Genomic DNA, 57,671 nt, shown 5'->3' on the forward strand with positions numbered 1-57,671 from the left:
TTTAACTACCGACGGCACAGCGGTTGCACCCGAAGATTACACCGCGGATTCCGGCATGCTCACCTTCCTTGGAAATGATGGGGAAACGCAGCAGATTACCATTCCAATCATTGACGATGTTCTCCTGGAAAGCACAGAACAATTTAGCATAGTGCTCTCCAACCTTTCCACCACCGTAATCAGTATATTGGACGATACCGGGGAGGTGACCATTATCGACAATGAGTTTGACACCGATGGCGACGGCATCCCTGATGTGACCGATATTGATGATGACAACGATGGCATCTTGGATACCGCAGAGGGCGATAGAACCGTGGATACGGACGGTGACGGATTCCCGGACAGCATTGATATTGACAGTGACAATGATGGCATCCCGGACAACGTGGAAGGACAGCCAACCGACGGATACGTTCCGCCAACCGGAAACGACTCCGATAATGACGGGCTTGATGATGCCTATGAGGGCTCGGGTGACCAAGGGGTGGACCCCGTGGATACCGATGGGGACGGAACGGCCGACTTTAACGACCTGGACTCAGACAATGATACCGTACCCGACAACAACGAAGGGAACGACTTTAACTTTGATGGCATCCCGGATTGGACCTTTACCGGAAGTGATACGGACGGAGACGGACTTGATGACGGGTACGAGGGCAGCGATGTCAACGATGGCTTTGACCCCAATGACGAGATAGACGATCCCGCCAACGACCTGCCCGATACCGATGGTACCGAAGATGTGAACTATAGGGATTTTGACGATGACGGAGACGGCATTGACACCCCTGACGAGGACATGGACGGCGACGGCGATCCCACCAACGATGATACCGATGGCGATGGTACACCGGACTACCTCGACCCTATGGACAATAGGTTTATGGACCCCAATTTTGAGGATATCACCATCATCTGTGGCGAAGATGTTCCGCCAGTGCCAGAATTGGGTGATATTGGTGGGTGCAGCGAACCGCAGGTAGTATTTACAGAAGAGGTGGTAACCTTAAACGGTACGGACGACTTTATGATAGAGCGAACTTGGGAGGTATCTGACACCTGTGGAAACACGGCAACCTTTACCCAGACCATCTTTGTACTGCAGCCAAGACTGGAAGAAATCTTTATTGATGTCTGTATTGCAGATGATCCTATTGACCTTCTAAATTCTTTACCCGCCTCTTTTGACACCAATGGCACCTTTGAGACTGAGGAACTGGATGCTACTTTTCTCAACGGAAGCACCTTTTCTCCAGAGGGTCTGGAGCTTAGGGAATACAGGGTGATGTACGCCTCTACGGAGGGCACTTGTAAATACCTGGCAGATTTCATCATAACCGTGAACAATGACTGCCTGCCATGTGACCCGGCGGACATTGAAGTGTCCAAAACGGTGACCGTTAACGGGGATGGCATTAATGATCTTTTTGAAATCAGGGGATTGGAGAATTGCGATTTTAAATATGATGTCATGATATTTAACCGTTGGGGCGACAAGGTTTTTGAGGCAAATGACTACCAAAATGACTGGGGCGGTGTTGCACCGGACAATAAAATTGGTAGCGCAGGTCTCTTACCGGCAGGGACTTATTACTATATCATCACTGTTAACGATGGTGCAGAGGCTCCGTTGAACGGATATATTTACCTGGGAACGGGGGCAAGATAGCCCCCAACCAGTTTCCCTAGCCGAAAAAAAATGACACCTCGTCGATAGTTAAATAGTAGAACGATAAATTGAGTGGTTAAACGTCTTATTTATAAAAGCCAAAGGAGAGTAAGTTTCTTTGTAGTTGCAAGTTCACCCCAAATGAACATGCGCTATAAAAATCGAAACTTAACCGAAGATGTTATGAAGGTCACCCAGAAGCTTGTGGTGCTTTTTGCCTTACTGAGCACCCTTTTCACAGGAGCACAGCAGCTACCACAATTTACCCAATACATGTTCAATACCATATCCGTAAATCCTGCGTACGCGGGAAGTAGGGAAACCATTAACCTTACCGCCCTACACAGAAACCAGTGGGCCGGTATTGACGGTAACCCCGTGACAAGTACTTTTTCCTTCCATTCACCCTTGCGAAATGAAAAAATAGGTATTGGATTATCCTATATTTCCGATCAACTGGGCGATGAATCCACAGATTATATTTACGCAGATTTTTCTTATACCGTTCCTATTTCATATGAGGCAAAATTATCATTCGGCCTTAAAGGGGGGGCAACCAATTATAGATTGCGAAATCCTGATATCAACGATCCTTTTTTCAACGGTGACTTTAACAATTGGAGTCCAAATTTTGGCGCTGGGGTATATCTAAGTACCAACCGGTGGTATGTTGGTTTTTCATCTCCGAGAATAGTCAATGCAGACGTTAACGAAAATGAGTTTGAAGCTCTTGAACGCATTAGTTACTATGGCATTGCAGGTTTGGTATTGGATCTTTCATTGGACGTTAAATTTCGACCTTCCGTCATAACCAAGATTACCAATGGTGCACCTGCTTCCTATGATGCCACTGCCAGCTTCTTGTTTTATGAGAAATTCTGGCTTGGTGCTTCTTATAGATTTAATGATGCAGACAACTTTGGCGGATTTTTGGATTATCAGGTAACCAAAGATATCCGCATTGGTTATGCCTATGACCTGCCAACAGGGCAGTTTAGACCCTATACCGGTGGCACACATGAGGTTATTCTCATTTTTGAACCAAAGGCCAAAAAGAAAACAGAACTCTACAAGTCGCCTAGATATTTCTAAATATCACTAAAATGGGAAAAATTGGCAGTTTTAAGATTTTTAGCATGTTGGCCATTGTGCTGTATAGCTTTTTGGGCATTGCACAATCTAACATTCAGGCTACAGCGGACAAATTGTTCAACAATTTTGCCTATGCCAAGGCCATACCTGAGTATGAAACACTCATTAAGAACAATTACAATGTGCCACACGCCAGCAAACGATTGGCAGAGTGCTATCTCCTGTTAAGGGACTTTGAAAAATCCATCCCCTATTTTGAACAATTTATCAATGAGGAGGATACGCCAACCAATTATTATTTTAAGTATGCCATGGCTCTTAAAAGCGCCGGACAACGGGAAATGGCGGAAACCTGGCTAAAAAAGTATAAAAAATACCATAGGAACGATCCCCGTTTAAAACAGTTTTTAAAAGACGGAAACCTAGCATCCATAGTATTTAACAGCAGGGAGCGTTATGAATTGGAACCGGTGCCGTTTAACACTGCATTTAGCGAATTTGGTTCCTTTGTGTTTGATGGCAAGCTCTACTTTAGTTCTAGCAGGAAGGACGGTGTGGCCACAAAAACCTATGATTGGAACAATGAGGGGTGGTTAGACATCTTCTACGTACAGGAAAATAACACCTTGGCCAAACCCAAACGTTTTAGGGGTGAGGTGAACTCAAAATTCCACGAGAGCTCCCTTGTCTTTTCCACGGATTATAAGAATGATACCATCCTTTATTTCACTAGAAACAATTACTTTGAAAAAAAAGAAAATTTTTATACGGTAAAAAAGGGAGACACCATTACAAAACTTAGCAACCTTAAGATATTTAAAGGGGAAAAAATAAACGGGGAATGGAAAGTAACGCGCAGCCTACGAATGAATTCTGACCATTACTCCTCTGGACATACCTCCGTTAACTCAGAAAGAACTTTATTCTATTTTGCTTCCGATAGGCCTGGAGGTTATGGTGGTACCGATATTTATTACTGTAAAATCCATGAACGTGGTGGTGTGGGTCTTCCCATTAACGCGGGACCAGTGGTTAACACGGCGGGGAATGAACTTTTTCCATTTGTCAATAACGAGGGCCAGCTATTTTTTTCATCGGACGGGCATTTGGGGTTTGGACAGCTTGATGTTTTTGCGACCGTGGCAGATTCTACCGGGACCATAAAAGAAGTGGTAAACCTAGGAACTCCGCTCAATAGTGAAAAGGATGATTTTGCCTACTTTGCCCTAGAAAACGGCATTGATGGCTATGTAAGTTCCAACAGAAATGGTGGACTAGGAAGTGATGACATTTACAAATTTAGGTTGATTCCCGCCCTAAGGGTAGAGGGGGTTGTCACGGATGGCATCAACCTACAAACGCTGGACAGTGTTAAAATTTCTTTGTTCAACCAAACAACGGGAGCACTAGTGGAAACCACCTACTCTGATAAAAATGGATACTACCAATTGCCCATAGACAGAAAAAACAGCTATCGGATAGAAGCATTCAGAAAAACGCATCCTAGACAAACTGTTTATTTTGATACCTACAGAACTAAGAGAAAAACCAAATCCATCACACAAAATATAGTCTTGGAGCCCGTGATGGATGTAAAGGTCTTAGCAGGTTTAAATAAAATATATTTTGATTTTGACAAGCATAATATAAGGCCTGATGCGGCTATTGAATTGGATAAGGTGGCCAAACTACTACTGGAAACCTATCCGGAAATGATCATAAAATTAGAGTCCCATACGGATCCCCTTGGTTCCCATGAGTATAATGACGAACTGTCTGAACGAAGGGCAAAGTCTACTTATGAATACTTGATTAAAAAAGGAATACCCAAATATCGTATTACCCATTACAAGGGCTTTGGAAAACGAAAACCAGTGAACGGGTGTACCAGCGATGAAGATTGTACCCCAGAGGAATTGGAACTAAATAGAAGAACGGAATTTCCGATGGTACAGCTCTCCAACCTTCGCATCAATCCGGCGGTAAGCAAGTAAACCTCGCAGCTCAGTAAAGGAAAAACCAGTTATTCCTCTTTTATCTGCACCCGGTTGGAAACGATTTCATTGATCGGTACAATGGTTTTGCCCTTTTTGTTCTTTATGGTCATTGAAATGTTATCAATGGCAACGATGGTTCCCTCCAAATCTCCCATAACAATGGAATCACCCACCATAAAAGTCTTTCTGGTATAGAACATTTTTAACACATCTGAGAACACCTCCCTAGAACCTAGACCAAAGCCAAGGGCTATGGCAAAAAGAAAGGCCCCCAATATCATGGTAAAATTACTGGTGATGATTTCCGTATCAATCCCAGCCTGGTTTAAAGCGGTGATGGCAATAAAAAAAGTAATGAGATAAAATACAGTGCCACTAATAATTTTTGATCCTCCAACACCCATGGTATTAAAAAGGTTCAGCAAGGCTTTTTTTACCACCGTGGCCAAATAGATGCCCCCGACCAATATAAACAAAGCACTTAACAAGGTGGGCAAATAGGCCAAAATGGATATGATGCCCTGCGAAATAGCGGACAACCCTATGACCTCAGCAATAACAATGGTAAAAAACAGCACTAGTAAGATTTTAAGGGAGACCAAAATTATCTTTAAGAGGTTTACCTTAACTTCTTTTTCACCAAATAACTTGGCTTCGGTAATTTTTTTTGAGAGCTGGTCAATCTTTGCTGCCTTTAAGATTCGTTTGGCTACGAATAAAATAATTTTCAACAAAATCCAGGCAACAATAAGACCTAGAATACCTATGATCAATTGTGGCAATAGTTCCACCACATTGGTTAACATATCGCTTAAACTATCGGACAGTACTTTTTGATACTTTTTCATTGTAAAATTTATTTTTGTTGGTTTGGTTTTTGGGTGCGTAACATTCCTGATAAGATGGAGCCATAGTTTGCCGTGATCAACACTGCCATATCCAAAATAAGCTTGGCAATGGCAACATCATTCATGACCTTTTGTCTCATATCCGGCGGAACCTCTTTAAGGTTCCGATTTAATTGCTGGAACGGATTGTTATATTCTTCTGTCATCTATTTCTTCTCCTTATAGATTTCCAATAATTTGGCCTTGGCCCTTTTAAGTCTCATTTTCATGGCGCTCTCCCCTACTTCATATAGCTCACAAAGCTCCTTGATGGAAGCCCCATCCTGGTACTTGAGCAATAGCAGTGATTTTTCATCCGGATCCATGATTTTTAAGGCCTTGGCAAGCTTTGTGGCCTTCAGCTCATAAATCTGCTCATCTGGCACCTCTTCGGTCAACCTATACTCGGTAGTATCCATGGAAACCGACTTATCGCTCATTTTACGTTGTTTGTTCCTATTGACGTAGTTCACACAAAAATTATACGTGAAGGAGTACAACCAAGTGGAAAATTTTGATTTGCCCTTGAAAGACGCCAGTTTTACGAACAACATTAAAAACACGTCCTGGGTAAGATCCTCTGCTTCGTCCTGAGACCTTGCAAAACCATAACACTTATTGTACACCATCCTAGAGTACCGATCATAGAGCACCCCAAACAACATGGAGTCATTGTTGGCCACAATTTTTGACACAAGCTCTTCATCTGTAAGTTGATGCAACGAATCGGTAGACCCCAATGACTTTTTTTGTTGGTTAATGAGTATGAGAAACAGTCGTTTTAAAAAAGTCACTTTTTTGGATTCGTTTAGAACTCCCAATATAGGCTAAATCAAATTATCTTTGGTAAAACTTCAAATATGAAAAAAAGTATAGTTGCCTTACTTGTTCTGATGTTCTTCATTTCTTGTAAAACGGATAACAAAAAAGTGACATCCTCCACGGATAATGGGAAATTTGGGAAAGAGCTGAGCACCATTTTAGAAAAAGTGGCGTTGGCACACGGTTTTGATGCCTGGTCTTCGGTAAAGAAAATAGCATTTACCTTTAATGTGGACAGACCGGATTCCCATTTTGAACGCGGTTGGATATGGCATCCGAAAACCAATGATGTTGCCCGGATTTCTGGTACGGACACCTTACGTTACAACCGTAAAAATATGGATAGTATTGCCCTAAAAACCAACGGTGGTTTTATAAACGACCGGTATTGGCTGCTAGCGCCCTTTAACCTTATGTGGGATGCGAACAACTTTACTTTTGAACATTCCGTTTCCGAGGAGGCGCCAATGAGCAAGGAAAGGCTTCAAAAACTAACGATTGTCTACGGCAATGAAGGCGGATATACCCCTGGGGATGCTTATGACTTTTACTTTGGCAAAGATTTCTTGATCAGGGAATGGGTATTTAGAAAAGGGAACCAAGCAGAACCCAACATGATCACCAGCTGGGAAGACTATCAAAATTTTAATGGATTGCAATTGGCAACGATGCATAAGAGAAATGGGGAGGATTTTAAACTTTACTTTACCCAAATTCAGGTAGAATAATTGCCATGATGATGACTTTACCCTAGCTTACATTTAAATGTATAAATTCAACATTCGGTATAAAATAATAGGAATAGTATTTCCAGCGGCCCTGATTACTGTGGCCATGGGCGTTGCCCAGCAATCACGTTTAGGTGTTGTGCTCGCAGAAGGTGACCAAGAGCCGGTGGAATTTGTATCCGTCTACAATGAAAAAGACCACAGCATGACCAATGCAGATGGGCAATTTGCGTTTGTAACCCAATTGGACTCTATTTTCTTTTATGCACCAGGCTACCAAAAACTAAGGACCACTGTAGGGGAACTAAGGGATACGGTTTACCTAAAAAGAAGTATCGTTAACCTGGAAGAAGTGGTGGTGACCAATGCAAAGAGCATATTGGAGCGGATACGGGACTCCCTAACAGAAAATTACCATTTTTTACCACATGTGGAGACCTTTTTTATCAGGGCTTTGCTCAGACGCAATGACACCATAGTTAGATTACAGGATATGCAAGGAAACCTAAAAAGAAAAACCTTGATTTATACGGGTGATTTAAACTTTGAAAAGAAGGACTATGCGGTGGAGCTCCTACAAATGAGACAAGTGGGCATTAATAAAGATGCCAACGACGTTTATTTCATTTTCCCATCTTTCTATAGCATATTTAGCGAATTTGTGAGGATCAATGCCATGGGACCAGATTTTGAAGTCGTGGAAAAACCATTAGCGGATACTAAGGAGATACGGGTAGATTTTGCCTCGGGAAATATGGATGGCCCCAGCAATACCTCTGGACATTATATCATCAATGCTTCGGACAATGCCATTCTTTCCTTTACTGTTACCCACAACATCAAGATTCCAAAAACCGTTCTACAACAGCCTGAGTATCACAGAACGGTACTATTGAAAAGTGCTACGTATTTTAAAAAAGATAGGGTATATGACCGCTATTATATGAATTATGCCAAACAAGTGTCCAAGGTATGTTCCAAAAGAAAAGGGCAAAAGGAACCAACGGAGTTTCAAATAGAAATTATCCTGCATACCACCAATCCCTTTGCCGACTTTGACGTAAAAAGCAACGTAAATGAACAAAAGGACCTATTTAAACTAAAAGCGGTGTATAATAAAGACTTTTGGGAATCACAAAATCAACTATTGCTTACCAAGGAAATGGAAAACTTCATCACCACGCAAGGAACGGGCAACACACAATTTAAGGGAAGAACAAATTTAAAATAAGGACATTATCATTCATTTGGACTGTTTTTTCAAGACCATGGTAATGGCCACAATGAGCAAAGCACAGCAAAAAAGCGCAAAAAAGCTGGTCTTTAAGGAAGAGGTCTCTGCCAAAAACCCTAAAATTGGAGGTGCGCACAAAAACCCGGCGTAGCCCGTACCTGCAATAAAAGCGATACCCTTAGACGAATCCACACCTTTTACATTTCCTCCTATTCTAAAGACTTCAGGTATCATTACGGAAAAACCAAGTCCGCCCAGCGCAAAACCCAATATGGCCAAATAGGTATGTTCCGTAAAGACCAAACTATAGCCCGTTAATACAAAAATGGCGCCTACTGCCAGGATTTTAACTGAGCCAAGGGACTCACTCACCGCATCGCCCAGAAAGCGCCCTATGGTCATCATGAGCTGAAAACCTAAAAATCCTGCTCCCCAAAGTGTTTCCGGTGCCGCGCTTACCTCCTTTAAATACAGACCGCTCCAGTCCACAATAGCCCCTTCACTGCCCATGGCCACAAAAGATATTAACCCCAATAACAATAATGGTTTAAATACCTTAAGTCCAAATTCATTATTTGGCACCAAGGTAGCGGATACCTGTATATACTTTTTATAGAACACAAGGTTGACCACCGCTACCAAAACCACCGCAAGACCCATATGTACTGTGGGATTACCAATGGGCCCAATCAAAAAGCTCCCTACCCCTGCAAGCACCCCTCCCAAACTAAAAAATCCATGGGATGCGGACATTATCTTAACCCCGTCTTTTTTTTCTACCTCGGTAACCAGGGTGTTCATCGCAATATCCGTGAAGCCATTGCAAGCCCCAAAAAGGAATAGGGCAAACATTAAGCCAACATAAGTAGGCGCCAATAACGGTAACATAGCCGCCGCACAACTTAGGAATACTCCGTAAAACGTAGCCCTACCTACTCCCAATTTGTTTATGATTCCTGAAGAAAAAGGAAATACGGTAAATACCCCAAGGGACAAAAAGAAAATGGCAAAACCCAGCTGGGAATTATCAATGGCCAGGCTCTCCTTAACTTTTGGGATATAAATGGCCCAGGTACCAAATAAGATGTTAAGGCTGGCAAACACCCATGAAGGTCCAAAATACTTGCTATTGGTGAGTATTAAGCGTAATGCTGTCATGAATCAAATCACTAAAATTCCCGATGCTATGTTACCTTGGGAGTTTATATGTTCCAAAAACGTTTCTCTTATCCTTACCTTCTCCAAAGGTTGTGCAAGGATTCAGAAAATTTCCGTAGCAGCTGTAGGGTTAAATTGTATGAACATTTTTAGTAGGGTTGGGTTTTCATAATTCTTACGGACCACGTTTTTTGGGGTCTACCTTTTAAGCCCCATTATTTAGCAAGGATTCCTTCTTTTAAAACTTCGCCAAACCAAAACATATCCTCAAAAGAGCAGTAAAACGGTGCAGGAGCCAACCGAATTACATTGGGTTCCCTCCAATCAGTAATTACCCCATTTTTCATTAAATAGTCAAAAATGGCACGACCTTCCCCGTGCAAAAACACAGAAAGTTGACAGCCCCGTTCCTTTGGGGTAATGATCTCAAAACTACTGGCCACCTGTTTGTCCACTTCTGTAAGCACAAACTCCAAATAAGAGGTTAACAACTTTTGTTTTTTAATCAGTTTTTTCATCCCCACCTCCTCAAATAATTGTAAGGAGGCCAAATATGGGGCCACAGAAAGGATTGGGGCGTTGCTTAATTGCCAAGCATCCGCATTCTCCATGGGTTCAAATTCTGGTTTCATTAAAAACCGGGTATCCTTTTTTGTTCCCCACCAACCCTCAAACCTTTGGATATCCTTTCTATCCAAATACTTTTCATTGATATAAACGCCCGATGCATTTCCTGGGCCACTGTTCATGTATTTATAACTGCACCAAGCCGCAAAATCCACGTTCCAATCATGCAAATGAAGCGCTATATTCCCAACGGCATGCGCCAAATCCCAACCAACCATAGCTCCGTTTCGCTTGCCGGCCGCGGTAATTGCCTGCATATCAAAAACCTGACCATTATAGTAATTTACGCCGCCCATAAGAACCAGGGCAAGCTCATCACCTACCTCATCTATGGTCTTGACAACATCTTCCGTGCGCCAATAATGCTCCCCTTCTCGTTTTTTAACTTCAACAATAGCGTCATTTGGGTCCAATCCATGAAACCGCAGTTGACTTTGGAACATATATTGGTCCGAGGGAAAGGCCTTTTCTTCGCAAATAATCTTGTATCTTTTTTCGGTAGGTCTATAAAAACTAACCATCATCAGGTGAAGGTTCACGGTTAGGGTATTCATTACCGTTACTTCTTTGGTCTTTGCACCCACGACCTTTGCCAACGGTGCTGCCAAACGTTCATGGTAATCCCACCAAGGTTTTTTGGCATAAAAATGCCCTTCAACAGCCAACTCTGCCCAGTCCTTCATAACCTCATCAACAAAACCACTAACGTTTTTAGGCTGAAGTCCAAGGGAATTACCGGTAAAATAGATGACCTCTTTTCCATTTACTTTAGGATAATGAAAACGGTTTCTATACTCCCTCAATTCATCTTGGGCATCTAATGATTGGGCAAAAGCCAAGGTATTTTTAAATTGCATAGGGTATGATTTATTGGTGGGTATCAGAAGTTAAGCGCATCTCACAAATATGCTTTTTAAATCCGGACTTGCTATATGCCTTTAGGGCAGGTAGGTTATCCTCATAAACCGTTAACCGTATCTCGTTCAAACCACATAATCTGCACCAACCTATGAGTTTATCTAAGACTAGGCCATTAATTCCCTTTCCCCTGTACTCTGGAACGGTAAACATAAAGCCCAAGTAACCGTAGTACGCGTGATTTAAATAAGACCTGGCCTGTTTTTTCATGGCATAACCAGAACTCACCACTACGTTGTTTAACTCTGCCACAAGGACCTTAACCTGTGCATCATCTATATAAGCCGCAATATCATAATAACTAACGGGATCTGTTGCAATTGTGGAATCAAAGGGTCTTTCTGCCTTAATTAACTCCTGTTCAAACCCTAAAAGTATTTCTAAATCAGCAGGTTGCGCATCCCTGATCACAAGGTTTTCCATTTCTCTAAATTAAGGCATATTTAGCTATTTTTGTGAAAATTGGCGCGTGCATTTTTTATCAGAAGTACTTGAGAATTACATTGAGTCCAACTCGGAAGCGGAGCCCAAGGTTTTACGGCAGCTAAGGCGTGAGACCCACCTAAAAGTAATTCAACCTCGTATGATCAGCGGACATTTTCAAGGAAGGTTTTTAAGCATCCTTTCCAAGATTGTTCGGCCAAAAAACATCCTTGAAATTGGAACCTATACCGGTTATTCCGCCATTTGTTTGGCAGAAGGCTTGTCCCAGGATGGTCGCTTGTATACCATTGAGGTAAATGAAGAGTTGTGCGCCATTCAACAGAAATATTTTATAAAAAGTGGGTTTGAAAATCACATACAACCCTATATTGGCGATGCCTTGGACTTGATTCCAAACATGGATGTTGTTTTTGACCTTATTTTTATTGATGCAGAAAAGAAAAACTATGACGCCTACTTTGAGGCCTGCATAAAAAAAACAAGGCCTGGAAGTGTTATTTTATCGGACAATGTACTGTGGTCCGGCAAAGTAGTGGAGCAAGTGGATTCCACGGACAAAACAACACAGGCACTGTTAAGGTACAATCAAAAATTACAGAGCGACCCTAGGGTAGAAACCGTTTTATTGCCCATAAGGGATGGCTTAACCCTTAGTAGAGTACTTTAATGACTTGGCTAAAAATTGGTTGTACAGTAGATAAAAAAGCAGTGCCGAGCCACAACCGATAAGAGACCCCGCAATGATATCCAAGGGGTAATGTACCCCTACAAAAATTCTACTTAGGCTAAACAGCATAGGCCAAACAAAGAAGACAACCGCCCATTTTATTTTTTTTCTGACAAACAAATACCAAAGTAAGGTAATCGCAAAAGAACTCGCTGCATGGCCAGAGAAGAAACTGTAATCCGTTGGGCTCTTTAATATTCGTATTAAAGCTCCTATTTCACCTTCGTTATTTGGTCTTAACCTGGCCACTGCGTTCTTGGTAAGGTTGGTAAGCGTAATGATAAATAGTACCAATCCCAAGAGACACGCGGTCTGTCTTATAGCTATGTTATTTTTGGTTTTATAAAAAATAAAGAAAAAGAAGGTTATAAAAAGTGGTATCCAAGAATTAATGGTGGTGATGACGATCCAAAAACGATCATATTCCTCTACGCCAAGGGTATTTAAATAAACAAAGGTATCCCGATCCCATTTGAGCAAGGATTCCAACATGATTATTTGGTGCTTCGCTTTATGGCACCGGTGACATCCTCCACATTTTTCTTTACCCCATCAATCTCTTTTTTGATATCCTTGGTAAAATCGGTATCAATTCCCTGTTTATCCGCACTTTTCTGGATTTCCCTCTTGATATCGTCCGTAGCGTCCCTAAGTTGGCGCATGCCCTTTCCCAAGCCTTTGGCAATACCGGGAATTTTATCGGCACCAAAGACCATTACCACAATAAACATGATAAAGAATATTTCTGCGCCACTAATAAATAAAACATGCATAGTACAAAGATAAGATTTGATCAGGATTCAAGAAAGTTAATCTCAGAAGTTTGCCGTACCATGGTGGTTTGGTCTTCAAAGGTTACGACAATCCTAAAATTAGTTGTATTTAAAATGGCATTATCAGAACTTATTTTAAATTCATACGTATTGATAAAGCTAAGATTTTCCTCTAGCAAGCGTGTTGCCTCTAAGGCTTCTTCAACAGTTAGCAAGTTAGCATTAAAATCCCTGAAATCTACCAAGCCAAAGGCCGATGTTACGTCCTGATAGTCCTCCGAACCGGCTATTTGCTGAAACACTTGGATATCTATTATCTTATTGGCAATGTTGGCATAAAAAACGCAACTACAAGCGTAAGCAGATGAAAAACCCAGTCCACTTATGTTTGTGCTGGCTTTGGCAACGGATTCCGTTTGTTGATAAGGCAAGTGCAACCTCAGTAGCAAATCCTGTTTGGCAATCGTATCTACGATAGGGCTTGGTTGCACCGCAGTTTCTATCTGCTCCAAGGCTTGCAACTCCAGATCGTTAAAACTGATTGTTACCACTTCTCCGGTGCAATTACAATCATCCCAACCAGACCATCCATCATCCGCACAGGACAACACTGTGGCAAAAACATAAAAAAGTAAAAAAATGGAGTGTTTCCTTTTCATTTCTTTATTAAAGATACCGTTTTAAACCAAACGAGCCCCAACGTAAAACGCTAGGGCTCCATATTTGGCTAATTTGCTTTTTATTTGCCTTTGACGCCTTCTTTGAATGAATCAAAATCTGATTTCTCTTCTTTTTTAGGCCATGAATTGTTGGTGGTATCAATATCTGCTGTCTCCAACTTGGGATCCACCACAACGCCCACCAACTCTTTCTGGGAAGAAATCACGCGCTTTACCTCAGCGTCATTCTTTCTCCAAATCTCTGGAGGGTAGGTCACGTTTTCCTTTGAGCCGTCTGCATAGGTATACTCCACAATTAAAGGCATTGGGATGCCGCCTGGCTTATCAAAGGTAAGCTCATAAAAATACTTGGGTTCCTTTACCTTGGCACGCTCTTCGGCCGTCATGTTATCCATCATAAACTCTTTTAAATTGGTGCTAGTTTCGGAAGGTGCCTTTCCTTTTAATTCCTCGGAAAAATCCTCACTGCCCTCTTCTGCCAAGTACACTAAAGGAGGTAAATCTGCCTCAGTAAGGTTCCTAGCCGCCATATACTCCTTCATTTGCTGGGTGGGCTTGCTGGTTACATAGTATTTCTTCACCTCTTTAACGCCGATATCCACATAATCCGTCGTGTAGAACCAACCCCTCCAAAACCAATCCAAATCTACCGCAGAGGCATCTTCCATGGTCCTAAAAAAATCTTCAGGAGTAGGGTGCTTAAATTTCCAACGTTGCGCATATGTTTTGAAGGCATGGTCAAAAAGTTCTTTGCCCATAACCGTTTCACGAAGAATGTTTAGTGCTGTTGCAGGTTTTCCATAGGCGTTAGGACCTAATTGATACACGTTTTCTGGATTTGACATGATGGGCGACAAATAGTTTTGGTCACCAGCCATATAAGGAACTATTTTGGAAGGTTCCCCGCGCCTGGACGGATACTTGTCATTGGGTGCGATGACATCTGGAAATGCTTCGCCAAATTCCTGCTCCGTAATATATTGCATAAATGTATCCAAACCTTCGTCCATCCAGCCCCACTGGCGCTCATCAGAATTTACGATCATGGGGAAAAAATTATGGCCCACTTCATGGATAATCACACTGATCATTCCATATTTTGTTCTATCCGAGTAGGTTCCGTCTTCATTGGGCCTACCATAGTTCCAACAAATCATGGGATACTCCATTCCTTGGTTTTTGGCGTGTACGGAAATGGCTTTATGATAGGGATAATCAAACGTAAATTTAGAGTAAGTCTTTAAGGTCTGCACCACGGCTTTGGTAGACTGCTCTTCCCAAAGTGGGTTACCTTCCTTGGGATACATAGAAACGGCCATAACATCCCTTCCGCCTACCTTAACGGCCTGCATGTCCCAAATAAACTTTCTGGAGGTCGCAAAACCAAAATCACGCACCATTCTTCCAGGCTCTGTTTTAAATTGCCAGGTCTGGGTATTCTCTGCAAAGCTTTTTTCCCTAGCCTCTGCCTCTTCTTGGGTGACTATCAATACCGGTTTGTCATAAGACTTTTTGGCCTGGTTGTAACGCTTCATCATTTCCTTGGTGAACACGTCCTTTCTATTTTGCAAAACTCCCGTGGCGTCTACAACATGGTCTGCGGGAACGGTAATATTTACTTCATAATTGCCAAAAGGCAGCGCAAACTCACCGCTACCCCAAAATTGATGGTTTTGCCATCCTTCCACATCCGAGTAAACTGCCATTCTGGGAAAGAATTGCGCTATCACATACGCACGGTTACCATCTTTTGGAAAAAATTCATACCCCGATCTTGCCCTATTGACCGTATGGTCCGGAATGTTGTACCACCACTTAATGGAGAAGGATGTTGATGTCCCACTTTTTAAGGCTTGCGGTATGTTAATGCGCATCATCGTTTGGTTGATCGTGTACGAAAGTGGCTTTCCGGATGCATCCTTTACCCACTCTATATTAAAACCGCCATCAAAAGGTTCTGTGACATAGGTTTGCGCAAAATTACCGGCCGTGTAGGCAAAATTGACTCCATTTCCATTCCTGAGTGGGGATTTGGAATCCTTTGCCCGAACGTTTTGATCCAATTGAACCCAAAGGAATTCCAAATCGTCGGGTGAATTGTTGGTGTAAGTGATTGTTTCCTCCCCGTAAAGACGTGCATTTTTGTCGTCCAAGGTAATGTCCATTTTATAATCTGCCTGTTGTTGGTAGTACGCTGGCCCAGGGGCCCCAGAAGCAGACCTGTAAGAGTTTGGCGTAGAAAACTCTTCATACAATTGCTTAAACTTACTTTGGTTTACATGCCCTGGTGCACGCTCCTTTTCAGCTTCTGCCTCTTGTGCGGATAGCATACCTGCAAGAACAAACAACATAGCTGAAAAACAATACTTTAATTTCTTCATTTCGTATTCTATTTTTACAATCGGAAAATACTGCTTTTGAACAAATTCTTAAATGTCATTCATAAGTTTAACATTCCTTTATTATTCTCTTTGATCAACACAAAACTTTTCTTTGTGCCGCTGACTTTAATGTGAACCAAATTTTTTTGTTCCTCAAACAAATCGGTCAAAATCTCATTTTGGACTTCAATGGAATCCAAAGTGTCCTTATCCACGCTTTCAATTTCCAAATAACAGATGACGACATCAGTATCATATTTCTTACCCAAAAAGGTGTATTTCTGGTAATCCCCATTAATTTTTACGGTAAATTTTGACCTGAAATATTTTTCTATATAGTCATTGGCCAATGCCAATTCTTGGTCCGTGGCAAGCTTAGCCTTTATTCCATAACGCTCCAATAACAAAGACTCCATATCATCAATAAAAATCCTTGTGGTGATTTGGAAAGAACTACTTTTTTCCGCATAGTTTATGTTGGTCACACTTACATAGAACTTGTGGGGCACAAAGGAGACCAAGAACTTGGTCAATACAAGCAGCAATAGTATTTTTTTCATCAATCTAATTTTAAAAAAGAGTATCGGGCTTATTCCTTTTTTCGCTCATCCAAAAGCCCATTGTTTTTTCTATAGTATTTACTTTTCAACACCAAGAAATCCCAGATTTTAAGATGGTCTTGGGTATCCACCATTGCCTGAAACTCCGGATCTACTTCGCAATAGTACATAAAATCCGCAATCTTAGATCTTGGTATTTTTAAATCGGCCTCAATGATAGAATCAACATAGAACTTTTGCACCCTTTGGGTACGTGCATAGGTGCTTTCTATCTTTACCCTATTCTTTAACATTTTGGTTCTCCCGGTAATGGCGTTTAATATGGGGTTTAGTGGAACCAGTCCAATTCCAGAAGTGGCTTCAAATAATTTTCTTTGGCTTTGGGTAATTATTTTAACCTCCGCGTTTGGCAACCCCAAACCCTCCGCACTCACATCCTTTCCTAGCGGAATACGACCTATATCCTTCCCTAATTGACCGGTAAGTCCGTAAGGATTTACGGTAACCTCACGAAGTTGGTTCACAAAAGGTTCTAGGACCACACTTACTAATGAGGTGTTCATGAGTGCTGCGGAAATGGGCAACCTTTTTTTCTTGAACTGCAGGGCAGAGAAGACCAAGGTATCATTCAAACGTACGGCAATCTCAAATTTCCCATCCAAATCCGTAATGGTTGCACGGTCCAGATTTATGTTCTGCACCACCACTCCAGTAATATCGCCATCAACTGCAGTGATTTTACCCTTAAGTGTTTTAATACCTAATACTTGGGCAACACCCGTAAAGCAAAAAAGAAGAAACAATAGTAAAAGGTTACTCTTCATCCAATGTTGCACGATATGCCTTACTTTGGGTCACCAGGAAATCAATCAGTTGAAATTCGTTTTCCTTTTTAAGCAAGTCTTTGGATTCTACATGCTCATCGCAATAAAAAAGGAATGCATTGATGCTTTCCTGAGGTAATTTTAGGTCTACCACAAAAAATTCATCATCATAGACCTGTCTTAAGACCTCACTCATTTTCAAGGGTGGACGTTCTTCTTCCCCTTGATTTTGGGCCTTGAATATGGCCTTAAAAATATTAACAAAATTTATTCCGTCACGCATTCCACGAACTGTCTGGGTTTCCGCAATATTTTCCACCCCACTGGTTCTGTCAATCTCGTACTCCACGCGTTTAAACTCTTCATTCTGGAGGGCAATAAATTTCTCTTGGTTCTCTGGGCTTACCACCACCTCGTCCAAGGCCGTTACCTTTTCTGTTACCTCTACCACCAATCTTTTGTTCGCCAAAATCTCTTCGGTAACCTTTATAATTTCCAATTGATAGTTCACCGCCGTAAAGACCAATTGGTCCCCTACCTTGGCACGTATGTTAAACTGACCGTCCTCATTGGTGATGGTGGCCATTTCTGAGGTGGAATTGATTACGTTTTCATTGACTACATTATTTCCCCTATACAGCACTTGGCCGCGTAACTGTACCCGGCCGTCATCTTGTGCCGATGTAAAAAAAGTAGTGAGAAAGAAGAGAGTGAATAAAAGATGGTTTTTCATTTTAACAACTTGGTTTCATAAAGAAAAATATACCTATTCTTTAAAAAAAAAATGTGGCGGTAAACTTTTGTTAATATTAGCAAGGTACTGCTTCAATACTGCAACACCAAAGCCACAATTTACGGGTAAAACAGTTACCATCTGTTCCCCACACGGTTCAAATATCACCATATAGCGCGGATAAATGGTCTATTATGCTCGTTTTATGGTAACTAGCCTGTAATTTAACGGGTAAAATTCGCTCATTACCAGCAGAATTTTACTTTTGTTAGGCAGTAGCACTCTGTTTTTAAGTTGCGCCCCATGAAGCATATATTTTATTTTTTGGCCCTTAGCGTTTTCACCAATGTAGTATTGAACGCCCAAGTTAAAATTGGGGAAAACCCCCAGACCATTTCGCCAGGCTCATTGTTAGAATTGGAAAGTACGGAGCGTTCCTTGGTCATTACCAGGGTAACCGCTGAACAAATGCAGGCACTACCAGCTTTACAAGGTGCAATGGTGTTTAATACTGATGAAGGTTGTGTATTTCATTTTGATGGGTCCAGTTGGCAGAATCTTTGTGCAAACACTACGAATATTGATTTCACCATTGATGAGAATAGCTTAGTCTTGGTTGATAGTGACGGAACCGAGTTTAGGGTTGATTTGGGCGAGGCAATTAGCCAGACCTTTTCCAATTTGCCCATCGAAAATTTTAGGGAAACCATTATCATCACCCAAGAGGGTTCCAATTATAATTTTGAGGTAGGCGAAATCACCGGTGAAAATATTGCGGACAACACCTTACAAGGCGTAGACTTGGCTTCTGCCTCCATCACACAGGATAAGCTTGCCCCTTTGTCCGTTGGGCAAATTAACTTGCAGGAGAACGCAGTTTCGGATTTTCAGATAGACTATACGGAAGTGACGCTTTCTGATTTTATCAATGACGCTGGCTTTATAACGGCCAATCAAGTACTAAGTCCAGAACCAAATAACGCACTGATTGACAATAATGGGGTTTTTTATGATGAAGGCCCGCTACAAAACCTGATATCACAAAACACCCAAGAAATCACCGACCACATTTCTGCCGATGGGGATTTGGATGCCACCAACGAAATCCAAGATGCCACGGAGGTGGCTATTACCGCAATTACAGGAAACGCGGGCACCAACGTGCAAAGCGCATTGGAAGATATCCAGGCAGACCTTGACAACCTTAATGCGGGTGGGGGAAATACAGATGCCCAAAATTTAAGTACCAACAACAACCCAGGTAATATTACCATTGATAACGGCAATACCATAACGCTAAACGTGGAAGATGGCGATGCCAATGACCAAAACGAGATTCAAGATGCCGCAGAAGTGGATATTGCCCCAATTACAGGTATCACCGGAAGTAACGTACAATTGGCCTTGGAGGAACTACAAACCGATGTAGATGGCTTGGTTGCTGGTGGAGGGGCTGATGGTAACGATTTTATTACCGGAGGGACTTTAAATGGGGAACTTTTAGAGCTAACAGGTCCAGGAGCCGCAGGGGCAGTGGTTGATCTTTCCGATTTTGCACTGGATACAGATTTAACAAGCTTCCTGACTACGGAATTGGATGCAGACCCCACCAATGAGCTACAGCTTATCACTTCCGCGGACAATTCTGTTACCATAAACCAAGTAGGGAATAATTTTGACCTCTCTGTTACTACCATTGCAGACGGTAACGACTTTATTACCGGAGGAACCTTAGCAGGTGAATCTTTAGAACTTTCTGGAACTGGGTTAGCCTCTGCCTCCATTGACCTTTCCAATTTTGCCTTGGATACGGATATTTTTAGCTTGCCAGACGATTCAGCCGCTGTGAACGGAGATGTTCTGATTACTGACGGAACCGGAAATTATTCTTGGGCAACCGTTGCAGGTGGAGGAACGGATACCAACAATTTTATCACCACGGGTAATTTGAATGGCGATATTTTGGAATTGACCGGTAATGGCGGAGGTGCCGGTGCAACCGTAGACCTCTCCGATCTTGCCTTGGATACCGAGATGGCAATTGCAATTGCGGCCTCCGCCGCCCTTGACCTTGATATTGACCCCAACAATGAGATTGAACTTCCAGACGATGCAACGGCAACGGCAGGCCAGATACTCGCGACCAACGCGGACGGAACCTACTCCTGGGTAGATGACCAAACCAGTACCGCCACTATAGTCAGCGCTGATGCCGACCAAATTCTTACAACGGGAACGGATACAGGCGCACTGCTCACCAACGCAAATATTGATGCAACTTTCGCAACGGATGCGGAACTGGCCACCGCAGTTGCGGCCTCCGCCGCCCTTGACCTTGATATTGACCCCAACAACGAAATAGAGCTTCCAGACGATGCAACGGCAACGGCAGGCCAGATACTCGCGACCAACGCGGACGGAACCTACTCCTGGGTAGATGACCAAACCAGCACCGCCACTATAGTCAGCGCTGATGCCGACCAAATTCTTACAACGGGAACGGATACAGGCGCACTGCTCACCAATGCAAATATTGATGCAACTTTCGCAACGGATGCGGAACTGGCCACCGCAGTTGCGGCCTCCGCCGCCCTTGACCTTGATATTGACCCCAACAACGAAATAGAGCTTCCAGACGATGCAACGGCAACGGCAGGCCAGATACTCGCGACCAACGCGGACGGAACCTACTCCTGGGTAGATGACCAAACCAGCACCGCCACTATCGTCAGCGCTGATGCCGACCAAATTCTTACCACGGGAACGGATACAGGCGCACTGCTCACCAATGCAAATATTGATGCAACTTTCGCAACGGATACGGAACTGGCAACCGCAGTTGCAGCTCAAGCAAATACTAACTTTGCTACAGACAACTTAATTCTTAACGGAGCTAGAACCCATGACCTGAGCGGAAATAATTTAGTATTTAATGGATCAGGAAATGTTGGAATCGGAAACCTGCCTGGTACTCCGCAGGACAAGTTAGATGTTGCTGGTCAAGTACGGGCCAGAAATGGTTTTGCGGCTACTGGCGGCACGGTAGGTCAACCTTCTTATGGCTTTTATACAGATGATGATGCGGACACTGGAATGTTTCGAGTAGCGGCAGATGAAATTGGTTTTTCGGTAGGTGGAGATCTTGCACTTAAAATTACAGAAGATTCGGATGACACCAATGTAATTGTTACTGGTGCATTTTCAACCCCAATAAGAACCGAGTCTGGAGGTGGTACCATTACAATTGGCATTAGTGACCATACTGTAATTATCACCAATGCTGCAAATGTGAATATTCCTGCACCATCAAACATTCCAACAAGTTTTAATGCGGGGCAAATTTACGTGTTAAAAAATATGACCGTCAATACGTTGACTTTATCGGTTCAATACATTCCAAGCCAAGCACCTTTTAATCCAACGGTTAGTATTCCGGCAGGAACAACGCTTCAATTACAGAGCGATGGTACCACTTGGCATCAAATCAATTAATGAAACATATTAAGTACATACTATTCTATTTCACCAGTTCCCTGACCTTGGCCCAAACCGCCTTGCATAATGCTGGCAAGCTTGGGCTACATAACAATGTACAAATTGGATTCCATACAGACTGGATCAATAATGCCAATTTTGAGGGCAATGTAGGGCTCATCGGGTTTTATGGCGATAACACCTTAACCCTTAGCGGTACTGTGGTTCCTGTGGTTTTTGATGCCGAACTTTTTGTCCCCAACCAGTTGGTTTTGGAAAATGCGCTAAACGTTACCAACAACTTTAATTTCATATCAGGTGATGTAAGATCAAACCTGAACAATGAAACCGTGTATCTAAATTTTGAACCCAATGCCTTTTTTAATGGCGAAAATGACATGGCCAAAGTAACCGGTTTCGCGGCTACCACGGATGCCTCTTTTTTCACCTTCCCCGTTGGGGATGAGGAGCAGCTCAGACCTCTGATTCTAGATTCTGAGGGAAGCAACCAACGGGCCATATGCGCTTATTTATTTGAAAACCCTGAAAGCCCCCTGTCACTAAATTTGCGTTACAGCCTTGATAACAAAGTCAACAACATTGGTGAAATATCGGATAGGGAATTTTGGATACTAGAGGCAGATAGACCATCAAAGGTCACCATCAGCTGGAACCTGCGGAGCGAATTGGATATCTTAGCGAACAACCTAGAGGATATTATATTGGTAGGCTGGTCCAAAAGCAACCAACAGTGGGTGGTTATTGGTAATTCTAACTTGACTGGAACATTGGACTCCGGTTTTTTGATATCAGATACGTTTGTTCCCAGTGATTTTGAAGTCATTACCTTTGGTACCACCCCATTACCCACGGATACGTTTGCGGTAAACAACCCTAGTCTGGGAAATTATTACCTCACCCCAAATAATGATGGTACCAACGATGCCCTGGTATTTGATGAACTGGAGGACGCGGGAAACAACCAGGTTTGGATTTTCAACAAATTTGGCCAAAAGGTTTTTGAAATGATGAACTATACCAACCAGTTTAATGGCGTATCCAACATCAACAATTTGGTCATTGGCAGAGAACTTGGTTTGCCAGAGGGGGTCTATTATTATATCATTGAACTACCTGAAGCGGGTTTAAGCTATCAAGGATTTCTTTACCTAGACAGGAAGTAACCTCCTAACTTTGTATTTTTATACGAATATCAAATGGAAATACGTTTGATATGCGTAGGTCTCAGAAAAATAACACCATGCAAAGAAGAACCTTTATTAAACAAGCCGGATTGGGCAGTGTTGCACTTACGACAGCACCAGTGGCCACCTTTTCCAACAACGATACGGAATATTCCATTGTAGAATTAATGGGGAAATCCTCCATTCAACTATATGGGGAAGGCATCAATCTCCGGAAAGAGGCACATGATGCCTTTGTTGCCATGAAAAAGGCTGCTTACAGTGCAGGTTTTGATATCAAGATGATTTCCAGTTATCGTGATTTTTACCGCCAAGAAAGTATCTGGGAACGCAAGTACATCTCCTATACGGAAGAAGATGGCATGAAACCGATTGACGCCATCAGCAAAATTGTGGAATACTCTACCATTCCCGGCACAAGCCGCCACCACTGGGGTACGGACATAGACATCATAGACGGCTACCCAAAGGTTAGCGGGGATGTTTTGGTGCCCAGTAAGTTCGCGGAAGATGGCCCATTTGGTCCATTTAAAAAGTGGTTGGATGACAACTCGGAAAAATTTGGGTTTTACTTGGTATACACGGACAACTATTTTAGAAAAGGTTTTAAATATGAACCTTGGCACTTTAGTTACGCCCCACTTTCCAAACCCATGTTAAAGCAATTTAGGAGCAAGAATATCTTTAAAATGATAAAAAATGAGTCTTTTGAAGGTTCCGACCATTTTACCACGGGCTTTTTAAAAAATTATATCCACAATAACATTTTAGATATCAATCCAGATTTGCTCTAAGGTAGTTTTTTGTATATTCCTCATGTAATTTAGATATGGCCATGAGAAGTAGAGGTAGTTGGAAAATACGGATTTTCATAGGGCTTGCGATTGTCGCTTTTGCCTATTTTCAAAAATGTAGTAACACGGAACAAAACCCCTACACGGGAAGGGAGCAGCATATCAACATGAGTGCAGACCAAGAAATTGCCATTGGACTGCAAAGTGCGCCTGAAATGGCCCAGCAGCATGGTGGCCTCTACCCAGATGAACGCTTACAGGCTTTTGTGGACGCCGTGGGCAATAAATTGGTCAATAACAGCATCGCTAGGGAAACTCCTTATAAATATGATTTTCATTTATTGGCAGATGATAGGACCATTAATGCCTTTGCCTTGCCAGGAGGCCAGTGTTTTATCACCTACGCGCTATTTTCCAAATTAAATGAATCGCAACTGGCAGGCGTGCTGGGACATGAAATAGGCCATGTTATCGGTAGACATTCTGCGGAACGTATCGCAGATAGCAACTTCTGGCAAACCTTGACCATGGGTGCCTCTGTTGGCGGGGATATGGGTGGTCTTGTGCAAGGTATTGGCCAGAATAAATTATTGACCAACGGCAGGGATGATGAGTTGGAAAGTGATGAACTCGGGGTATTATTCATGATACAATCTGGTTACGACCCCTATCAAATGATTGAGGTGATGAAAATTTTAAAAGCCGCTGCAGGACCCAACCGTGTACCAGAATTTCAAAGCACGCATCCCGATCCAGAGAACCGTATAGAAAAAATCAAAGAGGCCATTGTAAAGTTTCAAGGTCGGTAAATAGCACCGTTTATCGATTAGTGAACGATATTTTTGCCCCTTCCACCGATATATCATGTACTAGTCCAAGTTTTTTATAACTTTAGCATAACCAAATCTTATTACCGTAGGACTTCCCACTCTTGCTATATAAAAAGAACACTTATATGGGGACATTTCTACACGTTAAAAATTTATATATCAACGCTTTTGATGAGAGATGGCCAAAATTTGTGGTGGCTCTTTTAAAGGGTTATACCTTATTTTGCGCGTTCATGTTTGCCATTGCACTATACGCATTTGTGTATCGTATGTTTACCGGATTCCATTTTTAAAGCTATTATACGTACTCTTTTACCTGAACACTATAAGGGTAAACAAAAACCTGTTCTTATTTGGAACGGGTTTTTTTATGCCCGCCGCAGCGTAGGTTTTTCTGTTTGAAAAGTCACTAAATCCTAGGGCTACCCGCAAAAACGGCCTATTTTTGAAATACAAACCAAGTACAGATGGACAAAAAAGTTATTTTAATGATTCTTGATGGTTGGGGCAAATCCCCGGACCCAAAGATTTCTGCGATCGATCAAGCAAATACGCCCTTTGTGGACAGTTTATACGAGCAATATCCCAACGCCAATTTACGGACAGATGGAATGAATGTTGGGTTGCCAGAAGGACAAATGGGAAATAGTGAAGTAGGGCATATGAACCTTGGTGCAGGCCGTATTGTTTATCAAGATTTCGCTAAAATAAACAAGGCCGTAGCCGAAGATTCCCTAAAAAGCGAACCGGTGTTACAAGCGGCGTTTGATTATGCCAAAAAAAACAACAAACCAGTTCATTTTTTGGGTTTGGTCAGTGATGGTGGGGTACATAGCCATATCAACCATTTAAAGGCCCTGATTACCGCGAGTGCGGAAAGCGGGGTAAAAACATCCTACGTGCATGCATTTACGGATGGCCGTGATGTAGACCCAAAGAGTGGAAAAGGTTTTTTAATAGATCTGCAAACGTTTTGTGCAGATAAACCTACCAAACTGGCAACGGTCATTGGCCGCTACTTTGCCATGGACCGTGACAAGCGATGGGAACGCGTTAATAAAGCATACAAGGTAATGGTAAAGGGTATTGGTGAAACCACTTCGGACATTGGCGCTACCATCCAAAAGAACTATGATGCCGGAACAACGGATGAATTTATAGAGCCTATTGTGGTGGATGAAAAAGGCACCATTGAAGATGGTGACGTTGTCGTGTTCTTCAATTTTAGGACGGATAGGGGCCGTGAACTGACACAGGTGCTCCACCAGACCGATATGCCCGATTTTAATATGAAAAAACTGGACCTCTATTACGTAACCATGACCAATTATGACGAATCCTATGTTGGGGTAAAAGTCATATACGACAAGGACAATATTGAACAAACCCTTGGGGAAACTTTGGCAAAAGCGAAAAAGAAACAGATACGTATCGCAGAAACAGAAAAATATCCCCATGTTACCTTTTTCTTTAATGGTGGACGCGAAGAACCCTTTGAGGGCGAAAATCGAATCCTTTGCCCCTCGCCAAAGGTAGCCACCTATGATATGCAGCCAGAAATGAGTGCTTATGACATTCGTAATGCCATAATTCCCGAATTAAAAAAAGAAATAGTAGATTTTGTCTGTCTCAATTTTGCCAACCCCGATATGGTAGGCCATACCGGAAGCATGACAGCGGCAATTAAAGCATGTGAAGTAGTGGATGAATGTGCCAAAGATGTGATAAACACCGGACTGGAGCATGGCTATACTACCATTGTAATTGCAGATCACGGTAATTGTGACACCATGGTGAACCCTGATGGTAGCCCAAATACCGCTCACACCACCAACCCTGTCCCCCTTATTCTGGTAGATACCGATATAAAACAAATCTCCGATGGGGTCTTAGGAGACATCGCCCCTACCATTTTAAAACTCATGGGAGTAGAACAGCCGGCTGCCATGACCCAAAAAGCATTGGTATAGTAGTGCCCAATATGGATATAGGATAATTCTAAGGGCTGGGAAAATATAACGGACAGAACTTGGGTTCAGCTTTCATAGAGTAGTAAATAAACTTGGGGGAATCTCGATAGACTTTAAAAGGAAAATCATAACTGATTTGAACAGAAGCATTAAATCACATTTTTAAATCTCGATTATCGAGTAAAAAACTAACAGTACCTTTGTTTACATGATAAAAATCAAAACTGCAGAAGAGATAGAACTCATGCGAGAAAGCGCCCTAGTGGTTTCCAAAACCTTGGGTATGATCGCATCCGAAATCAAACCCGGGGCCCATCCACTAAAATTGGATAAAATGGCCGAGGAATTTATCCGCGAACAGGGCGCCTCACCGGGATTTCTGGGCATGTATGACTTTCCAAACACCCTAAATTGGAGTCCTAACGCCCAAGTGGTACATGGAATACCTAATAATGAACCGCTTAAAGAAGGAGATATTATCTCAGTAGATTGCGGTGCCCTTAAAAATGGGTATTATGGAGACCATGCCTACACTTTTGAGGTAGGTGAAGTTGCCCAAGAAACCAAAAAACTCTTGCAGGTAACCAAAGCATCATTGTACCATGGTATTCGAGAATTTAAACTTGGCAACCGCGTAGGGGACGTAGGCTTTGCCATACAATCCTTTTGTGAGCAGCACGGCTATGGTATTGTGCGCGAATTGGTGGGACACGGCCTAGGAAAAAAATTACATGAAGACCCCCAAATGCCCAATTACGGCAAACGTGGTAGGGGCAAGAAATTCGCCAACGGAATGGTGGTAGCCATAGAACCGATGGTAAATATGGGCACACGCCGCATTAAACAGCTCAGTGATGGATGGACCATTTTAACGGCGGACGGGAAACCAAGTGCACATTTTGAGCACGATGTTGCCCTAGTGGACGGAAAACCGCAATTATTATCCACTTTCCAGTATATCTATGATGCTTTGGGCATTACATCTGATGAGGAAATAGAGTTTAAATGACCATGTCCCGTTTTTTTAAATTCTTTCTAAACCTTATACCCAGGCCATTGCTGATTACCCTAAGTTATTGGGTGCGCCCCCTTTTGGCGTTATACCTACGCGGCAATACCTATATAGACCCCATAGACGGTAAAGGGTTTAGAAAATTTTTACCCTACGGTTATGAAAATCCCAGAGAGGGGGTGCTATCCCCTTCTACCCTATCCTTGGAGCGCCATAGACTATTATGGTTATACCTGAAGAATGAAACCGACTTATTTACAAAAGACATTAAACTGCTGCATTTTGCACCAGAACAAGCATTTTACAAGCGTTTTAAAAGGAAGGATAACATTACCTATGTCACAACGGATTTAAGCTCACCACTTGCAGATGTCAAGGCCGATATCTGTAAACTCCCCTTTGGAACGAATGAGTTTGATGTGATTTTATGCAACCATGTATTGGAACACATCCCTGAGGACACCATAGCCATGCAAGAATTGTATCGGGTCTTAAAACCGGGCGGATGGGGAATTTTTCAGGTCCCTCAAGACATGACCAAAATCACCACCTTTGAAGATGATACGATTAGCGATAAAAAAGAACGGGCAAGGATATTTGGGCAATATGATCATGTCCGTGTCTATGGAAGGGATTATTTTGAAAAATTAAGGAGTATTGGATTCTTGGTGGAAGAGGTGGACTACACCAAGAGCCTGTCTGAAAACCAAATAGAAACCTACAGGTTGGCCAAAGGGGAAATTATTCCCTTGGCAAAAAAACCTTATTCCACTAAACGCTCTTGAAAACCGGCCGTCATAAAGGTTTCCATGACATCGTCTTTATCTAGATAGATGATAAATGCATCCAAATTGTTATCGTTCCCCAAAACCTCCTTGGACATTTCCAAGTCCATGGCCATTATAGCGGTTGCGTAAGCGTCTGCAGTTGCACAATTCTCAGCAATCACCGTAGCGGCAAGCACCTTGGCATTTTTGGTATATCCCGTTAATGGGTCAATAGTATGTACATATTTCTCCCCGGTTTCGGAATCATATCTGAACTTACGGTAATTTCCGGAGGAGGCCAAGGCCGCATTTTCTAAATTGAGTACCGCGGCTGCACCACGCACCAGCACGTCGTTTGGATTGTCTACCCCTACCGTCCATTGTTTATTCTTGACCTTATTTTGCCCTTTTGCCAAAATCTCTCCGCCTACTTCCACCAAATAATGAACAATCCCTTTTTGGTCTAGCATGGCACCCAGCCTATCTATGGCATATCCTTTGGCGACCGCATTAAAATCAAACCGAATGGCCGCATGTTTTTTCTTGACGCGGCCTTGGGCATCCAAGCTAACTTTTTGCCAGCCTACATACCGTAACAAACTATCTACCTTTATGCTATCCAGCTCTTGCTGTTCCCCTGGGCCAAAACCCCAAGCATTGGCCAATACCCCAACCGTTGGATCAAAATATCCATTGGATACCTTATTTACTTTGGTTGAAATGGCAAAAACATCCCTAAACATCTTATCCACTATTAGCGTAGAATCCCCTTGGTTGATTTTTGAAATATCTGAATCCGGCAGATACGTGGACATGGACCGGTTGACGGCGTTAACCACAGAATCTATTTCCCGTTGGTAATCTATGGGGGAGTCACTTAAATAAATAATGGAATAAGTAGTGCCAAATGCATTTCCAATTTTTTGATTCTTAACCCAGGGCGTTGGCGTATGGCACTGTAGAAAGAATACACCGAGACAACAAAATACTATTCTTTGCATACGTTTATTTAATTTCCACAAGGCCATCATAATCCACTACATAATCTTCATTAAGGTACACAGGCAAATTATGGTCTTTGGCATTGACCAGACCTACGGCCGCATAGAAGGTTCTGGCTTCAAATTTTTCCGCATGGTCCCTCATTTTATGCAAATCTGCCTTAAAAAACTCCATATCCTTTGGGTCTCCTGGGTATTCAATGCTCTTTACTACAATAAAGCTCATTTTTTTCTCCTTGGTACAGACAAACTGGGGGTTCTTTTTCAACTTACTGTTTACAGCTAGAAAATCATAACCTTCCTGCTCCAGTTGCTTGCCCACAATATTCATGGCCAAATTGTGCAATTCCTGTTCGGTCAATTTTCTTCCCATATGCTAATTGAACTAAAAAACCGACACTTTATGGGCATCGGTTTGTTTAGGCGTTTTAAATATGTACTACTTAATAAGTGTTTACCCACCAAAATCATCAAAGCGAATATGCTCATCCGGAATTCCAAAATCTTCACCCATTTTCTGCACTGCTTGGTTCATTAATGGAGGTCCACAGAAATACAATTCAATATCCTCTGGGGACTCATGATGACTCAAATAGTGATCAATCACACAGTTATGGATAAATCCTACGAAACCATCCCCCTCTTCGTCATTAATATCCTTTTTCACCTTCCAGTTGTCCTCTTCCAAAGGCTCAGAAAGGGCCAAATAAAACTTAAAGTTAGGAAACTCTTTTTCCAATTGATAAAAATGATCCAGGTAAAATAATTCACGTTTGGAACGTCCACCGTACCAATATGTCACTTTTCTATCCGTTTTTAGGGTTTTGAAAAGATGATAGAGGTGAGACCGCATCGGCGCCATACCAGCACCACCACCAACATATAACATCTCTGAATCCGACTCATTAATAAAGAACTCCCCGTAAGGCCCTGATATCACCACATCATCCCCTGGTTTAAGCCCAAAAATATATGAGGAGGCAACCCCTGGGTTTACGTCCATCCAGCCATTCTTGGCCCTATCCCATGGCGGTGTGGCAATACGGACGTTCAACATAATCTCACGACCCTCTGCTGGAAAAGAAGCCATTGAATAGGCGCGCTCTACCATCTCGGGATTTTTCATGACCAAGGGCCATAAATTAAACTTATCCCATTCTGCCTTAAACTTATCGGGCGTATCATGTTCTTCTGGATGTGCGGTAATGTCCATATCGGCGAACTTCACTTCACACTTGGGTACTTCAATCTGGATATATCCACCAGCCTTGTAGCCCATATCCTCAGGGATTTCCACTACAAACTCTTTGATAAAGGAAGCCACGTTGTAATTACGCACCACTTTAGCAGGCCATTTTTTGATACCAAAAACCTCTTCAGGAATGGTAATATCCATATCCTGTTTTACCTTTACCTGGCAAGCAAGGCGGGCTCCCTGTTGCAATTCCTTTCTGGAGAAGTGCGGAGTTTCTGTTGGTAAGGCCTCACCACCACCCGAAAGCACATGGCATTCGCACTGTATGCAAGTTCCCCCACCACCACAAGCAGATGGCAAAAACACTTTTTGATTCCCTAATGTTGATAAGAGCGTACCACCAGATGCAACCTCTATTTTTTTCTCTCCATTGATGGTCAAGGTAACGGGGCCTGATGGCGAAAGCTTTTCTTTGGTTACCAATAGCAAGGCCACCAAGAGTAGCAATAGGACTAAAAATGCAACTACGGTTATTATAATGGTACCACCAGTACTTGTAGCTAAAATCATTTTATTCTTTTATTAAAGGGTTATAAGAGACCGCTTTGTCATCGGCTTGTAACTCTTCTTCAATCATTTTCTTTTCCTCTATTTTCTCCACTGTTGTTGGTTCCGTTCCCTCAGGAGGATCATTGTCACCAGTTAACATGCCACCAAAACTTTGAAAACCAATGCCCATCAACCCTGTAATAATAAAGGTTATTCCCAAACCCCGAAGTGGTGGCGGTACATTGGAATACCTGATTTTTTCACGAATTGCAGCAATGGCGACAATGGCCAAAAACCATCCGATACCGGAGCTAATACCATAGTTTAACGCCAAGCCCAGTGAAGGTATTTCCCTAGCCTGCATAAATAAGGAACCCCCTAAAATGGCGCAGTTCACAGCGATCAGTGGTAAAAATATACCTAGGGAGTTATACAAGGATGGAGAAAATTTTTCCACTATAATTTCCACAAGTTGCACCATGGTTGCAATGGTTGCGATAAACATGATGAACGATAAAAAACTTAGATTGTAGTCTGCATACTCTGGCCCAAGCCAGACCAAGGCACCATCTCGCAATAAATATTGATCCAACAACCAGTTTAAGGGTACCGTAACGGCCAATACAAAAATAACGGCTGCACCAAGCCCAACGGCGGTAGCTACCTTCTTGGAAACCGCCAAATAGGAACACATACCCAAGAACACGGCAAACACCATGTTATCAATAAATATGGATTTGAAAAACAATTCTAAATGCTCTAACATAATGCTGTATTTAAGCTTCTTCTATTAATGCCTTATTTCTGGAACGTTGCACCCAAATAATGATACCAACCACGATGAGGGCCGCCGGTGGAATAATCATAAAACCGTTGTTCTCATATCCAATGGCGTACAACCCAGTTTTAGTGATGGGATCACCAAGTACAGGGATACCAAACAAGGTACCTGCGCCAAGAAGTTCCCTAAAAAAGCCTACCATGACCAGAATGACACCGTAACCCAATGCATTTCCGATACCGTCCAAGAAGGAACGCCACACACCATTCCCCAACGCAAAGGCTTCAAACCTACCCATAATAATACAGTTGGTAATGATCAATCCCACAAAGACCGATAGCGTCTTACTTAGTTCATAGGCAAATGCCTTTAAGACCTGATCTACCACAATTACAAGGGTAGCTACAACGATGAGCTGTGCAATAATCCTGATTTTGGAGGGAATTAAATTTCGCATCAAAGAGATGACAACGTTGCCCACGCCCATCACAAAGATTACGGAAATAGACATTACTAGGGACGCCTTAAGTTCCGCCGTAATCGCCAATGCTGAACATATGCCCAAGACCTGAATGGTAATGGGATTGTTGTCCGCTAGCGGATCCAAGATGAGATTTGCATCTTTTTTTGATAATAGTGCCATCTTTTAGTTGGTTCTTATGGTTTCTAAATAAGGCTTGTACGCCTTTAATGTTTCTTTAATCATAGCGGTAACACCATTTCCTGTTATCGTGGAACCGGCTATGGCATCTACCTCATTATCTTGCTTATCCTCATTCACAGGGTCATTATTGGTTTTTGATACGGTAATCCCGGCATAGCTACCACCATCCAAAAGGGATTCTCCGATAAAGTCATCCATAAAAAAACGAAGTTTAATGTTAGCGCCTAAGCCAGCAGTTTCGCCTTTATGGTCAAAATACACTCCCTGAACCACCATGTTCTTGTCTACAGAAATAAAACCCCAAATGGCATCCCATAAACCTTTGCCGTACATTGGCAGTACGTATACATTTTCACCGTCCTTTTTACCAACAAAAATGGGTAATTTTGCCTCTTCCCCTTTTTTGAAGGCCGCTATTTCCTTTTTAACGTCTAGTGAAAATGCATTATCATCCTTTTTGATTTCCCCATCGATGAGCACGTACTGCTCCGTGATGTTTTCCTCAAACTTTTCCTCGACCACATCTGTGGGAATGAAGTTTACACCGCTATCTGGTGTATTCTCATGCACTCCCATGGCGTACAGGATATTTTGTTGTTTCTCAAAACGTTCGTTTTCCTTGATACGGTCACTTAACCCAGAGGCCAAGAAAGCTAAGATGGAACCAACGACAATTACCATTAGTACCGAAAAGAGGATGGTATATCCGTTTTTATCTGTATTGATAGCCATAACTAAACTGTTTCAACTTTTAGCGCCTCTGCCTTACCATCCGATGGTTTTGGTAAAATGGTCGCATTTTTCAATCGCTTCATTCTTCTGCGCACATTTCCTTGGACCACATAATGATCTATAGTAGGCGCAAAAACATTCATCAACAATATGGCTAAGAAAACCCCTTCTGGATAACCTGGGTTGAATACGCGAATCATCACGGAAATAAAGCCGATGAAAAAACCGTAAATCCATTTTCCCTTATTGGTCTGTGAACCCGTAACCGGGTCTGTTGCCATATATACAATACCGAAGGCAAGCCCTCCAACAATTAAATGTTTCCAGAAATCAAACTGCATTAATCCGTAAAACTTGCTGTATTCAGGAATAATTCCCGCATCTACCACCCAATTGAAAATAAGCCCCATGGCCAATGAACCAATTACGGCACTTAGCATAATTCTCCAACTTGCAATTTTGGTAAAAATCAAAAATAGGCCTCCCAATAAAATCAAGAATGTGGAAGTTTCGCCAACTGAACCCGGGATAAAACCATAGAACATCTCTGCGAGATCATATTTGGCGTACATCGCCTCTGATTTTCCTTGTGCCAAGTATCCTAAAATAGTTTCGCCAGATATAGCATCTGCAGTACCCGCTCTCGCTACCCCTTCATGCACCCAGACCTTATCACCACTCATCCAGGTTGGATAAGCAAAAAACAAGAACGCACGTATGGTGAGTGCAGGGTTTAATATATTCATTCCCGTTCCGCCAAAAACCTCTTTGCCAATAACCACCCCAAAGGCTACCGCAACAGCGAGCATCCAAAGTGGGGTATCTACGGGAATAATCAATGGAACCAACATACCGGTCACCAAATACCCCTCTTCTACCTCGTGCCCCTTAATCACGGCAAATACGAATTCTATGGCCAAACCAACCCCGTATGATACAACAACCAAAGGAAGTACGGTAATGGCACCTAACCAAAAATTGTCCCAGGTAATAAAGTGTTCCAAAATAGAGAAATCTGCAGGAAATCCATTAACTGCGGAATAGTGTTGGTAACCTGCATTAAAAATACCAAACAACAAACATGGCAATAATGCAATAATGACCGTATTCATCGTTCGTTTTAGGTCATCAACGGCCCTAACATGACCACCAGAGTGGGTGGTTTCATTAGGGGAGTATAAAAAAGTGTGGATGGCATTAAAGGCTGGCGCCATTTTCTTGCCTTGATACTTTAGTTTAAGCTCGTGTAATTTTTCTTTCATGCCCATTTTATCCAATTTCTTGTAACATTAAATCTAGACCTTCCCTTATAATTTGTTGGTGGGGTTGCTTTGAGATACAAATAAACTCGGTTAATGCAAAATCTTCCGGAGCTACCTCATACATGCCCAATTGCTCCATTTCATCCAAATCCTTTACCATGCAGGCTTTTAGCAATTGTAGTGGATAAATATCCAACGGGAACACCTCTTCATATCTGCCGGTCACCACAAAAGCGCGATGCTCACCATTGGTATTGGTATCCAAATCATATTTTTTGTTTTTGTTCAGCCAGGAAAATGTCAAAGCCCTCGTGGATGAAATTTTGTTGAACACCGGCTTGTTCCAGCCAAAGAACTCATAATCATCACCCTCGGGAATAGCGGTTACGGTGTTATTGTAAAAGCCCAAATTGCCCTCGGGGGTGGTTTTGGCTCCTGTAAGCACGTCTCCATTAATTAATCTGAATTTATCTTCCTTAACACCGCTGGCATAAAGAAAGGTAGAAATTTCAGCACCTATTTTAGTGGTATAGTATTGAGGAGATTTCACCGAGGAACCAACCAAGGCTACTATGCGCTCTGCATTAAATTTACCAGTCAATAAAAATTCTCCGATGACGACCAAATCCTGTGGAGCCAATGTCCAGACAGTTTCTCCTTTATTTATAGGGTCTATTTTATTGATATGGGTACCAACCAAACCCGCGGGATGCGGACCAGAAACCTTGTGTAGCGTAGTCCCTTTGATGGATGCCAATGGGGACGTGGCCGTATTTCCCACACCAATATGTATTTTCCCTGGAGTTAATTTACCCAAAGCCGTAATGGCAGCTTGCAACTCCGCTTCCTTTCCGTTGAGCACGTAATCCACATCTGCGGCCAAAGGGGCCGTATTGTAGCCAGAAATAAAAATGGCCTTTGGCGTGGCATCTGGGTTGGCAACCACGTCATAGGGCCTTTGCTTGATAAAGGGCCAACAGCCAGATTTAAGCAACAAATGCCTTACCGTGTCAGCGTCAGCATGGTCCAAATCCACTGTTTTGGAAATATGGAACTCTTGTTGCTTATCCGCTAAAATCTTTAATGTAAGTATTCTTCTTCTTGCACCCCTAACAATCTCCACAAGCTCACCACTCACTGGGGAGACAAAAAGCATATCCTCTACATTCTTATTATAAAAGAGAGGTTCACCCGCTTTTACCTCAGCACCCTCCTTCAACAACATTTTTGGGGTTATGCCGTGGAAATCGTCCAAATTAATGGCATAGATGTTACTTTGCACAGCCTTTGAGGTAATCTTTTCCGCTTCCCCCACCAAATTAATAGTTAAACCTTTTTTGATTCGGATGTCTGTAGACATATTGGTATCTCCCTTAGGTTAATAAAAAATGCACGCAAATTTAATATTAAAACGGTTAAAAAAGTAATTATTGTCTAGAAATTTGGGGTTTATGACGAGCTTACTTTGTTAGGTATGCTTTTTGTTTACCTTTACTTTTAAATTAAGCTTTTAATGCGTTTTTTCCTTAAACATCTCCTTGTTTTTTTAACAACAATTTGTGCTTTTTCCCAGGTGCAGGAAGAGATCAACCCACCTGCCAACATTAAGACCATAATTTTTAAGGGGCCAACGGAAGATCAATTTCCTGTTGTTAAGTTAGATGAGTCGATATATCTTGAATTTGACGACCTTACCGCAAGCGAACAAGATTATTATTATAAAATTGTGCATTGTGATTACGACTGGACACCGTCACAGTTGCTAAAATCCCAATATCTTATAGGTATTGACAACCAGCGTATTATTGATTATGAAAATAGTTATAATACCTTACAGCCCTATTCCAACTACAGATTAACCATACCCAACAATGAAGTTAAGCTAAAAGTAAGTGGCAACTACGTTTTGGAAATATATAATATGCATCAAGAACTGCAGTTCACTAGACGTTTTGTAGTGTACAAAGATTTAGTAAGCGTTGGCGGTGTGGTTAAGCGTTCCAGGGACTTTGAGTATATCAATGAAAAACAGGTGGTTCAGTTTACCATAAATACGGCAGGCTTTCCTGTTGTCAACCCTAAAAAGGAAATAAAGGTAGCTATTATCCAAAACCACTTTTGGCCAACAGCGCTCTACAATTTAAAACCGCAATTTACCATCGGCAACGAATTGGTGTATAGGTATGACCAAGAAACAAGCTTTTATGGCGGGAATGAGTTTTTGAATTTTGACACAAAGGATTTAAGGACCCCAACCTTTGCCATCTCTAGGATAGAATTTAAAGAACTTTACCATCATTATCTTTTTCCCAACCAATATCGGTATGACAGACCTTATACCTTTTTCCCAGACATCAACGGGGATTTTGTGGTAAGGACCTTGCAAGGTGATGATGTGTCTAGGGAAGCGGAATATACCAACGTTCATTTTTATCTCCCTTACACCCCTGAGCTTGGCTTGGACCATGTCTATGTGTATGGAAAATTCAATAATTATGATCTTAGCGAGGAAAACCTGATGAGATACAACGATACAACTGGGAACCTGGAACTGGTTTACCCAATAAAACAGGGTTTTTATAACTACAAGTTCATTGTAGAAAAAGAAGATGGCACCCTAGCGCCCAACCAAATTAGCGGCAACTTCCATTTTACGGAGAACAACTACCTGATATTGGTCTATTACAGGGATTTTGGAGAGTTTTACGACAGCATTATAGGCATTGGCACCACGAACTCACAGACCATCAGTAATTAACTTATTATCACCAATGCCATGGCCAAACAATGAACTTAAAAAACAAAAAGAGGTTCTTATCTAAAGGTCGATATGAGTTAAAATATCGCGGGGAAAGCTGTAAAAACTGTCATCACTCCTTGGATAAAAGCGATAAGTACTGCCCCAACTGCTCACAGGCCAACAGCACTAAAAAACTCACTTTAAAAGACTTTTTTGACGAGTTCCTTTCCAGTTTGGTCAATTACGATTCCAAACTTTTGAATACCTTGTTTACGATGCTCCGTAAGCCAGGCACCATCACCAAAGACTATATTAATGGCAAGCGAATGTCCTACACCAATCCGTTTCGCTTTCTGTTAAGCCTTGCCTTTATTTATTTATTGCTGGTAGGATACAACAGTTCCTTAAATTCACTGGACCAGCTCAAAATAGAGGAAAATTTACAGGATGAGTTTACGGTTAACCTAAGCATGGAGAAGGTACTGGAACAGGACAGTATCACTTCTGGCGGACAGCTCAAAAAGGTGTTTTTTGATTTAGACTCCTTAAGGGCAGAAGACCCAAAATTGCTCAAAGGAGTGCCAAACCTTGATTCCATACAACAGCTAATTGATTTAAATGCCAAGGAAACCCAAAGAATGGACTCCCTTATGCTGGCCAATCCAACAGCATATTTTCAGGAATTGGAGCAAAGCCAGGACGATTTCATGCTGTTTTCCAAAATGAAGTTTTTCTACAGGTCCATTAAAAAGGATTCCATAGCGTCCTTTGATGACGCAGTAACTAACTACGGTATTACAGACAATTGGAGCAACCGCAAGATTTTTAATGCATCACAGAGCCTATTAAGGGTTGTGCAACAACCTGCGGCATGGTTAAATGATACCATTGCCAAGTTGCCATTTGTGGTATTTTTATTTTTGCCGTTGTTTACTGTCTTCCTTTTTGTGGTGTATATCCGTAAAAAGTATACCTATACCGATCATTTAATCTTCAGTTTTCACAACCAATCCTTATTATTTATCTTGCTCATCCTAAGCTTTACGGTAGACGCTATTTTTAAATGGTCTACGACGGGATTGTTCTTGCTTCTTTTTGCAGTATATCTGTTTAAGGCAATGAGAAGGTTCTACGGGCAAGGGTATTTAAAGACACTAATTAAATATGTATTCTTAAACATAGTTTTCATGTTTTTAGCAGTACTGACAACCGTTCTGCTTTTTACTGGAAGCATTATTACGTATTAACAGGTATGACTACACAAGTTACAAAAGGCATCAAAGTATCCGTACAAACTTCTTTTGAAGGCACCTTCTTTAAGAACTACAAAATGCATTATGCGTTTGGATATACCATCAGCATAGAAAACCAAAGCAAGGACGTGGTACAATTGACTACCAGACATTGGGATGTTTTTGACTCACTTAAAGAAATGGAGGCCATAGACGGAGAAGGTGTTATTGGCAAAAAGCCAGTGATAAGACCTGGCAAATCCCATACCTATAGTTCTGGATGCCTTTTGGCGTCCCCTATTGGAGCCATGAAAGGCTATTATCATATTATGAATTTGACCACTTCACAAATTATTGAGGTACCGGTACCTACCTTTAAATTTGCCGCTGCCTTCGCCATGAATTAATAAGTGGTAACATGCTTAGCAAGCACAGTAAAGTAGCCTTTATACGACGTAGACCTATTTCCTAATATCCGATTGGCGTTTTTAGTTTGAAAAAAGCATTGCTTACCTTTGCCAAAATTTTAAACAACTAAAAATTTCTACAATGGGCAAAGGTTTTTTTCAAGTTCCAACAGCAATTAATGAGCCTATCTTAAGTTACGCGCCGGGCACCCCTGAACGTGAAAACGTGCTAAAGCAATATAAGGCGTTTTATAATGGAAAAATGGAAGTTCCACTCTATGTAGGAAGCCAAGAAATAAAAACTGGAACTACGGAAACCATGTCTCCTCCGCATGACCACCAGCACGTTGTGGGCCATTACCATGTTGCAGATAAAAAAATAACACAGGACGCGATTGACAGTTGTTTGGCCTCCAGAGCGGCCTGGGCCAACCTAACTTGGGAACAACGCGCCGCCATCTTTCTTAAAGCTGCGGAGTTGATTGCCGGCCCTTACAGGGCAAAAATCAACGCAGCTACCATGATTGCACAATCCAAGACCATTCATCAGGCGGAAATTGATGCCGCATGTGAGTTCATAGATTTTCTGCGTTTTAATGTAGAATACATGTCACAGATTTATGAAGAGCAACCAGAATCCGCAGCAGGTATTTGGAACAGGGTAGAATATAGGCCACTGGAAGGATTTGTCTATGCCATTACCCCTTTTAATTTTACCGCCATAGCAGGTAACCTTCCTGCCAGTGCAGCCATGATGGGCAATGTGGTACTATGGAAGCCAAGCGATAGTCAAGTATTTTCTGCAAAAATCATTATGGATGTCTTTAAAGAGGCCGGCTTACCGGATGGGGTAATCAATATGGTCATGGGTGATCCTGTCATGATTACGGAAACCGTCCTTTCCAACGCCAATTTTTCCGGCCTTCATTTTACGGGCTCCACCCATGTGTTTAAGGAGCTTTGGAAACAAATTGGCCAAAATATCCACACCTATAAAACCTACCCCAGAATTGTAGGGGAAACTGGAGGGAAGGATTTTATTATTGCACATCCAACGGCAAAGCCAGAACAAGTGGCTACCGCCATTGTTCGAGGGGCTTTTGAATTTCAGGGGCAAAAATGTAGTGCGGCCTCAAGGGTATATTTACCAAAATCTACTTCAGATGCAATCCTTAGCCTGGTCAAAAAGGACATGGAAAGCTTTAACCCACCAGGTTCACCGGAGGATATGTCCAATTTTATTACAGCTGTTATCCACGAAGCCTCATTTGACAAATTGGCCCATTACATAGACCAAGCAAAAGCAGACGAAAATGCTGAAATTTACGCTGGAGGCGGATACGACAAATCAAAGGGATATTTTATTGAACCCACGGTAATTCTTACCAAAGACCCAAAATACACCACAATGTACACCGAATTGTTTGGACCCGTGGTTACCATATACGTATACAACGATCAAGATTGGGGCAAGACCTTAAAATTAGTTGACGAAACTTCGGAATACGCACTCACTGGGGCTGTACTTTCTAGAGACCGTTATGCCATTGACGAGGCAACCAAAGCCTTACAAAACTGCGCCGGCAACTTTTATATCAATGATAAACCAACAGGTGCGGTAGTTGGGCAGCAACCATTTGGAGGGGCAAGGGCCTCTGGCACCAATGATAAAGCCGGTTCTGCACAAAACCTATTGCGTTGGGTATCACCAAGATTGATCAAGGAAACTTTTGTGACCCCAGAGGATTATAGATATCCATTTTTAGGGTAGTGGAACCTTACCATAGAAAAAATGACCCCGATAATCCAAGCAGATTAACGGGGTCATTGTTACAATAATTAAAGACATTTTAGGCAACCCAATGCAATGCCCCACATCTAAAATCGAAAAAATCTTATGAAAATCGGGGTTGCCATTGCACTGTCCTTACTACTTTTTCCCTGCTGCAGCACAGACAGCAATAAGTGGCCATAAGCGCTTGTAGGGTCTCTAACCCAATTGAAAATCTGGCATGGTTGCAAACCGAAATAGCGCTGCGGGAGGCAAACCAAACCGAGTTTGGGCGTTTTGGTTTTATTACCTAGGGGATTTTGAACGGCACAACCGTTTTTTTGTACCGCAACTGTCACCCCCTTGCGAATACGGTGATTCCCGTACTCAATTGTGAGGGTGTAACCCAAGGTGTTTTAAATGATATGATTCTACCATCCGAAATTGAGGAGGAAACCTTGATTTGGAAGAACCAAGATTCCGCCTGTGCCCTTGACAACTTCGGAAACCCGTAACCAAAAAATGTAAAATCCATCTCCCCTTGTGAAATCTTGATTTGCTCCCAACAAAAAGGAAACATAATTTTAATGTAAATTTTACGTTAATTAATTGTTTCTAAATAATTATTAACTAACTTTATTGGGTATATGACCGCGCTTGGCAATATGTTGATTACATTGGGCATTTGGGTTGAAAATTTTTGGGGCTATCTCAAAAATTATGCTCGTAAGTGCAGAATTGTATATGCCCATGTATATTTTACTTAAATTCCCACAGTGCAAGACCGCTAGGAATTCACCGCCACAAGAAATAATAAAAGGATTGATTCCAAGTTGAGTCTTAGAGTTACATCACCCTTGGAAATACCAACAAAACATTTGGACAGCCTTATAATGCCGAGCGCTCCATCCCGTACATAAAATATTCACAAGACACTTCAGATTTTTAGTACCTTTAAAGCAACGCCTAGAGACGAATTTTGGGCGCATTGAACCTTAAAATCATTATGATGAAAAACTTAGTCACCCTTGGCATGCTATTGTGCATCGTCATTTCGTATGCCCAAGACAATTTAGCCCAAGCTACCATACAAGGGGTATTGCAAGGCAACCAAAAACAAGTGATTCAATTGGCCGAGGCCTTTTCCGAAGAGCAATACAACTGGCGCCCAGCAGACGGGGTGAACTCTGTTGGGGAGGCACTTCTACACGTTGCTGGTGCCAACTATTATTTAGCGATGAAGATGGGGTTTCCACCACCGGAAGATGTGGATATGATGACTATCGGAAAGATTACAGGTAAAGACAATATCATTGCGGCCCTCAAAAAATCCAACACTTTTGTCTTGGATAAAATCATGATGGTAAACACGGATGATTTAGCTACAGAAGTGGACTTTGGATTTGCCAAAATGAACAAAATGGGTGGCCTATTGGCCATGATGGAGCACAACGGCGAGCATAAAGGCCAATTAATTGCCTATGCTCGTTCCAACGGTGTTGTTCCGCCGTGGAGTAAATAAATTCATGAGACTAGTGAAATAAAAAGCCTTTTAAATTGCATTTAAAAGGCTTTTTAATACGGATAAGATTACTATGCCGTTATAAACCCTGTGAAGGAAGTTAAATTAAGAACAAAACAAGTACTTGGATTACTGCTAGCCCCTTTACTGTGGTTATTTAATTCCTGCAGCCCTATTGGTGATGCCGTGGACAAGGACCGGTCCAATAATTACTATTTCGGAAAAGGGAAAAAGGATATTTTCTATAGTCGTGGCGGGAATTGGTTTGCCTTGGGAAAAACTGCCTTGAATGCAGATGTGCCCTCATTTAAAGTGCTGGGTGCGGAAATAGCTCGTGATAAGAACCATCTATATTACCAATCCGTGATTGTGGATGCCTCGTCATTGGATATGAAAAGCCTGTTTACCACAAATGGGCCGTACGCTGATAACCTGCTCATGGATAAAAATGGTGTATTCTATATAGCATATGAAAAGACCAAAGATTATGCAGCTATCGCAAAACCTATTAAAAATGCAGACCCAAACACATTTCAACGAAAAGATTTCAATTGGGCAAATGACCATCAAAATTGGTATTATCGCAATCAATTAATTGCTGTCCATTATGATAGTTTTGATGTGTTATCTGAATTCTTCAGTAAAGACCGTAGTAACGCCTATTACCATTATGGGGATGTTTTTCAAGATTTAGAAGCACATTACCCAACTTTTGATATTATGGAGCATAAGAATTACGCCATGGATAAAGAAACGGTGTACTTTATGAACTACGATGCAACAGACAACTTTAAGAATACCAAGGTCATCAAAATTGTCTCGGAAGGTCAAAAACCTAAGTTTTTAAGTGAAGTCTTTCTTACTATAGGGGAAAAAGTTTATTGTAACGGCAACCTATTGGACATAACAACCTCCGAAGCTGAAGTGGTAGGTGAATTTTACCTAAAGAATAAATCCAAAGTGTATTATTTTGACCAGCTCCTTGAAGATGCAGATGCAACAACCTTCACTGAAAATGAAAAAGGATTTATTGGAGATACAACCAGTTTCTACAGAGGCACGGAACGTTTTCGGTTAGACAAAGAAAAGTAGTGGCTCCTATCTATATGGAAGTTATTCCAGTTAACCTTTAGAAACGGCTATCTGCAATGGGCGGCATTAACCATCTGTAGGCCTTGTATGGCCAAACCGGCACTAACCCTTAAATTTTTGTGGCAAATAAACCACCTTTTTGGTTTCAAAAAAAGGCTCGTGAAAATACTGGGCCAAATCAAATACCTGCACATTGCGGTAATCCTTTAGCTCTTCCGTTAAATCACCACCTTTTAGATATAAAATCCCATTTTGCCGCTCGTGAGCCGACTCTTTTTTAAGTTTCCCCTTTGTCCAATGCACAAAAGTGGGCATTGCCGCTACTGCCCTACTGACTATAAAATCAAACCTTCCTGGCAAATCCTCTACCCGTGTATGTTGGGCGGTAACATTTTCCAAACCCAATTGGTCTATGACCTCTTGTACCACTTTAATTTTTTTACCGATGGCATCCACAAGCGTAAATTGGGTATTTGGATGCAAAATCGCAAGGGGAATTCCCGGAAAACCGCCTCCAGTCCCAACATCTAAAATCTGCGCTCCTTCGTTAAAGCGTTGTACCTTGGATATGCCCAAAGAATGTAGCACATGACGTAGGTAAAGCTCATCAATATCCTTTCTGGAAACCACGTTGATTTTTTTGTTCCAATCTTGATATACAGCCTCCAACTTCTTAAAATGGGCCTGCTGTTGGGCGCTGAGCATCGTAAAATATTCAAATACCAAAGAAACGTCCATGTGTATTATTTTAATTTCGGCAAAAATAATATATTTAAAGCCCGTCATGGGCATTCTCTTGGTTGGGGATAATATTAAGTACCTTTGAAAAAAAAATTATTTATGAGTAAAGAGACCATTCGATTTTCTAGAAAAGACTCTGCCAAATTTTTCCGAACCCTAAATAAAAGGGTAAATCAATATTTTGCCGAAAACAAAATCAAAAAAACAGGAAACTGGAAATTACACTTAAAGACCATTATAATGTTTGGGCTTTTTCTGACGCCCTACTTTCTTATCTTGACTTTAGACCCTCCCTTTTGGGCCTATTTACTGCTATCCATGCTTATGGGCGTTGGGATGGCCGGCGTTGGGATGAATGTGATGCATGACGGCAACCATGGAGCTTATTCCAACAAAAAATGGGTTAACAAAGTAATGGGGAGTAGCATTTACATTTTAGCTGGGAATGTCTATAACTGGCAGGTGCAGCATAACGTACTGCACCATACCTATACCAATATCCATGAACATGATGAAGATATGGAAGCGGGCAGGATACTAAGGTTCTCCAAACATGCCGAATGGAAGAAATATCATAAGTTTCAACATTACTACTCCATTTTTCTCTATGGATTGTTAACCTTCAATTGGGCCATTACTACAGACTTTCAACAAATGTACCGCTACATGAAAAGGAAACTGTCTTACGGGAAATTACCTAGCCCCGCCATTAACTGGACGACACTGGTAATCACCAAACTGCTTTACATTACCATTTGGATCGTATTGCCTTTGTTGTTTGTATCCGTTGCCTGGTGGCAAGTCTTATTGGGATTTTTTATCATGCATTATGTTGCGGGCGTCATTTTAAGTGTCGTTTTTCAATTGGCACACATTGTTGATGATGCGCAGACCCCTTTACCAGACGAAACTGGCACCATGAAAAACACCTGGGCCATCCATCAATTGTTCACTACGGTAAATTTTGGAACCAAAAACAGGATTGTAAATTGGTTCACGGGAGGGCTAAACCATCAAGTGGAACATCATATCTTCCCTAACATCAGCCATATTCATTACACAAATATTGCTAAAATTGTGAAAGAAACGGCCAAGGAATTTAATTTACCCTACAACGAATATAAGACCACAAGAAAAGCGATAATTTCGCATTTTAAACATTTAAAGCAACTGGGCCAACAACCCTCATTGCAGTACTAGAAACTTTCTTGAAACATGAGTAACCAACTTTCGGATAGGATTAATAATGTTACTCCGTCCGCCACTCTTGAAATGGCCGCAAAGGCTCGCGAATTAAGGAGCCAAGGCAAAGATATTATTGGTCTAAGTTTAGGAGAGCCAGATTTTGGGACACCGGATTATATTAGGGAGGCCGCCATACAAGCTGTGAACGATGGCTACAACTCCTATACCCCGGTTGATGGCTACTTAGAACTTAAGGAAGCGATCATCACAAAATTTAAACGGGATAACCAATTAGCATATGAGCCAAGCCAAATTGTAGTCTCCACAGGGGCAAAGCAAGCGCTTTACAATGTTGCGCAGGTGTGTTTAAATGAAGGTGATGAAGTTATCCTGCCCTGCCCTTATTGGGTAAGTTACAGCGATATTGTAAAGCTGGCGGGCGGCAAACCCGTGGAAGTGGCCACCTCCATAACCAATGATTTTAAAATGACCGCGGAACAGTTGGAGCGAGCCATTACCCCAAAAACAAAAATGCTCTGGTACAGTTCCCCGTGCAACCCCAGTGGCTCCATCTATAGTAAAGAGGAATTGCGGGCACTGGCGGATGTGCTACAAAAACACCCTGAAATAATAGTCGTTAGTGATGAGATTTATGAGCATATCAATTATGGTGTTACCAAACATGCTTCTATGGCTTCCTTTGATGGTATGTATGGGCGCACCGTTACTGTGAACGGCGTGGCAAAAGCATTTGCCATGACCGGTTGGAGAATAGGGTATATTGGTGCCCCCACTTATATCGCTAGAGCCTGCAATAAACTACAGGGACAAGTAACCAGTGGCGCCAACTGTATTGCCCAACGGGCCGTAATCACCGCTTTAGAGGAGTCCCCCGACAGGGTTCAATATATGGTTGATGAGTTTAAGGAGCGTAGAAAGCTTATTTTGGATTTGCTCAGCAGCATAGAAGGGTTTACCTGTAATGAGCCAGAAGGTGCCTTTTACGTTTTTCCAGATATCTCATATTACTTTGGAAAAACCCTACACGGAACCGAAATCAAGAATGCATCGGACTTTGCCATGTATATCTTGGAAAACGCCAATGTGGCCACGGTCACCGGGGATGCCTTTGGAAATCCCAACGGAATCCGGATTTCTTATGCCGCATCCAAGGAGCAGATAAGGACGGCCATGGAACGCATTAAGAGCGTGCTATAAAAAAGTGGTTTTTATAAATTTCTAAGGCCGATGCACTTCTTGTTCATCGGCTTTTATATTTTCTTCCAGAAATAAGGTGTCATGATAATCAGCACTGTAAATAGCTCCAATCTACCCAAAAGCATTAAAAAGCCACACCACCATTTGCCAAAAGCGGGCAGTTCGCTAAAGTTTACCACTGGATTTAGGTCTCCCAACGCAGGACCAACATTACCTAAAGAGGAGGCAGACCCACCTATGGCAGATTCAAAATCCAACCCTAGAAAACCCAATACCAAGGCACCGATAATAAAAAGTAGCATATAGAGCACAAAGAAGCCTATAATATTGTAAACAATATGCTCCGAGACCGTTTTATTGTTATAGCGAACGGGTATGATAGCATTGGTATGCAAGGTGCGCTTAAACTCCAAGATACCGTTTTTAATAATCAATAGGTGGCGCATTACCTTTATACCTCCTGAAGTAGAGCCGGCTGACCCACCTAAAAACATCAACCCAAAAAAGAAAACGGTTAAGAATGGGGTCCAATTGGTAAAGTCTGCCGTTACAAAACCTGTGGTGGTCACAATGGCAATTACCTGAAATAACGCATGCCTAAAGCCACTCTCTGCTGCACCAAAAATTTGCGGATGGTAGTCAGAAACGGGAACATCTGCCTGCAACCAGACAATGAACCCTGATACCAACGTAAAACCAAAAATAAAAAAACCGTACACCCTAAACTCTTCATCTTTTAAAACACGCTGTACCTTCCCGGTAAAGGCAAAATAACTTAGCACAAAATTTGTTCCTGCCAAAAACATGAAAACTATGATAATATATTGAATCAAGGGTTGATCGTTCCAAAAGGCAACACTTGCATTTTTGGTAGAGAACCCTCCGGTGGAAAGGGTGGCCAAAGCATGGTTTACCGCATCAAAAAAAGACATTCCGGCCAATTTTAACAATATGGTCTCTGCAACGGTATATCCTACATAAATGTACCATAAACGTTTTGCCGTATCCGTTATCCTCGGGTGAAGCTTATCCCCTCCAGGCCCCGGCGCCTCCGCTGCAAAAAGCTGCATCCCACCAATTCCCAAAAGTGGTAAGATGGCAATGGCCAATACAATGATCCCCATGCCACCGATCCAATGGGTAAGGCTACGCCATAGCAAAATCCCCTCTGGAAGGGACTCAATATCGTTTAAAATGGAGGCTCCGGTGGTGGTATATCCGGATATGGTTTCAAAAAACGCATTGGTCACATTAGGAATGGCACCTGAAAAAATATAGGGTAAAACGCCAGATATGGACATGATCAACCAACCAAAGGTCACAATGATATACCCTTCCTTCCTTTTTACCTCCTTACGATGTCCCCGCGTATAAAACATGGCCATTACCCCAACAAGCATGGTAACAACGGCGGCCATGGTGATATCCAAGGTTGCTCCATCCTTATAAAAACCGCTTACCAAAGCGGCTACAACCATAAAGCCCCCGTTACACAGTAACAACAGACCCATGATATGAAGGATGATTCTAAAATTTAGCCACATTATAAGAAGAGCTTTTCTATTTTGGGTATGGCCTTGGGCAGACTGCAAACCACGACCTTATCCCCTGCCTTTATGGTGAAATCCCCTAAAGCTATAATTCCCTTTCCATCCCTGATTACCCCACCAATAATGGCTTCCCTCGGAAAATCCAACTCTTTGATGGTTTCTCCAGTTACCATGGAATTTGCCTTGACCTCAAACTCAAGTATCTCCGCATTTAAGTTATTTAAACGCGTTAACGCCAATACTTTGCCCCTTCTGACGTACCTAAAGATATTATTGGCCGCCAACAACTTTTTATTGATTAGGGTATCAATACCAATGGACTGTGATAGCTGAAAATAATCCATATTCTCTACAAGGGCAATGGTCTTTTTTATGCCCTTGGATTTTGCCATAAGACAGGACATGATGTTGGTCTCGGAATTGCCGGTGACAGAAATAAAGGCATCCATGGACTCCAAACTCTCTTCTTCCAACAACTCCACATTTCTACCATCACCGTTGATGACAAGCGCGTTGGGCAAATCGTCAGAGATGTCAAAGGCTTTGTCTTTGTTCTTCTCAATAACCTTTACGTTATATTTTCTTGCACAAAGGTCCCGCGCGGTTTTAAAGCCTACTTTGCTACCCCCTAAAATCATGACATTTTTAATGTCCCGTTTGTGAACTCCGGTAAGCTTGTACAATTCTTCTACCCCCTCTGCACATATTACAAAATAAACCTGATCTCCTTCCTTAAAAACGGTATCCCCGCGGGGTATCAAGGTATATTGGGTTCCCATGCGCTGCAACGCTATGGGCATAAAATGCAGTTCCGTAAAAATCTTGGCTGCCTCCTTCACGGTTTTTCCCACGAACGGGGCTGTTTTTGGCAGAAATACCCCAACCATGGTGAGCAGGCCACCTTCAAACTGATAGGTGTCGTTAAAAGCGGCTTGGTTCAACAATAACTGAATTTCCGTTGCCGCCAACTCTTCGGGAGAAATCAATTCATCAATACCTAGCTCGGCAAATTTAATAAGTTCCTTATTGTCTATAAACTCCGTGTTAGAAATCCGGGCTATGGTCTTTTTACTTCCCAATTGTTTGGCCAACAAGCAAAGCGTAAGGTTAGTAGTCTCCGAAGCGGTAACCCCAATGACCAAATCAGAGGTAGCCACCTTGGCGTCGTTCAACACTTCTATACTTGTAGCGTCACCTCTTAATACCCTTATATCCAAGTGGTTATCAGCATACGTAAGGCTTTCTCTATCTGTATCTATTAACGTAATCTCTTGAGCTTCATAAGACAAAAGTTTTGCCAAATGGAACCCAACCTCTCCAGCACCTGCAATGATTATCTTCATTACCCGACCATAAATTTACCCATTTCTAAGGATACCACTGCATTGTGGCATACTACAATTATCATGAACACCACCTTGGCATTTTCTTTTTTTATAGAGGTTTAGGCTATTCCGTTTATCCAAAAAAACAATCGGACCTGGCGGTTTTCCTTTGAAAAATTTCCGTAGGGTTGGTGTTGTCCAAACGTAAAAAACAGCTAAAACTTAGAACAAAATTACATAATATTTTACATCCTATCCCCATACTGCCTAGTATGTGTTATTGTATCTTTGCACCAAAATTGCACATGTCAAAAAGCGTCAAACCTTACAAAGACTCGGATTTGGGCAAAAAAGCCCAAGTCACCAAAATGTTTGACACCATCTCTAGCAATTACGATGGACTAAACAGGGTTATCTCAATGGGTATAGACGTTAAATGGAGGAAGCGCGTAGTGGCGCTGGTAGGGCGCAAAAAACCAAAAAACATCTTGGATATTGCCACCGGAACAGGAGATTTGGCGATTGCTTTGGTAGCTACAGGTGCGCAACACATTGTGGGCCTAGATATTTCCACGGGCATGTTGGAAGTTGGAAAAGATAAGATTGCAGAAAAAAAGCTATCTAAGACTATTGAAATGGTGGTAGGTGACAGTGAAAACTTACCTTTTGAACCCAACACCTTTGACGCCATTACCGTAGCCTTTGGGGTGCGTAATTTTGAAAACTTGGAAAAAGGGCTCGCAGAGATTTACAGGGTGCTCAAACCTTCTGGTACTTTTGCCGTTTTGGAAACTTCCGTTCCAACCAAAACCCCTTTTAAACAAGGATATAGGCTCTACACCAAATTTGTTTTGCCATTGGTAGGAAGGATTTTCTCCAAGGATGATTCGGCATACAAGTATTTATCGGACTCAGCCGCTGTTTTTCCGTATGGTGGGCAATTCAACAATATTTTGAAGAAAATTGGGTTTATAGGTATACAACACAAACCCCAAACATTAGGGGTTGCTACCATCTATATCGCTTCAAAATAATTGAATGAAAAAAATATTTTTTCTTATCCTTCTGACGGTCTGTGGGTGTTTGGGCACAAACGCACAGTTTAGGAAAGATCCTATTTTGAATATCCAGAACGAGGATAAAAAACCTCTGAACTTTGGGTATTTTTTGGGCTTTAATCAATATGATTTTCAATTTGAGTACAAAAACGATATTGGGCAAGACATTTTAGTGGACAAGGCCTTTGGGTTCAACGTTGGGGTATTGGGCGAACTGCGGATCAACGAATTTTTAGACCTTAGGTTTGAACCAGGACTTTTATATACCGCTAGGACATTAGGCTTCCCAGGTTTCACCAACGAGGCGGACGCCATTAGGGAAGTACGCTCTACCTACATCCGCTTTCCACTGCTTTTAAAGGTGAGTACAAAAAGGTTCAATAATTTAAAACCCTTTATCATCGGGGGAGGCTACACGGCCATCAACCTAGGGTCCAAAGAGGATAGCTTGGCCGATAATGCCAGTGGGGAATTTAGAATGACAGGTGATGTTTATGGATATGAACTAGGCTTTGGAATTGACTTCTACACCGAGTTTTTTAAATTCACACCTTCCATCCGCGGGGTGTTTGCCCTAACCGATGAACTTATCAGGGACAACGACCCCAACAGTCCGTGGACCGGAAATATTGCCGGAATGCGAACCAGGGGCATTTTCATCAACCTTACATTTGAGTAGGAAAGGCCACATTTACGCAGTGCTCCGTTTAACCCACCATAAATACGTTTAAAACCGCCTTAGCTCATTCAGCAAAATACCGGTTGCGGTGGAAACATTAAGACTTTCCGCACTTTGTTCCCCATACTGCGGAATGCTTATTTGCTTGGTGACCAGTGCTGAGATTTCTGGAGATATCCCATGGGCCTCATTACCCATGACCAAAATTCCTGATGTAGGCCAAGCCATTTCATATACGGATTTTCCTTGTATAAATGTACCGTAAATCGGTAGTTTGGTATCCTTTAAATACGTACTTAGCTCCGTATAGTGGACAGACACCCTGGCAATGGAACCCATGGTTGCCTGCAACACCTTTGGATTAAAACAATCCACTGTATTACTGGAGCACACCATGTTCTTAATGCCGTACCAGTCACAAAGCCTAATAATGGTACCCAAATTACCTGGGTCCCGAACATCATCCAAGGCTACTACCCAATCCTCCGTGGGAACCGAATTCTTTTCTGGCATCTGAAAGACGGCCAAAACGCCATTTGGTGTTCGCAGCGCACTCATTTTTACCAACTCTTCCGCAGTGATTTCCTCCACAGAATGTCCGTAAAATAGAGCTAGGTTAGCTTTGGTAGCATATAATTTTTCCAACACAAAACCGGCGTTTAGCAATTCCATCACCACTTTTATACCCTCCACAAAAAACAGATTTTTCTGATTTCGGTATTTTTTTTGATGTAAACTTCTAACCTGCTTGATTTGGTTTTTGCCAACCATCTTAAATCACTTAATTTTGATTGTTATGAAATTACCCAAAGTGCTAAAAACACGCGCGACAAAAATAGCCTTATTATTGGGAGTGATTTCATTGATTGGTTGCAACGCCCTAAAAAAGGTAGGTGAAAACGAAGTGTTGCTCACCAAAACCACCATCTATGCGGATGGTGACAAGGTGGGTGGTGAAGAAATTGAAGGGCTGTTATTACAAAAGCCCAACGCCAGTATTCTAGGTTACCCATTAAAACTCCAACTTTACAATTTGGCAAAGGACAATCCCGATTCCCTTTTCCAAAATTGGTTAAACAAAAAGAAGGGCAGGGAGAAAAGATTGCGCAACCTACTATCCCAAAAACAAGTCAATAGGCTTGGGGAATCTTTTCTGGTCAGTGGCTACAATACCTTTTTAAAACGTGTTGGTGAACCACCTTCCATCATTGACACAGCAAAATCCCGAAAAAGTACAGAAAATTTAGAAGCTTATTACGGAACCAAGGGTTATTTTAACAGCAAGGCGGATTATACCATTACGGCCACCAAGAAAAAACGGCGCGCAGTACTGGAGTACAATGTAGACCTAGGCCCTGCATACAGTATTGACACCATTGTGGAAAATATTCTTGCAAAACCGTTGGACTCCTTGTATCAGAAAAATAAAAACAAAGCGATCGTGAAATCCGGGGACCAATTTGATCTTGGGAAATTTACACGGGAAAGGCAGCGGTTGGGCAAGCTTTTTAGAAACTCTGGGGTTTATAATTTTCAGGAAAGCTCCATTCGTTTTACCATAGAAAGGGATACCACCTTGGCAGTGAAAGACCCAAAAATGAATGTTTTGCTCAACATCAGCAATCCGGCTACAAGAAACGATACCATTCCAAGCAAACCTTACCAAATTAGTAGGTTTAAAAAGATAAACATCTATGCGGACTATGGGTTTAGCGATAATATTACCCAACTGCAAAGCATAGATTACAACAACTATACGATTTACTTTAAAGACAAATTAAAATACAAGCCAAAGGCGCTTACTGATGCTGTTTTTTTTAAACAGGATAGCATTTATAGGGATATTGACTATGTGCGCACCAACAGGCAGATTACCAACCTTAACACCTTTAGGTACCCCTCCATCAAATTTGATGAAGACTATGATAATGCATCACTGGTAGCCAATATCTTTTTAGCGCCAAGACCCAAATACTCCTTGGACACCTCTGTGGAAATATCTAGATCGGACATACAACTTGTGGGCACTGCATTTTCCGCTTCCATAATCTCTAGAAACGTGTTTGGTGGAGCAGAAACCTTAAGTTTCTCGGCTAGGGGATCCATTGGCTTATTGGCAGATGCGCCTACTGAAGACGATTTTACATCAGAAGTGGGTGGGGATATTAACCTGACGTTTCCCCGCATCTGGTTTCCAATGAATACGGAAAAATTGATACCCTATTACATGTTGCCCCAAACCAGGCTATCCGTAGGTACCAATTTTCAAAATAATCTTGGATTGGACCGGCAGTCCCTTAACTCGGTTTTAACCTACACATGGACGCCTACAGACTTTACCAAAAATTCCATTGAACTGCTCAATATTGAATTTGTGCGGAATACCGATGTGAATGACTTTTTTAGGGTTTACAATAATACCTATAACCGCTTGGACGATATAGCAGACCGTTTTGATGGTTTTAACGACCCCTTGGACGTTTTGGACAATAGCACAAACTTTCCTGAACTGGCAGACGCATTTGAGGTCTTACCCAATGACCCAAACCCTAGGTTACTTATACCGGACAATGGAGAAAATTCCGTTGATGGCACCGGAACTTTTATAGATGCCGTACTAAGTGGGGCGGTGCCCACGGACAATGACACCATTAGATTGGTACGCAGGATCAGGGAACAACAAAGAAGATTAACACAAAACAACCTGATTTTTGCCTCCAATTTTACCTTTCAAAAAAACAACAGGCAAGGGATTAATGACAATGATTTTTTTCAATATCGCTTTAAACTGGAAAGTGCCGGCAACTTACTAAATTTAGTGTCACGGGTCATCCCTTTTGAAACCGATGGGGAAACCGGCCAACGTTTGGTCTATGGTGTACCCTTTTCCCAATACGTGAAATCCGAATTTGACTACATTAGGCACTGGGGGCTTAAAAACGACCAGGTTGTTGCCTTTAGGGGTTTTATTGGGATGGCCGTACCTTACGGAAATGCCAACAGCATCCCCTTTGTTCGCAGTTACTTTGCCGGTGGATCTAATGACAACAGGGCGTGGACGGTATACTCCCTTGGCCCCGGCAGAACGCAGAATCTAAACGATTTTAATGAGGCCAATTTTAAGATAGGATTAAACCTGGAATACCGTTTCCCTATCGCAGGAAATATTAAAGGTGCGCTTTTTGCCGATGGCGGTAATATTTGGAATGTTTTTGATAATGTTGACAATGAGGATGCTACCTTTAATGGGTTAGCCTCCCTTGGTGATTTGGCCCTTGGCACCGGATTTGGGCTTAGATATGACTTTACTTACTTTATCATTAGGCTAGATACCGGGTTTAAAACCTATAATCCGGCACTTGAAGGGTCCGATAGATGGTTCTCCAATTACTTCAATAATCCGGTATTCAATATCGGTATCAATTATCCCTTTTAGCCTGATTATTTTCTTACTTTTGTTCTTTGTTTTAACCTTAAACCAATAAAAACACATGGCGCACAATATAAAACCAGGAGTGGCAACGGGAGATGAAGTCCAAGCCATATTCAACTATGCAAAGGAAAAAGGATTTGCATTGCCTGCAGTGAACGTAATCGGTTCCAATACAATAAATGGGGTTTTAGAGACCGCTGCGGCCTTAAACTCCCCCGTTATCATTCAATTCTCCAACGGAGGGGCACAATTTAACGCTGGGAAAGGACTTTCCAATGAAAACCAACAAGCAGCGATTAAAGGGGCCATTGCCGGGGCAAAACACGTTCATGAAATGGCAGAGGCCTATGGTGCCGTGGTCATCCTTCATACAGATCACTGTGCCAAAAAATTATTGCCTTGGATAGATGGCCTTTTGGATGCCAGCGAAAAACACTACAAAGAGACCGGAAAGCCTTTATACAGCTCACACATGATAGATTTATCCGAGGAGCCCATAGAGGAAAATATAGGCACCTGTAAAAAATATTTGGAACGCATGGCCAAGATGGACATGACCTTGGAAATTGAATTGGGCGTTACCGGTGGTGAAGAAGATGGGGTGGATAATACGGATGTAGATAGCTCCAAGTTATATACACAACCAGAGGAAGTGGCCTATGCGTATGAAGAACTTTCTAAAGTGAGCCCTAGGTTTACAGTGGCGGCGGCCTTTGGGAACGTGCACGGAGTGTACAAACCAGGTAACGTAAGCCTAACCCCAAAAATTTTGAAAAACTCGCAAGAATTTGTTTCCCAAAAATACGGTGTGGAACACAATCATATTGATTTTGTATTCCACGGTGGTTCTGGATCTACGGTAGAAGAGATTAGGGAGGCCATTGGTTATGGGGTCATTAAAATGAACATTGATACGGATCTGCAATATGCGTTCATGTCCGGCATCAGAAATTACATGGAAGGAAAAGCTGCCTATTTACAATCCCAAATTGGGAATCCTGACGGTGAGGATGTTCCAAACAAAAAGCATTACGATCCAAGGGTGTGGCTAAGGGAAGGTGAAAAAACATTTGTAGAAAGATTAAAAAAGGCTTTTGAAGACTTAAATAACATAAACACGCTTTAATCAAAATCCCCTAGGTTTATGACAGCTTGGTTCAAAAGAAAGGAAAAAGGAATACAAACGGCTACCGAGGAGAAGAAGGACACCCCAAAAGGACTTTGGTACAAGTCCCCTACTGGTAAAATTGTAGAATCGGAAGACCTGGCCAAAAACTTTTATGTAAGTCCGGAAGACGACTACCATGTGCGTATTGGCAGTAAGGAGTATTTTGAAATTCTTTTTGATGACAATACCTTTAAAGAATTGGATGAGAAACTGACATCCAAAGACCCCCTTAAATTTGTGGACACCAAAGCCTATTCTGACCGCTTAAAAGCAGCCAAGGCAAAGACCAAACTTAATGATGCCGTTAGAACCGCCATAGGAAAGTCCATGGGCAAGGAATTGGTTATCGCCTGTATGGATTTTAGCTTTATAGGTGGATCTATGGGTAGTGTTGTGGGCGAAAAAATTGCCCGTGCCATAGATATGGCAAAAAAGAAAAAAGCACCATTCCTAATGATTTCAAAATCAGGTGGTGCCAGGATGATGGAGGCGGCACTTTCCTTAATGCAATTGGCCAAAACTTCTGCAAAGTTGGCCCAATTGGCAGAGGCAAAGATTCCTTATATTTCGCTATGTACAGACCCAACTACCGGCGGAACCACTGCGTCTTACGCTATGTTGGGTGATATCAATATTTCAGAACCGGGAGCACTTATAGGATTTGCGGGACCAAGGGTCGTAAAGGACACAACTGGCAAAGAACTTCCAGAAGGCTTCCAAACTTCGGAATTTGTGCAAGAACATGGATTTTTAGACTTTATTACCCACCGAAGGGATTTAAAGAAAAAAGTAAACCTTTATATTGATTTGATTCAAAACCTACCGGTGAGAAAAGAAAAAGAGCTTGTTTAGAACAAGCTCTTTTTTTCAACATGATGTAACGTATTTGGTTTGCAGCCCAAATCCGTTCTTTGCCGCTACTTAATCATTCTTTAAAAACCTTCTTAAAGAAACCTCTTGCACATCGCCATTTGGCAAGGTCAATACTCCCTTGGCATCACAATTGCCATCACCAAAATCCAAACTGGCCATGTTTCCACGTCTACTGATAGTCAATACCCCGCTGACTGCAAACCTGCATGCGGTTTCCCTTCTCAGGGGCACAATAATCTCTTTCTCAAAAACAGCACCGGATTTTGCCGTAAATGTCCTTTTTCCTGTAATCAAGAAGACATTATCACCCCAAAAACCACTTCCAAAACCTTCAATCCATTCACGGGTTCTAGACCCATTGAGGGAAGTCACGTCACCATTGGGCCATGTTGCATCAAAACTGACAGTGGCGGTAGCCTGTGGATTGCCATTGCCGTTGGACCTCATCCTAAGGATATCCGCACCACCTTCAACTGCAACGCCATTAAAGGTAAAATCTTCCAACGACAGTTTTATGGTCTTTTGGGCAACATCCATGTCCTTTTCATAGGTCAAAACCAAAAGGCCACTTAGGATATTGCCATTGGGCAATTCACAACCTTCCCCAAAATCCAGCGTTCTTTCTTTGGTAGTATCGGTCACTACCGTGGTTACCGTTACACAGTCTGGTAAATAATCCGATCGGTAGTTGAATTTTGAAAATGTAGAAATCTCATCTTCGGCATAACTATCTTCGGCAATGTTCATTAATTCCTCCGCTAAGAACTCAGATTCGTCAGCAGTTTTTAGTTCCGCAATGGTAATCACTTCAGTCTCGGTTGCTACGTCTTGGGTTTCCGCCTCTTCTTTGGAGCAGGATACTGCCATGATCCCGGCCATAAGGATGGTGGCCAATTGTCTTACACTTGTTACATTCTTTCTCATTGTACTAATTTTTACGTTTGTATTGGGGCTAAATATTTTTCAAGAAGAACTAGTATACCCTTGAAAATATCAGATGTTATTCCACAACATCCTATGCTATGACCCGTTTCCAAGAAAAAGGTTTAATTGGGGTCCAAAAAATATCATCAGATCACTACCGTATAATTCTCACTAAGGCTTAACCGTTTTCATAAAAAGAACTATATTTGCCGACTGATTGAAAAACAGTCAGGTACATAAAAATCATTTAAAAGAAT

General features: G+C 42.0%; 54 protein-coding genes. 28 read left to right on the forward strand and 26 right to left on the reverse strand.

The window, feature by feature from the left end; genetic code table 11:
- From I595_RS16270 to I595_RS16280, 3 genes are all read left to right on the forward strand, one after another.
- Positions 1-1,675 (forward strand): T9SS type B sorting domain-containing protein (locus I595_RS16270; protein WP_157449793.1); only part of this gene is annotated, 1,675 nt, incomplete at its 5' end.
- A gap of 183 nt (positions 1,676-1,858) precedes the next feature.
- Positions 1,859-2,767, forward strand: coding sequence for a PorP/SprF family type IX secretion system membrane protein (locus I595_RS16275; protein WP_054560577.1), 909 nt, complete (start codon positions 1,859-1,861; stop codon positions 2,765-2,767).
- A gap of 11 nt (positions 2,768-2,778) precedes the next feature.
- Complete coding sequence (locus I595_RS16280) at positions 2,779-4,761, forward strand: OmpA family protein (protein ID WP_054560516.1); 1,983 nt, start codon at positions 2,779-2,781, stop codon at positions 4,759-4,761.
- 29 nt (positions 4,762-4,790) lie between these two features.
- Here I595_RS16280 and I595_RS16285 read toward each other — a convergent pair whose 3' ends face one another.
- The 3 genes from I595_RS16285 to I595_RS16295 are packed head-to-tail and all read right to left on the reverse strand — an operon-like array spanning position 4,791 to position 6,445.
- On the reverse strand, positions 4,791-5,612 hold the full coding sequence (locus I595_RS16285; RefSeq protein ID WP_054560517.1) for a mechanosensitive ion channel family protein: 822 nt from the start codon (positions 5,610-5,612) through the stop codon (positions 4,791-4,793).
- An 8-nt stretch (positions 5,613-5,620) separates the two neighbouring features.
- Positions 5,621-5,818, reverse strand: a complete 198-nt coding sequence (locus I595_RS16290; protein WP_054560518.1) for a hypothetical protein — start codon at positions 5,816-5,818, stop codon at positions 5,621-5,623.
- Positions 5,819-6,445 carry an RNA polymerase sigma factor gene (locus tag I595_RS16295; protein WP_172675971.1) on the reverse strand — a complete coding sequence of 209 codons (627 nt, stop codon included), beginning with the start codon at positions 6,443-6,445 and terminating at the stop codon, positions 5,819-5,821.
- Between the two features lie 66 nt (positions 6,446-6,511).
- On the opposite strand from I595_RS16295, the gene I595_RS16300 reads away from it, so the two are divergent.
- Positions 6,512-7,201: a hypothetical protein gene (locus I595_RS16300; RefSeq protein WP_054560519.1), complete on the forward strand. Its 690-nt coding sequence runs from the start codon at positions 6,512-6,514 to the stop codon at positions 7,199-7,201.
- A gap of 37 nt (positions 7,202-7,238) precedes the next feature.
- On the forward strand, positions 7,239-8,432 hold the full coding sequence (locus tag I595_RS16305; RefSeq protein ID WP_054560520.1) for a peptidase associated/transthyretin-like domain-containing protein: 1,194 nt from the start codon (positions 7,239-7,241) through the stop codon (positions 8,430-8,432).
- 12 nt (positions 8,433-8,444) lie between these two features.
- On the opposite strand, the gene I595_RS16310 is transcribed toward I595_RS16305, so the two are convergent.
- From I595_RS16310 to I595_RS16320, 3 genes are all read right to left on the reverse strand, one after another.
- Positions 8,445-9,593 carry an MFS transporter gene (locus tag I595_RS16310; RefSeq protein ID WP_054560521.1) on the reverse strand — a complete coding sequence of 383 codons (1,149 nt, stop codon included), beginning with the start codon at positions 9,591-9,593 and terminating at the stop codon, positions 8,445-8,447.
- Positions 9,594-9,808: 215 nt separating this feature from the next.
- Complete coding sequence (kynU, locus tag I595_RS16315) at positions 9,809-11,077, reverse strand: kynureninase (RefSeq protein WP_054560522.1); 1,269 nt, start codon at positions 11,075-11,077, stop codon at positions 9,809-9,811.
- 10 nt (positions 11,078-11,087) lie between these two features.
- Positions 11,088-11,561: a GNAT family N-acetyltransferase gene (locus I595_RS16320; RefSeq protein ID WP_054560523.1), complete on the reverse strand. Its 474-nt coding sequence runs from the start codon at positions 11,559-11,561 to the stop codon at positions 11,088-11,090.
- A gap of 46 nt (positions 11,562-11,607) precedes the next feature.
- Here I595_RS16320 and I595_RS16325 point away from each other — a divergent pair, with 46 nt between their 5' ends.
- Positions 11,608-12,249 (forward strand): O-methyltransferase, encoded by a 642-nt coding sequence (locus I595_RS16325; protein ID WP_054560524.1) that lies wholly within the window; start codon positions 11,608-11,610, stop codon positions 12,247-12,249.
- Here the strand turns inward: I595_RS16325 and I595_RS16330 are convergent.
- From I595_RS16330 to I595_RS16360, 7 genes are all read right to left on the reverse strand, one after another.
- Positions 12,226-12,801 carry a phosphatase PAP2 family protein gene (locus I595_RS16330; RefSeq protein WP_054560525.1) on the reverse strand — a complete coding sequence of 192 codons (576 nt, stop codon included), beginning with the start codon at positions 12,799-12,801 and terminating at the stop codon, positions 12,226-12,228. The genes I595_RS16325 and I595_RS16330 overlap by 24 nt on opposite strands.
- Positions 12,802-12,803: 2 nt before the next feature.
- Positions 12,804-13,082 carry a Sec-independent protein translocase subunit TatA/TatB gene (locus I595_RS16335; RefSeq protein WP_054560526.1) on the reverse strand — a complete coding sequence of 93 codons (279 nt, stop codon included), beginning with the start codon at positions 13,080-13,082 and terminating at the stop codon, positions 12,804-12,806.
- Between the two features lie 20 nt (positions 13,083-13,102).
- Positions 13,103-13,741: a hypothetical protein gene (locus tag I595_RS16340; RefSeq protein ID WP_054560527.1), complete on the reverse strand. Its 639-nt coding sequence runs from the start codon at positions 13,739-13,741 to the stop codon at positions 13,103-13,105.
- A gap of 80 nt (positions 13,742-13,821) precedes the next feature.
- The gene (locus I595_RS16345) at positions 13,822-16,143 is read right to left on the reverse strand and encodes a M1 family metallopeptidase (protein WP_054560528.1); all 2,322 of its coding nucleotides are present in this window, start codon (positions 16,141-16,143) and stop codon (positions 13,822-13,824) included.
- 59 nt (positions 16,144-16,202) lie between these two features.
- The gene (locus I595_RS16350; RefSeq protein WP_054560529.1) at positions 16,203-16,703 is read right to left on the reverse strand and encodes a DUF6702 family protein; all 501 of its coding nucleotides are present in this window, start codon (positions 16,701-16,703) and stop codon (positions 16,203-16,205) included.
- 29 nt (positions 16,704-16,732) lie between these two features.
- The gene (locus tag I595_RS16355; protein ID WP_054560530.1) at positions 16,733-17,527 is read right to left on the reverse strand and encodes a hypothetical protein; all 795 of its coding nucleotides are present in this window, start codon (positions 17,525-17,527) and stop codon (positions 16,733-16,735) included.
- Entirely contained in the window at positions 17,517-18,260 is a 744-nt protein-coding gene (locus tag I595_RS16360; protein WP_054560531.1) for a hypothetical protein, read from the reverse strand. Before I595_RS16360 ends, I595_RS16355 begins: the two co-directional genes overlap by 11 nt.
- Positions 18,261-18,563: 303 nt before the next feature.
- Here I595_RS16360 and I595_RS16365 point away from each other — a divergent pair, with 303 nt between their 5' ends.
- The 8 genes from I595_RS16365 (at position 18,564) to I595_RS16395 (ending at position 28,330) form a co-directional block, all read left to right on the forward strand.
- On the forward strand, positions 18,564-21,752 hold the full coding sequence (locus tag I595_RS16365; protein ID WP_054560532.1) for a beta strand repeat-containing protein: 3,189 nt from the start codon (positions 18,564-18,566) through the stop codon (positions 21,750-21,752).
- Entirely contained in the window at positions 21,752-22,918 is a 1,167-nt protein-coding gene (locus I595_RS16370) for a gliding motility-associated C-terminal domain-containing protein (RefSeq protein WP_054560533.1), read from the forward strand. The genes I595_RS16365 and I595_RS16370 overlap by 1 nt, the downstream gene beginning before the upstream one ends.
- 77 nt (positions 22,919-22,995) lie before the next feature.
- On the forward strand, positions 22,996-23,733 hold the full coding sequence (locus tag I595_RS16375; protein ID WP_054560579.1) for a M15 family metallopeptidase: 738 nt from the start codon (positions 22,996-22,998) through the stop codon (positions 23,731-23,733).
- Between the two features lie 41 nt (positions 23,734-23,774).
- Complete coding sequence (locus I595_RS16380; protein ID WP_054560580.1) at positions 23,775-24,542, forward strand: M48 family metalloprotease; 768 nt, start codon at positions 23,775-23,777, stop codon at positions 24,540-24,542.
- 146 nt (positions 24,543-24,688) lie between these two features.
- A complete protein-coding gene (locus I595_RS17805) occupies positions 24,689-24,856 on the forward strand; it encodes a DUF6747 family protein (protein ID WP_316934170.1) in 168 nt (55 codons plus the stop codon).
- 174 nt (positions 24,857-25,030) lie between these two features.
- Positions 25,031-26,533 (forward strand): 2,3-bisphosphoglycerate-independent phosphoglycerate mutase, encoded by a 1,503-nt coding sequence (gene gpmI / locus I595_RS16385; RefSeq protein WP_054560534.1) that lies wholly within the window; start codon positions 25,031-25,033, stop codon positions 26,531-26,533.
- Positions 26,534-26,741: 208 nt separating this feature from the next.
- On the forward strand, positions 26,742-27,542 hold the full coding sequence (gene map, locus I595_RS16390) for a type I methionyl aminopeptidase (protein WP_054560535.1): 801 nt from the start codon (positions 26,742-26,744) through the stop codon (positions 27,540-27,542).
- A gap of 2 nt (positions 27,543-27,544) precedes the next feature.
- Positions 27,545-28,330, forward strand: a complete 786-nt coding sequence (locus tag I595_RS16395) for a class I SAM-dependent methyltransferase (RefSeq protein WP_054560581.1) — start codon at positions 27,545-27,547, stop codon at positions 28,328-28,330.
- Here the strand turns inward: I595_RS16395 and I595_RS16400 are convergent.
- The 8 genes from I595_RS16400 to I595_RS16435 all read right to left on the reverse strand — a co-directional run bounded on the left by I595_RS16400 (position 28,309) and on the right by I595_RS16435 (position 35,856).
- Positions 28,309-29,313, reverse strand: a complete 1,005-nt coding sequence (locus I595_RS16400; protein ID WP_245628313.1) for an FAD:protein FMN transferase — start codon at positions 29,311-29,313, stop codon at positions 28,309-28,311. The genes I595_RS16395 and I595_RS16400 overlap by 22 nt on opposite strands.
- 4 nt (positions 29,314-29,317) lie before the next feature.
- Entirely contained in the window at positions 29,318-29,686 is a 369-nt protein-coding gene (locus tag I595_RS16405) for a hypothetical protein (protein WP_054560537.1), read from the reverse strand.
- Between the two features lie 81 nt (positions 29,687-29,767).
- Positions 29,768-31,078, reverse strand: a complete 1,311-nt coding sequence (gene nqrF / locus I595_RS16410; protein WP_054560538.1) for an NADH:ubiquinone reductase (Na(+)-transporting) subunit F — start codon at positions 31,076-31,078, stop codon at positions 29,768-29,770.
- Position 31,079: 1 nt separating this feature from the next.
- The gene (nqrE, locus tag I595_RS16415; protein WP_054560539.1) at positions 31,080-31,823 is read right to left on the reverse strand and encodes an NADH:ubiquinone reductase (Na(+)-transporting) subunit E; all 744 of its coding nucleotides are present in this window, start codon (positions 31,821-31,823) and stop codon (positions 31,080-31,082) included.
- Positions 31,824-31,833: 10 nt separating this feature from the next.
- Positions 31,834-32,481: an NADH:ubiquinone reductase (Na(+)-transporting) subunit D gene (locus tag I595_RS16420; RefSeq protein WP_054560540.1), complete on the reverse strand. Its 648-nt coding sequence runs from the start codon at positions 32,479-32,481 to the stop codon at positions 31,834-31,836.
- Between the two features lie 3 nt (positions 32,482-32,484).
- A complete protein-coding gene (locus I595_RS16425; protein WP_054560541.1) occupies positions 32,485-33,234 on the reverse strand; it encodes a Na(+)-translocating NADH-quinone reductase subunit C in 750 nt (249 codons plus the stop codon).
- A 2-nt stretch (positions 33,235-33,236) separates the two neighbouring features.
- Positions 33,237-34,502, reverse strand: coding sequence for an NADH:ubiquinone reductase (Na(+)-transporting) subunit B (locus I595_RS16430; protein ID WP_054560542.1), 1,266 nt, complete (start codon positions 34,500-34,502; stop codon positions 33,237-33,239).
- A gap of 1 nt (position 34,503) precedes the next feature.
- The gene (locus tag I595_RS16435; RefSeq protein ID WP_054560543.1) at positions 34,504-35,856 is read right to left on the reverse strand and encodes a Na(+)-translocating NADH-quinone reductase subunit A; all 1,353 of its coding nucleotides are present in this window, start codon (positions 35,854-35,856) and stop codon (positions 34,504-34,506) included.
- A gap of 153 nt (positions 35,857-36,009) precedes the next feature.
- On the opposite strand from I595_RS16435, the gene I595_RS16440 reads away from it, so the two are divergent.
- From I595_RS16440 to I595_RS16470, 7 genes are all read left to right on the forward strand, one after another.
- On the forward strand, positions 36,010-37,254 hold the full coding sequence (locus I595_RS16440; RefSeq protein ID WP_054560544.1) for a type IX secretion system plug protein: 1,245 nt from the start codon (positions 36,010-36,012) through the stop codon (positions 37,252-37,254).
- A gap of 29 nt (positions 37,255-37,283) precedes the next feature.
- Positions 37,284-38,483 (forward strand): DUF3667 domain-containing protein, encoded by a 1,200-nt coding sequence (locus I595_RS16445; RefSeq protein ID WP_054560545.1) that lies wholly within the window; start codon positions 37,284-37,286, stop codon positions 38,481-38,483.
- Between the two features lie 5 nt (positions 38,484-38,488).
- A complete protein-coding gene (gene apaG, locus I595_RS16450) occupies positions 38,489-38,875 on the forward strand; it encodes a Co2+/Mg2+ efflux protein ApaG (protein WP_054560546.1) in 387 nt (128 codons plus the stop codon).
- A gap of 142 nt (positions 38,876-39,017) precedes the next feature.
- Positions 39,018-40,646: an L-glutamate gamma-semialdehyde dehydrogenase gene (gene pruA / locus I595_RS16455; protein ID WP_054560547.1), complete on the forward strand. Its 1,629-nt coding sequence runs from the start codon at positions 39,018-39,020 to the stop codon at positions 40,644-40,646.
- A 320-nt stretch (positions 40,647-40,966) separates the two neighbouring features.
- On the forward strand, positions 40,967-41,161 hold the full coding sequence (locus I595_RS16460; RefSeq protein WP_054560548.1) for a hypothetical protein: 195 nt from the start codon (positions 40,967-40,969) through the stop codon (positions 41,159-41,161).
- A 494-nt stretch (positions 41,162-41,655) separates the two neighbouring features.
- Positions 41,656-42,168 carry a DinB family protein gene (locus I595_RS16465; RefSeq protein WP_054560549.1) on the forward strand — a complete coding sequence of 171 codons (513 nt, stop codon included), beginning with the start codon at positions 41,656-41,658 and terminating at the stop codon, positions 42,166-42,168.
- A gap of 90 nt (positions 42,169-42,258) precedes the next feature.
- A complete protein-coding gene (locus tag I595_RS16470) occupies positions 42,259-43,260 on the forward strand; it encodes a DKNYY domain-containing protein (protein ID WP_054560550.1) in 1,002 nt (333 codons plus the stop codon).
- 102 nt (positions 43,261-43,362) lie between these two features.
- On the opposite strand, the gene rsmG is transcribed toward I595_RS16470, so the two are convergent.
- Positions 43,363-43,998, reverse strand: a complete 636-nt coding sequence (gene rsmG / locus I595_RS16475; RefSeq protein WP_054560582.1) for a 16S rRNA (guanine(527)-N(7))-methyltransferase RsmG — start codon at positions 43,996-43,998, stop codon at positions 43,363-43,365.
- Between the two features lie 102 nt (positions 43,999-44,100).
- Between rsmG and I595_RS16480 the strand changes: the two genes are divergently transcribed.
- Both I595_RS16480 and I595_RS16485 read left to right on the forward strand, forming a co-directional pair.
- A complete protein-coding gene (locus I595_RS16480) occupies positions 44,101-45,201 on the forward strand; it encodes a fatty acid desaturase family protein (protein WP_054560551.1) in 1,101 nt (366 codons plus the stop codon).
- Between the two features lie 15 nt (positions 45,202-45,216).
- Positions 45,217-46,404 carry a pyridoxal phosphate-dependent aminotransferase gene (locus tag I595_RS16485; protein WP_054560552.1) on the forward strand — a complete coding sequence of 396 codons (1,188 nt, stop codon included), beginning with the start codon at positions 45,217-45,219 and terminating at the stop codon, positions 46,402-46,404.
- A gap of 53 nt (positions 46,405-46,457) precedes the next feature.
- On the opposite strand, the gene I595_RS16490 is transcribed toward I595_RS16485, so the two are convergent.
- Positions 46,458-47,948: a TrkH family potassium uptake protein gene (locus tag I595_RS16490; protein ID WP_054560553.1), complete on the reverse strand. Its 1,491-nt coding sequence runs from the start codon at positions 47,946-47,948 to the stop codon at positions 46,458-46,460.
- Positions 47,948-49,297 (reverse strand): Trk system potassium transporter TrkA, encoded by a 1,350-nt coding sequence (trkA, locus tag I595_RS16495; RefSeq protein WP_054560554.1) that lies wholly within the window; start codon positions 49,295-49,297, stop codon positions 47,948-47,950. Before trkA ends, I595_RS16490 begins: the two co-directional genes overlap by 1 nt.
- A gap of 287 nt (positions 49,298-49,584) precedes the next feature.
- Between trkA and ubiE the strand changes: the two genes are divergently transcribed.
- Together ubiE and porT are read left to right on the forward strand one after the other, a co-directional pair.
- Positions 49,585-50,313 (forward strand): bifunctional demethylmenaquinone methyltransferase/2-methoxy-6-polyprenyl-1,4-benzoquinol methylase UbiE, encoded by a 729-nt coding sequence (gene ubiE / locus I595_RS16500; protein ID WP_054560555.1) that lies wholly within the window; start codon positions 49,585-49,587, stop codon positions 50,311-50,313.
- A gap of 4 nt (positions 50,314-50,317) precedes the next feature.
- Positions 50,318-51,016, forward strand: a complete 699-nt coding sequence (gene porT, locus I595_RS16505) for a type IX secretion/gliding motility protein PorT/SprT (protein WP_054560556.1) — start codon at positions 50,318-50,320, stop codon at positions 51,014-51,016.
- A gap of 48 nt (positions 51,017-51,064) precedes the next feature.
- Here porT and I595_RS16510 read toward each other — a convergent pair whose 3' ends face one another.
- Positions 51,065-51,787 (reverse strand): TrmH family RNA methyltransferase, encoded by a 723-nt coding sequence (locus I595_RS16510; protein ID WP_054560557.1) that lies wholly within the window; start codon positions 51,785-51,787, stop codon positions 51,065-51,067.
- Between the two features lie 25 nt (positions 51,788-51,812).
- Between I595_RS16510 and tamL the strand changes: the two genes are divergently transcribed.
- Genes tamL through accD form a run of 3 tightly spaced genes read left to right on the forward strand, consistent with a single transcriptional unit; the run spans position 51,813 to position 56,469 of the window.
- Positions 51,813-54,452 carry a translocation and assembly module lipoprotein TamL gene (gene tamL, locus I595_RS16515; RefSeq protein WP_054560558.1) on the forward strand — a complete coding sequence of 880 codons (2,640 nt, stop codon included), beginning with the start codon at positions 51,813-51,815 and terminating at the stop codon, positions 54,450-54,452.
- Positions 54,453-54,507: 55 nt separating this feature from the next.
- Positions 54,508-55,575, forward strand: coding sequence for a class II fructose-bisphosphate aldolase (gene fbaA, locus I595_RS16520; RefSeq protein WP_054560559.1), 1,068 nt, complete (start codon positions 54,508-54,510; stop codon positions 55,573-55,575).
- A gap of 18 nt (positions 55,576-55,593) precedes the next feature.
- Complete coding sequence (gene accD / locus I595_RS16525; protein WP_054560560.1) at positions 55,594-56,469, forward strand: acetyl-CoA carboxylase, carboxyltransferase subunit beta; 876 nt, start codon at positions 55,594-55,596, stop codon at positions 56,467-56,469.
- 69 nt (positions 56,470-56,538) lie between these two features.
- Here the strand turns inward: accD and I595_RS16530 are convergent, their stop codons facing one another.
- Positions 56,539-57,414: a hypothetical protein gene (locus tag I595_RS16530; RefSeq protein ID WP_054560561.1), complete on the reverse strand. Its 876-nt coding sequence runs from the start codon at positions 57,412-57,414 to the stop codon at positions 56,539-56,541.
- Between the last annotated feature and the right edge of the window lie 257 nt (positions 57,415-57,671).

The organism is Croceitalea dokdonensis DOKDO 023 (assembly GCF_001306415.1).
Classification (GTDB): Bacteria; Bacteroidota; Bacteroidia; order Flavobacteriales; family Flavobacteriaceae; genus Croceitalea; species Croceitalea dokdonensis.

Bases quoted from the DNA above. Each gene is read 5' to 3' on its own strand.
- I595_RS16345 (WP_054560528.1), bottom strand. From the start codon at position 16,143: ATGAAGAAATTAAAGTATTGTTTTTCAGCTATGTTGTTTGTTCTTGCA.
- I595_RS16365 (WP_054560532.1), top strand. From the start codon at position 18,564: ATGAAGCATATATTTTATTTTTTGGCCCTTAGCGTTTTCACCAATGTA.
- accD (WP_054560560.1), top strand. From the start codon at position 55,594: ATGACAGCTTGGTTCAAAAGAAAGGAAAAAGGAATACAAACGGCTACC.
- I595_RS16350 (WP_054560529.1), bottom strand. From the start codon at position 16,703: ATGAAAAAAATACTATTGCTGCTTGTATTGACCAAGTTCTTGGTCTCC.
- I595_RS16445 (WP_054560545.1), top strand. From the start codon at position 37,284: ATGAACTTAAAAAACAAAAAGAGGTTCTTATCTAAAGGTCGATATGAG.
- I595_RS16440 (WP_054560544.1), top strand. From the start codon at position 36,010: ATGCGTTTTTTCCTTAAACATCTCCTTGTTTTTTTAACAACAATTTGT.
- I595_RS16370 (WP_054560533.1), top strand. From the start codon at position 21,752: ATGAAACATATTAAGTACATACTATTCTATTTCACCAGTTCCCTGACC.
- kynU (WP_054560522.1), bottom strand. From the start codon at position 11,077: ATGCAATTTAAAAATACCTTGGCTTTTGCCCAATCATTAGATGCCCAA.
- I595_RS16285 (WP_054560517.1), bottom strand. From the start codon at position 5,612: ATGAAAAAGTATCAAAAAGTACTGTCCGATAGTTTAAGCGATATGTTA.
- I595_RS16435 (WP_054560543.1), bottom strand. From the start codon at position 35,856: ATGTCTACAGACATCCGAATCAAAAAAGGTTTAACTATTAATTTGGTG.
- I595_RS16465 (WP_054560549.1), top strand. From the start codon at position 41,656: ATGAAAAACTTAGTCACCCTTGGCATGCTATTGTGCATCGTCATTTCG.
- I595_RS16485 (WP_054560552.1), top strand. From the start codon at position 45,217: ATGAGTAACCAACTTTCGGATAGGATTAATAATGTTACTCCGTCCGCC.
- ubiE (WP_054560555.1), top strand. From the start codon at position 49,585: ATGTCAAAAAGCGTCAAACCTTACAAAGACTCGGATTTGGGCAAAAAA.
- tamL (WP_054560558.1), top strand. From the start codon at position 51,813: ATGAAATTACCCAAAGTGCTAAAAACACGCGCGACAAAAATAGCCTTA.
- I595_RS16335 (WP_054560526.1), bottom strand. From the start codon at position 13,082: ATGCATGTTTTATTTATTAGTGGCGCAGAAATATTCTTTATCATGTTT.
- I595_RS16420 (WP_054560540.1), bottom strand. From the start codon at position 32,481: ATGGCACTATTATCAAAAAAAGATGCAAATCTCATCTTGGATCCGCTA.
- I595_RS16290 (WP_054560518.1), bottom strand. From the start codon at position 5,818: ATGACAGAAGAATATAACAATCCGTTCCAGCAATTAAATCGGAACCTT.
- I595_RS16355 (WP_054560530.1), bottom strand. From the start codon at position 17,527: ATGAAGAGTAACCTTTTACTATTGTTTCTTCTTTTTTGCTTTACGGGT.
- I595_RS16425 (WP_054560541.1), bottom strand. From the start codon at position 33,234: ATGGCTATCAATACAGATAAAAACGGATATACCATCCTCTTTTCGGTA.
- I595_RS16310 (WP_054560521.1), bottom strand. From the start codon at position 9,593: ATGACAGCATTACGCTTAATACTCACCAATAGCAAGTATTTTGGACCT.
- I595_RS17805 (WP_316934170.1), top strand. From the start codon at position 24,689: ATGGGGACATTTCTACACGTTAAAAATTTATATATCAACGCTTTTGAT.
- I595_RS16320 (WP_054560523.1), bottom strand. From the start codon at position 11,561: ATGGAAAACCTTGTGATCAGGGATGCGCAACCTGCTGATTTAGAAATA.
- nqrF (WP_054560538.1), bottom strand. From the start codon at position 31,078: ATGATTTTAGCTACAAGTACTGGTGGTACCATTATAATAACCGTAGTT.
- I595_RS16510 (WP_054560557.1), bottom strand. From the start codon at position 51,787: ATGGTTGGCAAAAACCAAATCAAGCAGGTTAGAAGTTTACATCAAAAA.
- I595_RS16490 (WP_054560553.1), bottom strand. From the start codon at position 47,948: ATGTGGCTAAATTTTAGAATCATCCTTCATATCATGGGTCTGTTGTTA.
- I595_RS16275 (WP_054560577.1), top strand. From the start codon at position 1,859: ATGAAGGTCACCCAGAAGCTTGTGGTGCTTTTTGCCTTACTGAGCACC.
- I595_RS16395 (WP_054560581.1), top strand. From the start codon at position 27,545: ATGTCCCGTTTTTTTAAATTCTTTCTAAACCTTATACCCAGGCCATTG.
- I595_RS16280 (WP_054560516.1), top strand. From the start codon at position 2,779: ATGGGAAAAATTGGCAGTTTTAAGATTTTTAGCATGTTGGCCATTGTG.
- I595_RS16330 (WP_054560525.1), bottom strand. From the start codon at position 12,801: ATGTTGGAATCCTTGCTCAAATGGGATCGGGATACCTTTGTTTATTTA.
- rsmG (WP_054560582.1), bottom strand. From the start codon at position 43,998: ATGGACGTTTCTTTGGTATTTGAATATTTTACGATGCTCAGCGCCCAA.
- fbaA (WP_054560559.1), top strand. From the start codon at position 54,508: ATGGCGCACAATATAAAACCAGGAGTGGCAACGGGAGATGAAGTCCAA.
- I595_RS16375 (WP_054560579.1), top strand. From the start codon at position 22,996: ATGCAAAGAAGAACCTTTATTAAACAAGCCGGATTGGGCAGTGTTGCA.
- I595_RS16430 (WP_054560542.1), bottom strand. From the start codon at position 34,502: ATGGGCATGAAAGAAAAATTACACGAGCTTAAACTAAAGTATCAAGGC.
- I595_RS16405 (WP_054560537.1), bottom strand. From the start codon at position 29,686: ATGGGAAGAAAATTGACCGAACAGGAATTGCACAATTTGGCCATGAAT.
- apaG (WP_054560546.1), top strand. From the start codon at position 38,489: ATGACTACACAAGTTACAAAAGGCATCAAAGTATCCGTACAAACTTCT.
- trkA (WP_054560554.1), bottom strand. From the start codon at position 49,297: ATGAAGATAATCATTGCAGGTGCTGGAGAGGTTGGGTTCCATTTGGCA.
- I595_RS16340 (WP_054560527.1), bottom strand. From the start codon at position 13,741: ATGAAAAGGAAACACTCCATTTTTTTACTTTTTTATGTTTTTGCCACA.
- gpmI (WP_054560534.1), top strand. From the start codon at position 25,031: ATGGACAAAAAAGTTATTTTAATGATTCTTGATGGTTGGGGCAAATCC.
- I595_RS16400 (WP_245628313.1), bottom strand. From the start codon at position 29,313: ATGCAAAGAATAGTATTTTGTTGTCTCGGTGTATTCTTTCTACAGTGC.
- I595_RS16300 (WP_054560519.1), top strand. From the start codon at position 6,512: ATGAAAAAAAGTATAGTTGCCTTACTTGTTCTGATGTTCTTCATTTCT.
- I595_RS16305 (WP_054560520.1), top strand. From the start codon at position 7,239: ATGTATAAATTCAACATTCGGTATAAAATAATAGGAATAGTATTTCCA.
- nqrE (WP_054560539.1), bottom strand. From the start codon at position 31,823: ATGTTAGAGCATTTAGAATTGTTTTTCAAATCCATATTTATTGATAAC.
- I595_RS16480 (WP_054560551.1), top strand. From the start codon at position 44,101: ATGAGTAAAGAGACCATTCGATTTTCTAGAAAAGACTCTGCCAAATTT.
- I595_RS16380 (WP_054560580.1), top strand. From the start codon at position 23,775: ATGAGAAGTAGAGGTAGTTGGAAAATACGGATTTTCATAGGGCTTGCG.
- pruA (WP_054560547.1), top strand. From the start codon at position 39,018: ATGGGCAAAGGTTTTTTTCAAGTTCCAACAGCAATTAATGAGCCTATC.
- porT (WP_054560556.1), top strand. From the start codon at position 50,318: ATGAAAAAAATATTTTTTCTTATCCTTCTGACGGTCTGTGGGTGTTTG.
- I595_RS16530 (WP_054560561.1), bottom strand. From the start codon at position 57,414: ATGAGAAAGAATGTAACAAGTGTAAGACAATTGGCCACCATCCTTATG.
- map (WP_054560535.1), top strand. From the start codon at position 26,742: ATGATAAAAATCAAAACTGCAGAAGAGATAGAACTCATGCGAGAAAGC.
- I595_RS16360 (WP_054560531.1), bottom strand. From the start codon at position 18,260: ATGAAAAACCATCTTTTATTCACTCTCTTCTTTCTCACTACTTTTTTT.